Raw genomic sequence first — 41,895 nt, 5'->3', positions numbered from 1 at the left:
CTCGAATCCGATCTTCGTAGGAATACACGAACTACCTCCTGGTAGTCCAAGTTTTCGTCCGCACCCCCTTACTGCGTTTAGAGGGTCAATTTTCGGTGGCAATCAACAGGCAGACACCATGGCGATGACGGGGCACACCGACGTTGCGACCGTTTTGGGCTACTACCACAGCCAGGCTGGCACCCAGTCACACGTTGCCAACCTTTTAGGCACCGACGCCGGCGATCGTATTCGTTGACTCGCAGCAAGCGTCTCCAGGTCAAGCGCGCAACGTGGCGCGTTTGACCATGCAAGACTTGGACGAAATCGAGGACGGGCATGCACTTTTTGTGCCGCTGTATATCGTCGTCTTGCGCGGGCAGCCAGTGACGGCAACGGCACTACCGTCCTGTCCCCGCAAGGCAGGACCAGCAGCCCCAGGTAATCGTATGGAGGAGTTGCAGGGAGGTGTGCCGTAAGGAACTGCTCGGCGCGTAGCCCATGGTCGTGCCTGGCAGGTGGCAGCCAAGGTTCGCGAATATCTCATCACCGCATGGCTTGAATCCCTGACGCCGGTGCGAGGCCAGTAGAGTGCGGCCAGCAGGCGTTGAAATCTCACTCAGTCGACCGAATGGATCAGCCACGCCGGCGGCGCTGAGCGGAGAGCAATTTCCAATCTCTCCGGTGCGTCTCATGTCCAAGCGGGGAACCAGGGTCGACGGCCGCCTCAAGCGCTGGCCCTTCACGAAGCGTGCCACAGGGGCGCAAACGCTGAATGACATGGTATGCCGCGCGCCACGAGTACCAAGCACGGCGATTCCGAATAGCACGCTCACTAGATGAGGAGCACGCTCGCGAATTATCGAAGCATTGAAGCCCAGCACAGCGGTTCGCTCACGGCAACGAATTGAGGAAACGGCTGCGCCGCTCGGCTTCGACGATGAGCAGGACGAAAAATTTGCCAGTCGACGCCCCCACGCTCAGTACACGCTGCCATGACTTCAGCCTGAGGCTGAGCTGTGGCGGCGCCCTTGCTCGGATCGAGGTGCATTCTGCTGCCCGCTTAACTTAGGCGGACAGCATTGTCCATGCCTGACGCAGCATTCTTGAGAGTGCTTCCACTGGCCGATTACCCACCGGTTTCATCTTCCACCTTGCCAAGGTGCTTTTGAGCCGGCACGAGAAAGCTCCAGTCAAAAAGGTTCACTGAACTTCCCGCTCATCACGCGGAAGCCTATTAATCGGGTGCACTAGCTTCAAGCCAAATCGGTTCATCGTCGCTCAGGCCACACTTTACTCGAATCGCCTTGTCGAGACTTGCTGGCTCCAGTCGTCGAAAGAGCATTTTGTGCGAGTGAATAGGCGAAAAATTTGTCACTCGCCCTTTCCAATAATCATCCTCACTCACCTCCTGACCATCTTCCAATACAAACACGCTCTTTATCAGATTAGGCTCCACTGGTATGGGTTCAGAGGGTTGGGCTATCGCTGTTGATTTCATGGTCTGATATTTGCAAATTCCCTCGTCAGCTTTTTTTCAAGTCGGCTGTGGCTTTTAGTGCTCTGCATTTATAGTCGCTGAAAAATGCGACCTCTATCGGCCGATCTGAGGCCACTTTATGCCTTTTCTTTTGGATTCGCATCTGGCAGAGTTAAGGTAAGGGCCGTACAGAGACGGGGGCGCTGCCGCATGTATTGACGACACTTCATCACGATGCGGCGGTGGTGAACAGGCTGGCACGACGGTTGGCAGTGCTGGCACGAAGTCAAGCGTGGTGCCCCCGAGGGGTGGCATCCTGTACAGCGAAGTTAAAGCGTGTGCAATAAGCCAGTTCGAAGAAATGAAGCGCCCCGGCTTTTCAGGAGGCTCTCAAGCGGCGGGCGACGGCAGTCTGAAATCGCCGGCGCGGTGATGGAGATCCTGCGCAAGGTCTCCAAGGGCTACACGTACAGCCTAGGTCGGTCCAAGATCAACCAGGACGGCACGTACGACGATGAGAAACCCATTAAGGGGTTGGCGGCGGCCGCACTCGACGCCTGGCTTTCGTGGCGAAGGTCACGGAGGGACCGATCTTCCGGCGCGTGCTGAAGGTTGGAAAAGTAACTGGCGACGCGCTGGATCCCAAGGCAATTCGGAAGATTGTGAAGGAGCGGTGCGCGCAGTCAGGGCTGCGGGGTCAGTTTTCTGCGCACTACCTGCCGTCAGGCTTCGTGACTGAGGTCGGACGCCAGAAGACGCTGATGGCCGATGCGATGAAGATGACTGGGCATCGGAGTGTGGGCAACATGATGGACAGTGAGGCTGGCAATCTAATGGGCAGTGAGTAGCGTCAAGCCTACAGGGAGCTGAGGCATCGCCCCCTGCAGCGGGTTCAGTCCACAACGCGCGTTGCTCTTCACTGTGGCCTTCTGGCGCGTGCCCGGCGTCAGCTACTTTGAGCGGCTGCTCAAGATAATTGTCGTGAGCCATGCGCGCCACCTTCGCGTCGCTCGGAATCTGTCTTTCGGTCTTTGAAAGTCTTTTCTTCTCCGCCTGATGCCGCAACACTGGTGCCAACGAAGTACGTTGGCCCAGTCTTGCTCAAAGTCGCGATCCTCAGGCGGCGCACTTCGTGTGCGCGCCAGTCCAATGTTCAGTTCGAAGCGCATCAAGCTGTTTGCCCAGATACATGCGAGCACAGCGAGATGCGGGTGGAGAGAGAGCAAGCCTCTATGTGCTGTCTCTCGGCTGGGTGCTAGCCGCAAGCATTCCGCCCACAGCGTATCGATCGTCGCGCCGGAGGACGACTACAGTGCTTTATGGAACAGGTATATAATTGGCAGATACCGACTATAATTCGAGTTTCACGCCTATAGTCCACCGTAATCGACCGGTTTCGCCCTGGGGTCCGGGCAATGCGTACGTGGAGACATTCAATGGCCGACATCGTTTTTCACCGCACCGAGCTCGCTGAGCAAATGGTCAAAGGCATCATGGCTTCGGCCGTAGGATCAGCATCCGCTTCCGGGCTATTCCTTGCCGCGCCAAGGCGCACCGGGAAGTCCACCTTCGTGCGCGAGGATCTACGCCCCGCGCTGCAGCGTTATGGCGCCACCGTCCTCTACGTCGACCTCTGGGCGAACAAGCAAGCAGATCCGGGCGCAGTGATCGTCGGCGCGGTGCGCGCCGAGCTGGCCAAGCACGAGGGCATCGTCGCCCGGCTGGCCAAAGCGGCCGGCATGGAGAAGGTCACTGTCGGGGGAGTAGCGTTCTCGCTTGACCGCGTCGGCCTGGGCAAGGAGATCTCACTGAGCGGCGCGCTGGCGGCGCTCTCCGACGAGACCAAGCAGCCGATCGTGCTCTTGATCGACGAGGCCCAGCACGCGATCACCACGGACGGCGGCTATGACGCCTTGTTCGCACTGAAAGCCGCGCGCGACGAGCTCAACAGCAGCGCGCATTTCGGTTTGCGCATCGTCGCTACGGGGTCCAACCGGGACAAGCTGGCGATGCTGCGCAACAGCAAGGACCAGGCATTCTTCGGCGCGCCCTTGGTCGCATTTCCGCCCCTCGACGCTGGCTACATCCAGTGGTTCTGCAAAGGTGTCGGCCTGGCCGGCCCGCTGGAGCCGGATGCGGTCACGAAGCTCTTCGAGCGCGCGGGATTCCGCCCGGAGATCTTGGGCGCGGCGGCGGACAGCCTCCGCTTTGACTTCAGCATCAAGCCGGCGGACGCCGGTGCCGCCTTCGCTAAGGCAGTGGATCAGCAGATCGAGGAAGCTGACCAGCAGACGCTGCGGGTGATCCACGCCCTCACGCCCCTGCAGTCGGCCGTGTTGCGTGTCCTGGCGAGTCAGGGCGACAAGTACGCGCCGTTCGAGACCGGGACCATGGAGAGCTACCGAACGATGCTTGCTGCACTCGCGCCGGACGAGAAAACCGTACCCGAGGTCTCCAACGTCCAGGCGGCGCTCGGAGCCCTTCAGGAGAAGTCGCTGGTTTGGAAAGAGAAGCGAGGCGTTTACTCCCTAGAAGAGACCACAACCGCGGAGTTGATGCGCGAGCACGGCCTGCTGGACGTACCAGCCCTGGGTTCACCGTGACGCCGCTGAAAGCTCGGTCCGCGTGAGGCGCCGAAGCACTGCAGTGTCTCCACGCCTCTGAACCTACTGCACGATCCCGCAGTAGCCGCAACGAATGGCTCCGCATCAGATGCAACTGCCAGCTTTGCAGCGTAGCCAGCACACTTCAAAGCAACCGATTTCAAGCACGTCTCCCATTTGTGCGGAGGAATGTAGCGGGTAGGCAGCGCCTCGCGTCGAAAGTAGGCCACGCACATCGGGGCAACGCTTGCTGCGCGTGCCCGGATCCGGCTGCGCGGCGTCGCCATTCCGTCAAATTTTCCGACACGGAGGCTGGCCGATACGATCACTGCATTGAGAGTTAAAGAAATTTTCAACCGGCCACTCGGCAGCGCGAAAAGCGCACTCGTCCACGACCCCCTCAACTTTGTTGCCGAAAAGTCGGGGCTACCGCTTGAGGCTTTCGTGCCATCTTTGCAGCGAGGCGTCGACGACTGGACAGAAGCGGCACGCATGCCGTTGAGAGTCAATCCAGGGCGGCGGACCTTGACCTGCGTTGACGCAGACTAGGGTCTCGACGAATGTCCGTCGAAGATTGGCTCCGATTTTTCAGTTGCAGATTTAAGCTGCGCGTTGGCGAGATCTCCAAGACTTCTGATGGCCCCTTCCAACCGCGGGTCGGCAAGATGCCCGTAGTTGATGCGTAGGTGCCGGGTGTATCGACGGTCGGCTGAAAACAAATGGCCCGGTGCTACGCCTATGCCGAGCCGAAGGGCGTCCTGCTGCAGTGTGAGCGAGTCGACACCTTCTGGCAGCGCGAGCCACAGAAAATAGCCACCCTCAGGGCACGTGACTTGCGTTCCAGTCGGAAAGTATCGCTCGATAAGTCGCAAGCATGCAGCCTGCTGGCGGCTGAGCGAATGCCGCAAGGCTCGCAGGTGACGATCGAAACTCTTGTGTTGCAGGTACTCCTGCAACGCTAGTTGCGAAGGGAGTGCCGTCGCCAGCGAACTCATCAACTTGTTCCGACCCAAAGTGGCTGCAAAGCGACCGCCTGCTACCCAACCGATGCGATAGCCGGGTGCCAGCGATTTCGAGAAAGAACTGCAGTGCAGCACCCAGCCAGTCCGGTCCCAGGCCTTGGCTGGTGGCGGTCTCCGAGCCCCATGCGCGAGCTCGCCGTACACGTCGTCTTCGATCAGCGGTATGGCGCGGGTGGCGAGCATGCCGACCAGTTGCTCTTTGGCTGCGTCGCTCATGGTGCTGCCCATTGGATTCTGGAAGGTCGGCATGAACCAGCAGGCCTTCACCGGATGCTCGTCGATCACTCGAGCAAGAGAGTCGAGATCTACGCCGGTTCGCGGATGGGTCTCAACCTCGACCGCGCGAAGACCGCGCCGCTCTAATGCCTGCAACGCACCATAAAAGGTTGGCGTTTCGATCGCTACGACGTCGCCTGGCTGCGTGACCGATTCGAGCGCAAGATTGAGTGCTTCCATCGCTCCGCTGGTGATGACCAGTTCTGACGCAGGAACATCCATCCCGACGCTGCCATAGCGGAGGGAGATCTGATGGCGTAATAGGGCGTTTCCTGGTGACAGATCCTCGACGGTCTGCCAAGGATCCATCCGCTTGAGCGCTCGCGTCATGCCGGCGGCAAGTTGCTCGACCGCTGCCGCGCTTCGACAAGCCCTTGCGCCTCCAGCAGGTAGTAAGCAGAGAACACGGTAGACGCACTGATACCCAGCTGCGACTTCAGTTCGCGCACGGAGGGAAGGCGATCGTTCTCCTTCAGGCTACCCGTGCGAATGCGCTGAGCGATGTCGTCGGCAAGCTTCTCGTAGCGGTTAATGGGCATCTCCTTCTGATACGGTCGTTGTGGACCATTTTCCAGATTTTCGTATCAGAACGTCGGCGTGGCCGGAGCGACTTCCCGTCTCCTTCCTTCTGATACGGAAATTTTCCGTTGATCTGATTCTGTACGTATCAGGCTGGAAGACGAACACTCAGCAACGCGAAGAGAGTGCTTCTGTAGTACCGGCAGATTGCTCCGCCTTTCGACCATGTCTTGCGTGCCTCGCGACGCGCCTTGCGGACGCTCATTTAGCTCACCGCAACCGTTTCGTTAGATTGATTTTCTTGTTTCTCCATCGGTCTATTGGGCTAATCGCCGCACTCGGGCATTTCGCCGTATTTCACCATTCATATCCTTCAATCATGAATTCAATACCTATCTCTTTTGTTATTTTTAAGGTTCTCGTGCTTAGCATAGGCATGTTTTTAGCCGTCAAGTGGCATTACGATCGGGGACAAAAGGACAGAAATCAAAAGACAGCTGCAGTAGTACTCACTTCCATCAAGGTGGGCGGGGCGTTCGTCGCTTCTGCGTTCCTCATGCTTTTCCTCACCTTTGAGTTTTGCAATAGGATGGGTCTGGATCTCTCCATGCATTAATTGAAAGTTTTTGGTCAAGAGAGCAACTCGAAGCGTTTCATGTTTTGACGATGACTCAGCATCGCGGTCAACTCGTTCAGTCCAGGCACAGATCCGCGTCGTTTTGCGGATTCATTCGTATTCCTCAACAGCTTTTTTGACGGCTATCAAGCGATTTCGGGAGGGATCCTGGATAGCAGCTCCTGGCCACTCGCCGGCCTCCTCAGACGACCGCTGCTTCAGGACGATTTGTTCAACAGGACGACCTCAACAAAGTTGGACAAGGCAATGGTCTGCGGAACGTTCGAGGTCAACGGCGGTCTTTGAACGTCTGCCCTGGATCCAGTTTTGTCTGGGACCGCGGACGCCCGGGTGTCACAGCGCATTCTGCTGTGCGTGCAGCCTTGCCAAGACGCACGCAGCGCGACTGGTAAGCCATGTTCTGCGGCTCAGAGCAGAGTCCTGCCATCGGCCGGAGGGTCGTGTCGGGTCTCGTTTGGCGCAGAGAGGCTGGCAGGGCTAGCGCTGCGGATTTGCCGGGAAGCGCAACGCGAAGGTCATTCCCTGCGTCGTGTCGGGCGAGGCCGTCGATTCGCTACTGTGGGCCTTTGCGATCTCCTTGATGACGAACAGCCCCAGTCTGACGCTGCGCGGCACCGGCTCGAAGTCGATGGCGAGGATCACTGCTGGAATGGGCTTGCCCTCGTTGCGGACCTAGGCGCAATGAAAGCGACCAGCGTTGGCGCCTATGAAGCGCATCTTGAAGAGCGTGCGCTGCATAGGCGGTAGCAATGACTGGCTCCGCGCGTCGCTGTGAACGCAAGCATTTCGCGGGTGGCGCCGCGCAGAGGGGGGGCAGTGGTGCTGCGGGAGGTCCATGAACCAGGGCAGGACGTGCCCATTCAGTTGTCGGTCCGCTTACGCGGAGCGCGGCCCAACAGCGCAGGGTTCGAATCCTTGCTGTTCGCGCTTGCGGCCGCAGGCGCACCTATTGCGCGTTGGAGTAGTTGTCGTGTAGCTTCATGGGCGGTCATTTCTCGCTCATGGAGCGTTCGTGTCTCGTGCAGCCGAGTTCGGACATGTTCCAGTTCGGCGCGTGCCTGATTGAGCTCATTGGCCTGCTTTGCCAAACTGCTGTCCGCCAGCACCTGTGCGTCTCGTGCGGTGGCGCGCGCAGCAGATGTCTCAGCCTGGGCCGCGACGGTGTCTGCGCGTGCTTTGTGCACAGCAGTGTTCAGCTGTTCGCGTGTGGTGGCCAACTGCTCAGCCGCCTTGGTCAGCGCAGCTTGGTCGCGGGCGGCTGCTTGCGCAGCTGCCAGGTTGGCCCGCTCGGCTTCCTCGCGGGCGCGGTCGACCTCGGCCAATAAACGACGCTCCTGGCCGATGTGGCGCTCTTCCGCATCCTGCGCCCCGCGCTTGGCGCTCGTCACGTCGGCTGCGGCAGTCTCGCGCACGGCCGTGTTGGTCGCTTCAGCCGCTGCGAGCGATTTCTTCAGGGCCCGGACTTCCGCTTTCGCGTCGGCGAGCGAGCGGGCGGCGTCCTGCAACTGGGCTTCGTGTCGCACTTCCATCGCGGTGAGCGCGCGTTGGGAGGAGGCGAGGGCATTGTCCAGGTCTGCCTTCTTGTCCTCAAAGGCTGCCTCGCGGCGCTGCTGGTCAGCTTCGCGCACAGCCATTGCTTCGCGCTCGAGCACCAGTGCGCGATGGTCAGATTGGATCTGCGCGTTGTGAACCTGCGCGGAGTGTGTGAGTGCCGCGCGCCACAAATTTCGAGCTGCTTCGGTCACGCCCAGAGGCACGTCATCAGCCGGGTCCACCGGACGGGCGGGGCGCGCAGCGCCGGGGGCCGCGGCTTGTGCGGCGGCGCTTTCCGCCGGCGCGGCCAGGCGGACGGCCAGCCGCGCGAACCACTCGTCAAGCATCGGGCTGATCGTGTTGGGCGAGCCGCCATGCAAGTGCTGGCGCACACGCTCGATCGTGGGTTTCAGGCCACGTGCCACAAGGTCGTCGGCGGCTTGCAGCACCTCATGCAACTGCACGCCCACGCGCCCGGGTTTGCGTGCCTTTTCGGGGGGCGGCTCGGGCGCCGGCACGTAGCTGCTAACCCTGCGGCGACAAGATGCTCCTGACAGTCCTCAGTTTGTAACTTGTTGATTTATATGGGATTTCTGAAGGTGTCTTGATCTTTATGTCACGTGAACTAGAGACAACAAGTTCATGACTACCGCAGGTTTAGACAGAATGTTCAACAAAGCCGCAGAAACACGACAACATGTTCCAGACGGCCGCAGTCTTATCGGGCTAGCTACGCGGCGCGATCGGCGCATAAGCGATCATGTAGGCTCTAAGCCGCTTAGTAGTCGTTTGGCGAATGCTCTCATCGAGGGTTATCGTTGGCGCTCGCGCAATCGCGCTAGCAGCATTAAGTAAAGGGTGGCAGTGGCGCGCACGCGGCCGAACCTTGAAATTTACGATGTGTGCCCCAATAGGCTGCTTTTCCGAAACGGGCTATCCGATTCACTTGTGTTCTAGTTTTGGCGATGTGGCAGTGACGGGACCAGTAGTCCAGCAGCGGGGCGCCCCTCGTGGCAATGGCTCAACACACTGGCCTTGTAAAAGATGTCAGGTTGGGTCGGAGTCAACCGGAGATCACGTGACGACCTTGTGGCACGTCGTATCACTATGTATTCATATGCTGTAGCCAACACGTGGTTCTAGGACTCTCGTCGTGAGTTGGCGATCGCAGGGCGTGACCGTTGCATCATTTTCCCTTAGCGCTGGAAGATCTCAACGCTTGGCTGAGCCCTGAGGAGCGCACGCTTGACGAGCTGGAAGCGATGACCTGCCCCCTTCCAGCCGTACCAGCGTAATGGCAGCGAAGTCCGTCAACTTGGAGAATGACGGACATGAGAAAGAGCAGATATACCGAGGAGCAGATCATCGGTTTCATCAAGCAGGCCGAGTCCGGCTTGCCGATCAAGGATCTGTGCCGCAAAGGCGGCTTCAGCGACGCGACCTTCTACAAATGGCGCGCCAAATACGGCGGAATGGATGTGCCTGACGCCAGGCGACTGCGTGAACTCGAGGCGGAGAACAACAAGCTCAAGAAGCTGTTGGCAGAGGCCCATCTGGACATCCACGCACTGAACACCGCCTTCGGGGTAAAGCGTTAGCCCCACAGGCCAAGCGTGCCGCCGTCGCCACCATGATCGAGCAATGTGATCTGAGCGAACGACGCGCGTGCAGGCTTGTGGAGCTCTCGCGCGACAGCTACCGCAATCCACCCGAGGTCGACGCCATGAACCAGGAACTCAGCAGCAAGATCGTCGAGGTCGCACATGCGCGGCGGCGCTTCGGCTATCGGCGTATCCACGACATGCTGCGCCCGCACTTCCCAGGCGTGAACCACAAGCGTGTCTACCGCCTGTACAGCGCCGCCAATCTGGCGGTGCGCAAGCGCAAGAAGGTCAAACGCCCCGCCAACGAACGCGTGCCGCTGCAACTTGCCAGCACGGCCAACCAGGTGTGGAGCATGGACTTCGTCAGCGACAGCCTGAGCACCGGACGGCGCATCAAGTGCCTAACGGTGGCCGACGACTTTAGCCACGAGTGCGTGAGCATCTCAGTGGACTGGGGCATCTCGGGTCAGTACGTCACGCGGCTGCTGGACCAGGCGGCTGTCTTCAGAGGCTACCCATTGGCCGTGCGCACCGACAACGGCCCGGAGTTCACCAGCCGTGCGTTCATGGGCTGGGCGCAGACCCACGGCATTCGCCACATCCTGATCGAGCCCGGAAGGCCCATGCAGAACGGCTACATCGAGAGCTTCAACGGCAAGTTCAGGGACGAGTGCCTGAACGAGCAATGGTTTGAGACGCTGCAGCAGGCCAGATCGGCCATCAAGGCATGGAGACAGGACTACAACGAGGTCAGGCCGCACAGCAGTTGCCAGCGAATGCCACCGGCGAAGTTCGCCCAGCTGCATCGCCAGCGCGCTGGCGATGCAGCTCGAACCAGCTCAACAACCACAGAGATCAATTAATCTTGCAACCCCGGACTTCCTCGTTATGAATGGCACGGCAGGAGGGGGCAGGTCAGCGATCCTGGGTGACAGATTCAGGCCTTACTACGAATATAAGTTGGCGGCCTGATGGCGTCTTGATCGGAAGGCAGGAAAGGAATCGCTATGGCAGAAACCTATGAGCAGCTTCAGCATCGCATTGCCGACCTGGAACAGGAGGTGCACCAATTACGCCAGCGCGCCGTCGACCAGGTGTTGCGTGAGATGAGGGAGAACATCGCCCGGTACGCCATCACGCCACAAATGTTGTTCGGCAGGGGCGCTTCGACATCGCGCAAAGGAAATCTGCGACCAAAGGGACCCTCGACAACGCGGACACCGATCTACAGAGACGGCAATGGCAACAAATGGACGGGCCGCGGCCGTCGCCCGCTGTGGTTGCGGGACGCAATGGCCTCCGGCAAAACGCTCGACGAATTTCGCGTCTGACGCAGATCCGGATGTGCCAACTATTTGGAGAGCTGAGGATAAAACTGCCGCAGCACGGTGCTCAAGCAGTCGCTTGCGCTCGTTAGATCTTGCAGGGCCGCCAACACCTCTTTCGGGAGGTACTCTGTCTGGCTCAGTGCCGAGATGGAAGTTTTCACCTTCGCCAGGTATTGGTCCGCGAGGTCAAGTTGCTCGCTCCGTGCCACTTCGTTTTCTGCCATTCAGTTCTCCGTACAAGGGGTTGACGACATGGCCAAGCGGCGGCCGGTAGACGGGGCGGCTCTGGCTCGGCGTTAGATCGCAGAGGTTCTTCAAGGCTCAGCCTCACGAGTCTGCGTAGTCAACCGCAAAGCCGACGGCGTGCAACGGAATCACACCATAGCTAGGTTGGAGTCCTGCAACCTAACAGGCCAGGTCGAATTTGGCTTGGAGTTCGCGGATGGCGCGAGCAATCTCAGGCCGATACTGGTCGATGTTTGTATCGCTGCGAACGGTCCAATTCGCACCTTCAAGGTGTTCGGCAGTCGGTCTCACGCTTGCTCTTCCCAGATCAGTCATTTGCGAGAAAAGGCCGGAGTCGTTCGCCACGAGGTCAAGCAGCGCATCCATCAGCTGTTCTGCAGTTTGCCGCATCTTTTTCACTATTGCGTCTCCCAAATCGTAGACGATAGTTGTGTTCTGGCGTGGCGGTATTTATCTCTTGGTGAGGAAGCGCGCAATGCGTTAATTAGTTCCTGTTTCCACGCTTTGCTCACGGATGTACTGTATAAAACAACAGTATGTTGCCTGATCCCTCGCCGTATGCGGAACTGCACTGCCGGTCCAATTTCACCTTCCTCCAGGGCGCGTCCTTGCCGGAAGAACTGGTCGCACGTGCTGCCGAGAAGCGCTACAGCAGCTTGGCACTCACCGACGAGGCAACGCTTTCCGGTGTGGTTCGTGCCCACATCGAGGCTCGTGAGCGGGGGATTCACTTCATCGTCGGCAGCGAACTGCAGCTGACCACCACAGGCGGCGCGCCCTTTGCACGGCTCGTCCTGCTCGCGCAGGACCGCCGCGGGTATGGCAACTTGAGCGAACTCATCACCTTGGCGCGCCGCAGGGCTGCAAAGGGGTCGTACGTCGCTCATGTAGCCGACGTCGAGGGGAAGACCGCTAAGGCGCCGCATCTCGCTGGCATGGCCGGTTGCCTGGCCTTGCTGTTGCCGGAAAAGGAAGCGACTGAGGAGCAGATTTTTTCGCAGTGCATGTGGCTCCAGACGTGGTTCGCCGATCGGGCCTGGGTTGCGGCTTCGCGCTGGCTGGAAATGGACGATGAACTCAGGCTCTACACCCTCGAGGTCGCCGCCCGGCGCGCCGGCGTGCCGATCGTGGCTACGGCCAGCCCGCTCATGCACTGTACGAGCAGAAAGCAGCTGCAGGACGTGCTCACCGGAGTGCGAGTCGGCCGGCCAGTGCAGGAGTGTGGCTACGATCTGCTTTCGAACGCGCAGCAGTACCTGCGCGGCCGCGCCGTGCTGGCGGAGGAATTCCCACACGAGTGGCTGAGTGAAACCGTCGAGGTCGCCCGGCGATGCACATTCAGCCTGGAAGAGCTGCGCTACGAATACCCGGACGAAATTGTGCCTGCCGGCGCCACCCCTGCTTCGCACTTGCGCGAGCTGACCTACCGCGGCGCCGCCGAGCGGTTTCCTGAAGGCATGCCGGACAAGGTCCGCGCGCAAATCGAACACGAGCTTGCGGTCATTGCGCGCCTTCAGTACGAGCCGTATTTCCTGACGGTCGAGGACATCGTTCGCTTCGCGCGGTCGCGCAACATCCTGTGCCAAGGGCGCGGCTCGGCCGCGAACTCGGCTGTCTGCTATTGCCTTGGGGTCACCGAGGTGGATCCAGCGCGAATGAACGTCTTGTTCGAGCGCTTCGTGAGCGAGGAAAGGAAGGAGCGACCCGACATCGACATCGACTTCGAGCATCAGAAGCGCGAGGAGGTCATGCAGTACATCTACCGAAAGTACGGACGCGATCGCGCCGCGCTCACGGCCGTGGTCACCGCGTACCGTTCCAAATCCGCGATCCGCGATGTCGGCATGGCCTTGGGGTTTCCCCTCGAGGTCGCCGAGCAGTTGGCCAAGACTGCGTTCGGCACTGACGAAGAGTGGATCAGCACCGCCTCTCTTGCAGAAAACGGACTGGACCGCGCGCAGCCGCTGGTGGCGAAGTGGATAGAACTGGCGGACGAGGTTCGCGGTTTTCCTCGGCACTTGAGCCAGCACACTGGCGGCTTCGTGATCGCGCGCGACAAGCTCAGCCGCTTGGTGCCAGTGGAAAACGCGGCCATTGGACGACGGCTGAGGATCGACAGAAGGTGCGTGCCAGCGGCATCGTCACGCACAGGCAGCAGCCAAGCACCGCGAGCGGAGTAATTTTCGCAACGCTGGAAGACGAGACGGGCACCACGAACATCATCGTTTGGCCGTCGATAGCCGAAGTGCAGCGCCTCGCGCTGCGTGGCTCCATGCTCCTTACAGTCGATGGGACCTGGCAATCGGAAAAGGGCGTTCAATCTCTCGTGGCTTCCCAGCTCACAGACCACACCCATCTCTTGCAGGGCCTGCGGGTAAGTAGCCGCGACTTCCGATGAATCGGAAAAAAAGGACTCAAGGGTTTAATCTGTTCTTTTTCCTTGTGCGTGCGATAGCGATGTTCCACCCATCTGCAAACTGACGTGTTCCAAGAGCGAAAAGTGCTGCGTCGAAAGACAATTTACGCCAGTGGCGTGGTCTTTTTGAGCATTGAACGCGCTGCTGCCCCTGCTCTTTCGCGGCAGACGGGAAGATGGCTGGTCGCCGAAAGGCGTTTTGTACCAGTGATTTTTACAATTTTTCCGCGTAGCGCCGGCAGTGCTGCAGATAACCTGCCTCGTGGCTTGCTACCAAATCAACGACGCTATTCCATAGCCACGAGGGAGCGTCGAGAGACTTCGACCTGTGTTTCCGTAACTCAGCCTGCCAGGACACAGCCGTCTGCGTGTTCATCTGCCGGGCGTGCGCCTGTCCGACCACCGACCCTAAATATTCTGCGACTTCGCAAGCATCGTGCGCTGACAGCTCCGAAAACTCGAGTTTTAAGTCCTGCGGCATTAACTCACGCAACACGATTGGTTGCCCAAGGAGTTGAGCACTGAGCATGCGGTCCCCGAGATGGGGCGAAAGGTTTCGCGCGCCTTCGACCACCCGGGCTGCATGGTCTCGTGGCATCCCCACTTTTGAATAGGACGGGGCAGCCGCTGCAACTGCCTCCTTTAGGTCCATAAGACAAAACTGATTCTGAGAGGCAGGGCCTCCCGCTGAAAGTACCACCGCATAACGTAAACGCCCCAACGAACTGCAGCCTTTCATCCAGTAAGCTGCATCCTTGACATGAATAGACGCGTCGTCCGCTCGCGAGGTGAGCAGTGATGCCAGCCTCGATACGGATCGCTTCTCAAAAAGCTGCGAGATTGCTTCTTCCTCTTCACCGCTAAGGCGCCAAAAGCGTCGTCCCATCGGAATACGAGGCGACGGATCTTCTAGACGTTCGCGGGCCAGGTGACGCCATGAACGTCGCCCGGCCATTGCGAGAACTGGCGCGATGGCAGCTGGCACTGTCCCGATCTTTCGCCGTGTAGCTCCATCGTGGTGTTTCGTCAGCGATGCGGCGTACCCTTCCACGAGGCGTTCCATCATCAGGGCCGTCGCCACGCCTGGTAGGTCCGAACTGCGAGCCGCCATGGCCAATGAGAGTGCGAGCCGAATAATGTCGTGAGCGGGATTTCCTATCACGGTCTGGTCAAGGTCACGGATTTGAATTTCGACATTTCCCTGCATGTTCGCAAGCGGGCCAAGGTTCCCCAAATGACAATCCCCGCATATCCAAACGGGCGGCCCTTCAGGTAATGTGCTCGGCTGACAAGCGTCGAGCCACTCGTAGAACTGTTTGGTGTTGCCGCGCACATAGGCGTGCGCGGAACGTGCCATCTTGCGATACCGTTCACGTTCGAGAGCTGCCGCGCGTCCCTGTGGAGACACGGTAAGGGGCGATGTTTTCATTGTTATGTTGATCTTGAAGACCACGCAGAATCGAGGAAATCGCCTCCGCGTTTCGACATGCTCCACGCCTCTCGGGTGTAATCTTTAGGCGCTACAGCCAATAACGTAGACCCAACATCCGCAAAAACCGCGGCGGGAGGGGCTGCTTCGATGGATCGCTTCGAATCCGCTTCAGTTTTGCTCGTCCCATGGGCGTGATCCCGAGCACCACGTATCCCAAGGGTGACCCAAGCCGCGGCGCATCGACGTCCAGTTGTCAAGCGTCCGTCGAGAGCGCGTGGGTGGCGCTCTAACTCAACCACGCCCGGCGCCCAGCACCACGGCGCAGGTCCTGCGTTCGTCCCTGTGGAGCTGCCGCGGCCTGCGGCCGTGATCGCTGCTCGGCATCTGGGCCCCGGCGTCGGCACGCCGCAACGCGGCAAGCTACACGCAAAGCTCCAATGTGCTGCAAGTGCCCGCGCGCAGCATGCCCCCTAATTACGCGCCGCGGCCGACGCGCTGTGCGTCGCCAGCGGAGAGTAGCCGTTTGCGCGTCATGCAGAGCGCTTGTCATGACATGCCGCTCTTGCTTTAACGCAGCCGCCTCAATGCCGGGTAAGGATTGATGGGGCTACCTTGCCACCAATGCTTTTCCGGCCCAAGGCGAAAAACCGCAAAGTGAAGGTGTGGCGCGCTCGGCGATGCATTGCCGGTGCTGCCGACGTAGCCGATGAGGTCGCCGCGCTTCAGCGCCATGCCCTCATGCAAACCATCGGCATAACGGTCGAGATGTGCGTAGTAGTAAGAGAGCTGGCCCGTGGGATCGAACTGATAGACCGTGAGACCGCCCGGCACACTGTGGAAAAGTTTGGCCAGGGTGCCGTCGTCAACCGCGCGCACGGGTGTGCCGCGTGCCGCCATGATGTCAAGTGCTTCATGTGGGCCTTCTGTGCGGCCGTCAGCAAAAGTGTCCTGCAAGACGGACGGGTGGACGCCATCGACCGGCATCGCAAGCGACCGTGTGTCAAGCAGCGCAGCGCCGTGTCGCGGCTTTGCCGGCTGGGCTGCGACGCTGCACGTCGCAAACCACGTGCCCAGCGCCAAATACGCCAACTTCGACACGGCAGGCTGCACAACCGACGATCTCAGGCCTTCACCTCGACCGCAAACCCCGGTTTGGCAAGCTTCGCCACGCGAGCGGCGTTCCAATTGGTCAAATGGATACAGCCATTCGTTTCTTCGTGGCCAACCCGGTCCGGGGCCGGCGTGCCATGGATCCCCCAGTGCGGCTTCGAGAGACCCATCCAGATATCGCCGACCGGATTGTTCGGTCCGGCCGCTACATCGACCTTTTGCGCGTTGGCAGGAACCCCTTTCTTGAGGATGGCGGGGTTGTAGGTGAAAGTTGGGCTTTTCACCTCGTTGGTGATCTTCATTTTGCCGAGCGGCAACGGATCGAGCGCGCCGCCGATGCTGATCGGAAATCCAGCCAGCGGCTTACCTGCGCCATCGAGCACGAAGAGCACGTGCTCGCCCTTGTCGATCTCGATCGACTTCGCCGACAAGACCACGGCGGCATCGGCATCGGTCGTGGCGTTGACCACAGTGATGGCATCGCCGCTTTTGAACCTTGAGCCATTGTTCAGATCCTTGAGCAGCCGTGGCGCCATGTGGTGGCGCTCAGACAGGGCCTCCTGGATATTCTCGTAGTCGAGCGATTTGAGCTTGGCGCGCTCGGTCATGTCGGCCGGCGTGACGGTGAAAGGGCCCGCCGCGTCTTTCTCGGTGATCGTGTAAGTCACGAACAGCGGCGCACTATCTTTGCTCAGTGCCTCCCAGGTTGCGCTATCCACCTTCCCAGTTATGGCAATGCCGGTTGCCTTTTGAAAGGCGGTGACGACACGACGCATGTTGGCCCCGAATCCGCCATCGATCTCTCCGGGCGAAAACCAGGCGCGGTCTAGTAGGATCTGCGCACGCACCACCGCCGCACCTCGGGCGCCTTGGGCGAGCGTCGGCGTGGCGCTGGCTGCATTGAGCTCGTCGATGACTGTATTGCCACGCGTTGCCGCCCAGAGGGCCATGGGCTTTGCAACAGCAGAGGCCGAGAGGGTTGCTATCAGTAGGTAGCGACGCGAGAACACTTGATCGGGCATGATCTTTTTGGCGTTGGAAGATGGCGTTGGACGAATCAACCCATCCTAGGCAAAATTGCGCGTTCGAGTTGTAGTCTGGTGCCGGCTTCGCTCCAGAGCATTAACAGCTTTCGCCGGGAGTCAATGCCTGATGGCTGCAAGCCATACGACAAGCGGTGTCACGTATATTTCACGGCCACATCGCCTTCTGCGCATGCATCGCACTTCCAGTCCGTCAATAGCGTATAACGGGGTTGCAAAAAGCGGTGATCACGCATGCTGTCAGACGAATATTTTGGCAAGCCTAAGCTTCGTGGTCTGACGGACACGACGAGCGCTGTGTTAGGTGGACGGTCGCCACTTCCCCTGTGAATGACTTTCAAATCTTTCCGTGGCTTCCTGATGCGTCATAAGTTCGCGATCAGGGACCTGTCGCTGATCTTTGCGGGCACTCTGGTTGCCCTGTACATCGCGTATGCCATCGACATTTTCCAGGGGGAGGGCTCAGTCGGTCCACAGGAAGCCAAGATTGAACTCGACGAAGCGCTGCTGATCGGCACGCTGCTGGGCATCGCTTTGCTCGTTTTCGGCGCACGACAGTATTTCGGTCAGCGCCGAGAGCTGGCAAGGCGCTTAGCCGCCGAAAGACGCATCAGAGAACTTGCCTTCCAAGATGGACTGACCGGCTTGCCCAACCGGCGCCGATTCGACGATGCTCTGCGTACAGCTATCGCAGCGCTGCCACGTGCAGGTGCCGCGCACGGCGTTTTTCTCATGGACTTGAACGGCTTTAAACAGGTCAACGATGTACACGGGCACGGCGTAGGCGACGAAGTTCTGGCTGAAGTTGCACAGCGAATGCTTTCGGCTATGCGTGAAGGCGATATGGTGGCCCGCTTTGGCGGCGACGAATTCGCCATACTGGCGACCCACCTTGCGGGCCCCGAAGCGGCAACGAACATCGCGCTGCGCGTGATCGAAGGTCTTAACAGCCCCATCTTGGCGGGTGGTGCAGTGCACCGGGTCGGGGTAGGCATCGGGATCGCGTTGGTTCCATCTGATGCGACCACGGTGGTGGAAGCCCTGCGCAAGGCAGATATCGCGTTGTATCGCGCCAAGGCGGAACGCCGTTCGGCGCTGCGGTTTTTCGAACCTGAGATGGATGCGCGGGTGAAGAGCCGGTCAAGCATGGAAGCAGCGCTGAGGGAAGCCATCGATGCTGGAAATATCGAACCGGTCTTCCAGCCCACCGTCAATCTCAAAACACATGCTGTGATTGGCTTTGACGTCCTGCCAAGATGGATCGGCCCTGACGGTCGAGAGGTGCCGCTGGAACAGTTCATCGCTATCGCGGAGGAGGTGGGCCTTATCCATGCTTTGGCGGAAAAAATTCTGCGACAAGCCTGCGCCAGCGCGGTTGCATGGCCCTCGCGCGTCAGCATCGCTGTGGACATCTACCCGAGCCAGCTGAAAGATGCGCTGCTGCCCGCGCGGGTGCTGCGTATTCTGGCCGAAAGCGGTTTGCCTCCAAGCCGGCTGGAACTGGACATCGCGGAAAGCGCGCTCGTCGCAGATATTGACGGCGCCCAGATGGTGTTGGCACCGTTGCGGGCGGCGGGCGTGCGCATTGCACTGGACCACTTTGGCACCGGATATTCCAGCCTTTTTCATCTGCGAAATTTCAGAATGGACAAGGTCAAGATTGATCGAAGCTTCGTGGAGAAAATGCGCTCGGAACCTGAGAGCGCTGGCATTGTGGCGGCGTTAGTAGGCTTGGGCCAGGGCTTTGACCTGACTATCGCAGCCGAGGGCGTCGATTTGCCCGGCATCGAATCAGCCCTGTTGTCGACCGGGTGCGAAGAGGGACAGGGAGCACTTTTCAATTCAATGCTTAGCGCCACACAGGCCGGCGGCCTGTTCCCCTGTAATGGAGAGCCTGATCGATCAAAGCGTCGCTAGGCGGACCTCGCGATGATTAGTCTGTTTGAGCACCGCTGCCCCCAGACGTCGGCTGTACCACGTTGTCAATTGACGGTGGATTTTCAAGAAAACGAATGAGCGCCTCAGGCGATAGCGGTCGGGAGAGGTAATACCCCTGCACATGGTCAAAGCCCAGATCGATGACTTGTCGGAACACTTCTTGGGTCTCCACGCCTTCGGCCAGCAGGCGGAATCCCATGCCATGGCCGAGCGCGACAACGCCTTCGAGCAACCGCCGCGCTCGCGGATTGCCGGCAATCGGTATGACAAGAGACTGATCTATCTTGATCAGCTGAAAGGGCAGTTTTTCCAAGCAGGTCAGATTGGAATAGCCGATCCCAAAATCGTCAAGTGACAGCTGAATGCCAAGCGCCCGAATCTTGAGCAGAACTTCCATGATCGCCGGATCGGTCAGCCGGCTGTATTCGGTGCACTCAATGTGCAGCCTGTCGGGCATGACGGGATGTCTTGCAAGGATGCGCTCGAGGTCCGCTATGAAATCAGGCCGCTCAAGATTACGTGCAGAGACATTTACGGCGACAGCGACGGCGATTGACAAGTCGCGTGACGAAAGAGCAACAAGCTCCCGCAGGGCTGCATCGATCACCCAGTTGGTGATGTCATGAATTAGCGTTGTGTTTTCTGCCAACGGTATGAAGACGCCAGGCGGTATATTTCCCAGCTGCGGATGGTTCCAGCGCAGCAACGCCTCCACTCCCTCGAAGACGCCGGAACTCACTCGAAGTTTGGGCTGAAAGACCAAGTAAAGCTCGTCGTTCGCAATGGCATTTGGAAGATCGCGGAGAATGGCAAACGCGCGTTGATGGCGGACGTCGAACTCCTGTTCGTAAACCATCCGCGAGCGTCCCGCCGCTCTTGCCTGGTGGACGGCGGTCATCGCCTTGCGCAATGCCTCCTGTGCTTCTTCTGGCATCAACGTGAACTGCACGACACCAATGGCCGCCTCGAGCTCGACGAAAAGATTTCCGCTGGCCACTGGCTGTGTCAACGCTTGATCTAGCAAATCCACGAGGCGGCCCAGTTCTGGACCCTTGAGAGCGGTGAGAACGGCGAAGCGACCCACGCCAACAAAATAAAGTTCTGAGCCTTCGCGCAGCAGCCGCTGCAAAGTGAGAGCGAGATTTTTAAGGAAGTCCTCCACCCGTGCTATTCCGATGGCCCGTGCGGCGTCTCGAACGGCCCCATGATCCATTGCCTCCACAAGCAGCATCGTTCGATCCTGACCAGGGAAGAGCTTGGCGAGATCGGTCAGGTCTTCCAGCATTCGAGCATGGTTGGGAAGCTGCGTGACATCATCAACGCGCCCGGCAGCTCGGTGTAGATCGATCTGCGCCACGACCATTGCTGCAAGGTCTTGCAGCTGCCCGCGTTGAGCGATCGTGAATGTTCGCGGTAAACGGTCAATGATGCAGAGGCTCCCCAGAGCCTCGCCCGATTGCAGGATTAAGGGCGCCCCGGCGTAAAAGCGGATGAGGGGTTCTCCGGTAACCAAGGGATTCCCTGCAAACCGAGGATCCAGAGCAGCATCTTCCACAACCAACACTTCGGCGGCGCGAATCGTGTAATCGCAGAAAGCAACATCTCGTGTGGTCTCGACAGCATCAAGTCCAAGCCGCGACTTGAACCACTGCCGATCCGTATCGACCAGCGACACCAAGGCGATAGGGACATCGAATAACGCGACCGCTAGACGCGTGACCCTATCGAAGCTCTCGCTTGCGCGCGTATCGAGCAGGCCCGTGGAATGCAAGGCATGCACACGGCGCGCCTCGACATCGGCATCGTCTGGGTGCATAAGAGGTCTAGGGTGACTCATACGAGAAATTCGACCATCGATGCCCCGAGCAGCAGGAATGGTGCATGGTGACGTCCTGGACCTAGGTACTGCGCGAGTTTAGGCGCAGACGTCGGGAGCACGTCGCATCACGCCAACGATACATGGCCTAAGCCCACCGATTCGGACCGGGAAGGCGTAAATCCGCACCTCCGCTCGCCCCCTCGCCGGCGCGTCAAGCCCAGTGTTTGATTGGATACACATTGTTATGCTCTGGCAGCTGCAACGACGATCCAGCAGAGCTGGCGGTAACGGAAGCACCCTCACCAGACGCCCGCCGCGGTACCGCCGACCAGGCTGCCGCAAGTATTGTGGCCATCTCGCCCACCAGACTGCTCCTTGCACGATGAAGATGGCCATCTCGACCAAGCTCGCCGCGCTGCGGAGGGGGTTGCGGATGGGACCCTGTGCCACTTTGACTTCGTTCGCCGAGAAGTGGCCGAACGAGATGTACAGTGATTGCACGCAGCGGCTGAGGTTTTGGCGGCCTTTTTTCCGGGTCTGAGTTTCGGCAAGCGGTGTCGGGTTGGTCAGGTTCAGTACAGTTTTTTGTCTACCCTTGGGGGTATGACTGAAAATAACACTCGCTCCCGAGACACCTTGGGATCCATGCCCGACACCGCGAGTGCAAGCTACGCCACCCGGTCCCCCGTACTTGCAGCGTTCGACAGGTTCGCAAGTCGTGTCACGCGTTGGGCGGGAAGTCCTGCCGCATTTTGCCTCGCCATCATCGCAGTGGCAGTTTGGGCCGTCCTCGGGCCGATTTTTGGTTTTTCCGAGAACTGGCAGCTGGTCATCAACACGGGGACGACGATCATTACATTCCTGATGGTCTTTCTGATCCAGCAAAGCCAGAACAAGGACAGCGTCGCGGTCCACCTCAAGCTGAACGAACTATTGGCTGCGAGTCAGACGGCTAGCAACCGTATGGTCGGGATCGAGGATCTGGATGAACAGGATCTCAGAGAACTGGCCGACTTTTACGTGCGTCTCGCGAAGCGCGCCAAGGAACACGGACCGCTGAAGGAACGCCACTCCATTGATGAAGAGGCGACGATGCTTCCTCCAAGTAATCCGGGAGAGGGATAGGCACCAGTTCGATCTCCGCTGGGCGCCGAATGCGACGCTTTCCTACTTCGCACGGCGTTTTCGATGACCATGTTCTTACTTTTTGGAGCAATGAACATGAGCATCCTGGGAAATATCTTCAGCAAAATCTTTCCATCGACCCACGCTGCAAATGCGCCGTCGGCCACTGCTGGTGCAGCCGCCAACGCGCCGACCCAAGCCGCGCCAAGTCCCACGCCTACCACTGGAACGCCGCCTTCGGTGACGCCCACGGCCGCACCTCTTTCTGAAATCGATGTGCAAAAGATTCTGGACGACATGGCGTCCAAGTCGTCGGAAAAGCTCAACTGGAAGACGTCGATCGTTGACCTGATGAAACTGCTGGGTCTGGATAGCTCGTTGGCTGCACGCAAGGAACTGGCGAACGAACTTCGCTTCAGCGGCGATACCAATGACTCAGCCAGCATGAACATCTGGCTGCACCGCCAAGTCATGAACAAACTGGCCGCAAACGGCGGCAAAGTGCCGGCTGACCTGAAAGACTGACCCACCAAGGCGTGCCCTGAAGTTTTGAGGCGAAGGCGATTAGCTTGCATCCCGGCTCGACGCCCTGCAGGAGCAGCTGGCAAAGCCCAAAAGCTGACCCAGCTTCAGCGAAACCCACAGCGACCGCGTTGAGTACTCCGATGAGCACCGACGACTACCGGGGCGACGGATACGAAATTTCCGTCAGGACCGACTTCGGCAGGGTGCTCGTACATATGACTCGGTCGGCCTGTGACGTGCTCGGGGGGCCGGAGGAATCCTGCCTAGGCGTCATCGCGAGAAATGGGAACATCATCGCGGCCATCGTCCATCGCCTCGTGACCGAGCCCGCCCAGCTGAGGGTAACCATCGACGCGACAAAGGTCAGAAGGTTTCTTGCGACTCGCCATTGACGAGCGCCTGGCTGGTCGCATGCGCCACCTAGTAGTTAGCGATCTACGTGGGCGCGCCGGCGAGGAGTTTCAGCTGCGCGGCAATGCGCTCGAGCGAGATAGGCTTCGAAAGATGGGCGTCGAATCCGGCTTCAAGTGCTGAGCGAACGTCGACCTCACGGCCGAAACCGGTAATCGCGACGCTTTGAAATGGCTTGGCCAGCCGCAATTCCCGCGCCTTTTGAATGAACTCCAGGCCCGACATTTCGGGCATGTCGATATCGGAGAAAACGAGGTCGAACGCTCCCTCGGATAGCAGATGGAGCGCCTGCTTGGCGCTTGGCGTGTGAGTCACGGCCATTCCTTCGAGCTCCAAGAGTTTGGCAAAGACCGAAAGCATATCGGCATCGTCGTCCACCACGAGTACGCGTCTGCCTTCGGTCAGTCCGTTGGTGGGCTCCGCCTGCCTGGTCGTGGCGGCTAGGTCTATGTCAAGCGGAAGCAACACCTGAAAAGCTGCTCCCTTTCCCAAGCCGGGCGAGGTAGCTTCGACGCTTCCGCCGTGGGCAAGTGCGAGTTCTCGCACTAGTGCAAGCCCGATGCCGAGGCCCGCGCGTTGCGAGCCAAGGTTTTCCGCCGCGGCGGCTTGGCGAAACAGTTCGAAAACCGTCCCCAGTGATTCGGCAGCGATGCCAGGTCCACTGTCTCGCACTTCAAGCTTTGCATGCGTGGCATTGGTTTCGACACTTACGCTGATAGTCCCGCCGTCCGGGGTGAACTTCAGTGCATTCCCCAAGAGGTTCCATACGATCTGTTCGATGCGCACGGCATCGCAGTCGCAAATGGCTCGCTCCGGAAAGGTGACGTACAGCCGAATGTTTTTCGCCGCCGCATCCGGGGCCATCGCCTGCGAAATCACGCGTACGATCTCGACCAAGTCATGCGGCTCTTTGTTCAGTCGCAGCTTTCCAGTCTGAATCCTGGAAAGATCGAGAAGATCGTTGACGATCTTCTCCTGCGCTGCCACAGCGCGGCCTATGGTGCGACCTATGCGCAGAGCAGAAGGTAACGTCTTCAACTCAGGAAGGCGCACCATCAGTTCAGCATTCACACTGATGAGATTGAGCGGTTGCTTCAACTCATGAGACATAACTGCAAGAAAGCGATCCTTGAGGTCCAGTGCTTCCTTCGTGGAAGCCGAAACCTGCCTTACTTTGAGCAGTTCATCACTTTGGGTCTGCTCTGCACGCTTGCTGGCCGAAGTGTCGCGTGCGATCTTGAGGAACCCTATGGGCTCGCCGCTGTGAAGTGGCGTCAAGACGCCACTGCAAAAAACGGCGGTGCCGTCACTTCGACGATAGAACCGCTCGTCAGACGAGCGGCCTGTTTTTAGCGCTTCCGCGCGTTCCCTGGCGGGAACCTCGCCTACCCGATCCTGCTCGGTGTAGAGGAGGTCGACGAGGCGTCCCAATACCTCCGATTTCGAATAGCCAAAGATCTGTTCAGCACCCTCATTCCAGGTTGTGATAGCGCCTTCCATATCTGTGCTGATCACGCAGAAATCGCTGCTGGCGGCGATCGCGTCGCGCAGCCGCTCCTCGCTGAGCCTCACACGACTTTCCGCGTCACGAAGCGCGGTCACGTTGACAAATGTGAGGACGGCGCCCCCGATCTTGTCGGTGCTGGTGCGATAGGGAAGGATTCGAGCGAGGAAGTGTTCGCCGTCTATGCTAGTGACGCTGCGCTCTACCGGTCGTAGATGTCTGAACACTGCGCTTGCATCTTGAACTATTTCTTCATACACGAGGCGGCTTTTCACATCCATCAGCGGACGGCCGACATCGGTTGGGATAAGCGCGAAGAGCTTGCTTGCCTCAGGCGTGAAACGCTTCACGCTCATGGCTGAATCCACAAAGACCGTTGCGATGTCGGATGCTTCAATGAGATTGCGCAGGTCGTCGTTGTTGCGACCCGCCTCGTCGACCTTCGACCGGAGTTCGAAGTTGACGGTCGTCAATTCCTCATTGACGGACTGCAGTTCCTCCTTGCTTGTTTCGAGTTCTTCTTTCGCAGAGCGGAGTTCCTCGTTGATGGCCTGGAGCTCTTCATTCGACGCCTTGAGCTCTTCGTTTGACACGGCAGAACGGTCCAAGGTGTCTTGGAGCAGCGTCTTCAGCGCCTTGTTTTCATTCTCCAGTCTCTCGATCGCGGACACGAACGGCGCAGCCTCGGTCTCGTCACCAACTCGGGGTTTAAGCATGCTCACGGGCTCATCGAAGAGCACCAGCCAGCGCATAGGCTCACCTTCGTTGCCTCGGATCGGGTGCACTGAAAGCGCCATGAGCGCTCCACCTTGCGGCGTACCAAGTTGGTCGCGCAAAAAGACCGTTTGTACGGGACGACCTGATTCGGCCGCGCGGAAAAGTGCGGTACGCAACTCAACTCGGATATCTGGAGCCACGTTGCTGAGAAGATTGCGTGTCGGCACCCCCGCGTTGAAGGCCACGAATCGTCCGATGCCGTGCGATGCGCGTTCAATCTCATAGGCAGCGTCGACCAACACGTTCGGCGGAGCGGCAGTCACCAAAGCGCGCTCATGGACAACAGCGAGGGTCTGCTCATAGGTCGCAAAAGCGTCGCGCGGGGCTGCCGGATCCTGTCGATCGGGTGGCGAGGCACCGCCCGTGGACAACTGAGACGGGACTCTTACTCGCGGTATGGAGGCCAACCCCGGCCTAAGCCTGAAGATCCGATGCTCTTTGTCCACTGTTTCAAAAGCCGCGCTAAGCGCCTCCACTGATTCGGCACTGCCCAAGAACAGGTAGCCGCCCGGGCGGAGCGCGTAGGCAAACATTTCCAACGTGGCGGCCTGCGCGGTTCGATCCAGATAGATCAGCAGGTTGCGACAACAGATCAGATCCAGCTTCGAAAATGGAGGATCACTGAGCACGTTGTGCTGAGCGAAAATGATCTTCTCGCGAATGGCAGGGCGTACGCGAAAGTAATCGCCTTTTTCTTTTTCGAAGAAGCCGATCAGGCGAGATTCCGACACGTCCGCCGAGATGTTTGGTGGGAACACCCCAGCTCGGGCGGTGGCGAGAGCCGAGTTGCTGATATCGCTGGCAAAAATCTGCACGCTCGGCGGATTCGCCATCCGATCAGCTTGCTCCTGCAACGCGATGGCCACGGAATAGCTCTCTTCGCCCGAGGCACACGCTGCAACCCAAACGCGCAGTTCGCTGCCTGGCTCGACCTGCTCCATCAGTTTAGAGAGCACCTCGTTCTGCAGGGCCTCGAACGCCCCGGGATCACGAAAAAAGTTGGTGACGCTGATCAGAAGGTCAGCGAGGAGGGGCGCGAACTCTTCGGGGTTCTGCTTCAAAAAGTCCCGATAGTCTTGAAGACTCGAAAGCTGGTTGACCTGCATTCGGCGCTCCAAGCGGCGCCGGACCGTGGCCCGCTTGTAATTCTTGAAATCGTGACGCGTGCGTACCCGCAAAGCGTTGAGTACGTCTTGGTATGGATCCTGGTCCGACTCTTCCTTTGATGGGGCGTTGGTTGTTTCCTCTTTGCGGAGGCTCGCCGTCTCTCGATCAGAACTGGGCAGAGTGACCAGCCCTGCCAAGCGCTTGCCGATATCCGCAGGACTCAAGATCAGGTCCACGGCACCAGTAGCGATCGCCGCCTTCGGCATGTCGTCATGCTCGCAGCCTTCTAGCTGCTGGGCGACCGCGAAACCTCCGAACTCTTTGACGTGCTTGATGCCCAAGGCGCCATCGCTACCCGTGCCCGACAACACAACGGCGACGGCGCGTTCGCGATGAACTTCGCCCAGCGTACGGAAAAACAGGTCAATCACCGCTGACGGTCGCTTGTTGCTTTTCTCCGCTGGCTGCACATGACCATCGTCGGTGATCAGATTGGTCCCGGGTGCAATCACATATACATGGCCAGGCTTGAGCAACGTGCGCTCTGTGACCTGGCTGACCCGGAGCTTCGTGATCCGCTGAAGGACCTCCGCCGCATGGCTTTGATGGTCGGGGGAAAGGTGTAGGACAGCCACGATCGCGGCCTGGAAGTCGCTTTTGAGAGGTTCCAGAACCGTCATCAATGCTTGGAGGCCTCCTGCGGATCCTCCTATACCGACGACGGGCGGGGGCATGTGCGCGTCGCCACCTTGCGGCGCATCAACGACCTTTGAAATGTTCTGCATCGGAGGAGCTATTAGCAAGTAGAGGAAATCGAAACATTTGGGAGCGAGGGCCTGCGCATCTTCCGTCCGATCACTAGATCTTCGGGTAGGAAGATACGCTAAGGGCCACCACCGCTGGAACTTCATGGCGGGCCCGGGCCAAGGCTCAAGCGAAGCGCGAGTTCTTAACCTACGTATGGACGCGAACGCTTCCGTGGTCATTGCCAATACAGGCGCTCACGCTGAGTGTTCACTAACGGAGATTCCTATGAACACCACGGCCTATCCCCCCCGAAGCGGGCGCGAGACCCTCGCCCCAAGCTCTTCAGATTTCCCCCGCCCACGCTGGCATCGCGTGTCGTGGGGCGCTGTAGTAGCTGGCGTCATCGTTGCCATGGCCATTCAGTTGGTGCTGAGCCTATTAGGTGCAGGGCTCGGACTAAGCACAGTGGATCCCCTTCGATACAGCAGTCCCGACGCATCGACCTTCGGGATTGCAGCGGGCCTGTGGTGGGTGGTTAGCAATGCGCTCTCCCTTTTCGCCGGGGGTTGGGTCGCTGCCCATTTGGCGGGCGCCCCGGACAAAACCGACGCTTCCCTCCATGGACTCCTGACCTGGGGACTGGCCACCGTGGTCACAGCGTACCTGGTCACCTCACTGATTGGATCGGTGATGAGCGGGGGCAGCAAGGTGCTAGGAACTGCTGCAGCGGCCGGGGCGTCGTCAGATGCCGTTACTGGCGCGGTGCGTCGTGAAATGCCTTCCGAGCTTTCGGTTGACAGCATCAAAAATCAAGCGCAGCAGCGACTCGCGCAAGCGGCAGGCGCCGGCGGCGTCGATCCGACACAGCCGGCTACGGCTGAGCAAAAACAGCAGGCCGAAATGAAGGCGCGACAAGTGGCGGATCAGGCGGCCAAACGTGGCTCACAGGCGGCCCTTGCATTGCTCCTGGCGCTCGTCGTCGGTGCGATCGCAGCGACCTTTGGAGGATCTATTGCTGGACGCCGTTACTGGACCGATGACGCGCTGCGCTAGTTAGCTATCAACTCTTCGGTTTCCCGGCAATGAAATCAGAGAGAGCCCGGAATCGCCACGCCATCCGGCTCTCTCAGTATTCAGCACCGCAGTAAGGACTTCATGCAAATCGAAGTTCGCGGATTCGTCGCCCTTCGACGCTTCCACGCCCTTGCGTTTTGATCGGAAGCGCTCGCGCCGCGGGCAGTAGCCCTTCAACTCCGCCGTCTCCACCGCGCGCCAGCGATCGCCAGTAGTCAATCTTTTCGTTGCTTGACGAAACCCGGTGCGTTTTCATCCTCGCCCGCTTTTCCCCCCAAGTCCGTGCTCTGGGCCTCTGACTCCTCACTGTCGGGAACGACCGGCTCATCAGCTGGCTTCGGTGCGCTGGATGGGAAGGGCCAGACGTCATCATTGGGCTTGTTCATCTCCACTTCCTTTCATTGAGGTGTCGCCTGAGATCGGTAGTACTGTGAGCTCTGCTTCTGCTCGGGGCGCAATACAGATGAGTTGAGAAACTTCTTCAAAAGTTGGGGACGCAGGCAGGGCAGCCCAGCGCCAAACAGGCGTCATGGCAAGGAGCAGCGCGATGAGGAGGATGAGCTGCGCCGCGTGGCGCTTGAGCATTGCCATGGCGGATGGGTGCCTTAGCGAAGCAGGACGGCCTTCGCCTGATGGTCGCGCGCTCCCCATCTCCACAACCAACTCCCAGCTATCAGCATCGCAGCTCCCCAGACCAAGAATGCGACATCCCAAACCTGGCGGGCGCCGGTGCCGACCAACTCGTTCACATGGTGGATGCCCAGCAGGTGATGGTCGATCAACCCCTCGACCAGATTGAAGGCGCCCCAGCCGATAAAGCCGGTCCCCCAAATGAGCTTGCCTGACCAAAACACCTGACCTCGCCGCGCAGCCTGCCAGAGACGATAAACGGCCAGTATGACGAAGATGTACGTCGCGCTGTGGAAAATTCCGTCCCACAGCGTGTTCAGGCGCAGATTCTCGAGTGTCGTCGGCGGGTACCAGCTGCTGAGCATATGGTGCCACTGAAGGAGCTGATGCAATACGATTCCGTCGAAAAAACCGCCGAGACCGAGGCCAAAAAGAATGCCCGCGCTCGCCGGATAGGTGCCCGAAGGGTCGGCGCGCATGAGACCCTCAATCCAGATAATGGCTGGTGCGAGGCCTACTCGCTGCCAGGACGATTGCGCCAAGAAGCCCAAGAGCGCCGAGGCCCATGAGAAGCTTGTTTCCCGAGGCGGCCCAGGCCATGTCCTTGGCGATCTGCCCGGCGCGAGGGGCAACCAGTTGGAGCCGCCGCTTGGTCATTTGAAGGCCCAGATCACTTAGCTCGCCTGCCAACTGGAGTTCGGCTGCAGGTAAGACAATCGTCTCTTCGTCCGCTACATGGTGGATGACATCACGCATGAGCGTCATCAAGGTTTGATCGTAGTCGCGCGCCGATGGCTCCATTCGCCTGAGCAGTGCGATCAATCGCTTCATCTCCTGATGCTCCTCCAAGTTTTCTCCGATCAGCTCGGTCCCAACGGCTTGCCGAACTGCTGGGTAGAAAATTTCCTCCTCGAGCTGAGCGTGGATTTCAAGCGCAGTGCAGATCGTGTTCACCAGCGCCTGGCGCACCCGCAGCGGAGCCTCGGGCTTGTACTGATGGAACGTTGACAACACATGCGTGTGATCGACACGGATCATGTTCGTTGCGCTGGGGAAAAGACTGGAAACTTTGTTCATCACAAATCCTTTTCTGCGGCAAAGGCGATCCGCGCTTAAAGGGCAACGATGAAAGTGTGGGCCAAGACCGTCGTAGGACGGCGACCTGTTACTGAAAGGGTCTGCTCTCACAAGGACGCGGTTCCGTGTAGTTCGAGAAGATCACGACCCGCTGGTTTGGCTTCCTTGCGCGGCACCATGCAATCACGTTGAGGCCTGACCCTTCACGCAGGAAAAGGTCCACGACCGCCACGTCCCCACCATCGTGACTCGAGCCAGGCAATCGCCTCGGCTTCCGTTTCAGCCACACCTTCTATGCGAGCCTGCGACAGCGCTTCAAGCGTAGGAATTAGGTTCTCGCGGATTAGACGGTTGCCTTCCGAGGAGGGCATGTAGGACCATCCACGGAAAATAGCTCTCGTTACCGGAGGCCTTGTAGGAGCACGCATCAGCGCGCAGTCAGCTTCATCTTCGTACGCGCGCGACTCGGCGGCCGCCCGACGCAGACAAGGAGCTCGAGAAGCTTCGCTCTGATGAGCGGCATTACTTTCAGGAGCTCATGATCGATCTCGCCAGCGAAGCGAGGTCGCTTTGCTTCTAGCCTAGCAAATGGAGATCAGGCCACTGCTAGCTGGGCGGTGACAGCCCCTGGCGGCGGCTGATTCAGCACGGCCCAGACCACGCCGAGGTTTGCGATCGCGCTCACGAGTTGTCCAAAGTCCATCGGCTTGACCACGTATGCGTTGACCTTCAAGTCATAGCATTGTCGCCAACGCAGTGCGCCGGCGTCGAAGGCGGCTTGCGCGGTGGCATAGCCTTGCTCTGAGGCTGCGAATTCTCTTAGCTGGTCGACCTCATGGCCAGTGGCTTCGAGCAAGATCCAGTGATACAGCCCTAGCGCAAGAAAGGAGGTACGTTGGGAGACGAGGTGAGCAAACGGTAAATGCTCGACCCAGTGCCCGTCCCTTGGGCGTGAGCGAGAGTGCCTGCAGGCTGAGCCTGGCGCTTCCCCCTTCGCCCTCACCCTATCAGACTACTCATTGCATGGACGGCGAAGGATTTCGTAATCTATGGGCTTGAACGCACCGTTGTTGGAGTTCTCGGCTGAGCATGCGGTCAGGCCGCACAGGAGATTCATTTCGGCACGAAGCTCGATAAAGTTTCCAGCGCGAGAGAGCGGCGGCTTGACCCTAACGCTGCCATCGTCATGGACCACGACGTTCATAAAAACGTTAAAAGTCGTCCCAATCTGCTCCGGGCGAATTCCGAACGGCTCAAAGGCACGGTACAAGTTTTCGAAGCAACTGGGATGGTGGCCCTGATGGTTGTACAGGATCTCAAACATTTCTTGGCTGCAGGGCGTCAGAAGGAAATCGTGCCTACCCACCTGGTCTTCCAATATCCGGAACATTATGCGGCTGTCATTGGCATACAACGCGTCACCTTTCGTCAAGTAGATCTTCGAGGCATAGTCGATGGTGCGCCCCGAGGATAAACTGCATGCATGATCGTTATCAGCGAAGGCGAAGAGATCCGAAACCTGCTCTCCGTAAGGATCGTAAATGCGCAATACCTCGCTTGCGCGTAAGCGAAACGCGACGCCCGATTGGGGGGGAATTCTGCAGCAGCCGGTGGGATGAGTTTCAGACATCTGTGGGTTCAGTGGTGAAAGGGGCATTTCCAGCCAGCTTCGACCGCACGGCCGGAGTACTGTCTAGCCTCCGACGAATCGCCGAACCTAGCTAGTACAGGATTGATCGACCCTTGGAGCTCCATATCTCTCGCGCGAATTGCGTCCTGCATCGATTGATATTTTCCCGACGCTTTGAGAGATTCAAATTGGTCATGGAAATTGAAAACCATACACGGCATAGGCGCGCGTCGCGCTAGACGAGAAGCTCCCGGATGTAGGCCGACAACAAAAAACGCGCGACCGCCATTGCTAAAAGAGAAGTCATGGCGGCCTGGGTCGGCACTCACCTGAGGATTCCAGTCGAAGCCACGCCGCTGATCGACGTCGTGCATGCTCTGCAGCTGCTCCCACAAACGCTCCTCGAACTCCATCTCTGAAAGTGGCTCGTCGTTGTCAAAGATGGCCATGTAAGAGACTGGTCCGTTACCGGGGTTCTCGAACTCCGCGGAGAACGCCAGTAACGCATCATTTAGCTGGGGCGCATTTGAAGCCGAACCCAGCGATGCGAAGCGGCCGAATCTGATTCGATCTTTGTTCAAGGCGGACTTCGCTCCCACGCATGGAAAGCTCTTTGAGGAGATGAAGCCTGCAATAAGGTCTGAGGCGTTGCATTGCGCTGCGGTGTCGGCTGAAGGACCGAATTGCGGATTGTTTCGTGAACTGTTCATAGCCCCAAGGGTTGGCTCAGTGAAACGGCAGTGAAGCAGGCTGGCACGCGGCAACCACGTCAGAGCAGAGGAGTCTCGTCGTAGGTCAGGGGGCCGACCGAGTTCGACGGGCGCGGGTCCTACGCCGAGGCCGGCAGAGATGATGGAAGGTACGTCGAAGGAGAAAACAATGCCCGACGATGACCCCCGACTTTTTCTTTACCGCGACTGTATTTTCTCGTGCGTGCCCCAGGACGGGCCAGGCGGCATGTTCATTGTCCAGGTCGGCTACCTTTCGGGCCCTTACGGTGAATCGAAGGACCTGCCTGAAGATGCCAAGTCTTACAGCAGTGAGGCGGAAGCCCGCAGGCAAGGTGAGCGAAAAGCAATGCTTTGGGTCCATGACAAGATGGACGAGAAGAGGGGTCAATAGTTTCGACGCCGAATGGATGGGACGGCTGCGCAAGCGCTGTCGATAGACGCAGGTCTGATCAAGCAAGACTCTTGGCTAGTGCGCATCTAGCAAGCAGTGTGAGAGAGTCGCCAGCCGCGTACCCATTTTTCGGTCAGCGTGAACTTTCCGTCGCGCTCGAAATTCCCACGCCACTGCTGCGGGGGGACGCCCCAACCTGCTACCGGGGCTGTGGGTTCTAAGCGCCGAAATCGAGGTGGCGCCTGAAACTGCGAACTCTCAAAACCTGCTAAAAGGCGCGGGACCGCATATTGTCAGCTAACCGCAAAGCAATTTAGTATGGGGAATGCGTATTCTCGTACTTGAAGATTTGCCGGAATCCGCCTCATACTACAGGAATGATCTAGAAAAAGCTGGGTTCCTAGTAGATGTCGCGACGACCTCAGAGAGCGCCAGAGGTCACCTCAGGAGCTGGAGATATGGCGTCGTGATCATTGATGTGGCCTCGCCCAATACAGACTATAGAGTGTGGTTACAGGACGTGAGGCGCCGCAGCACAGCCCAAATCCTTGTTGTCTCCCCACGCGACAAGCTGGCGCACAGAATGGAAGGGCTGAGGTTAGGGGCAACCGAATACCTTATCAAGCCTCTCTTTGCGAGCGAGCTAGTGGTAAAGGTGACGGCCTTAAGGCGACAGCAATTCAAGAGCATCTCGACTACGCTCAAGATAGCGGACATTGAAGTTGATATCCATCGCCGTAAAGCAAAGCGCGGCCCGGTGCAAATTTCGTTTTCCCGCAGAGAGTTTTCGCTGTTGATGTTTCTTCTGCAGAACCAAGGTCGAATATTTTCAAGCTCGGCGCTTGCGGGACATGTATGGGGGGCACACGCGGAGAACCTTAGCAACGTGGTGGAGGTTACTATCGGGCGACTGAGAAACAAGCTCGAACAGCCCCCTGATATCAAGCTTCTGCACACTGTCCGCGGACTCGGCTACGTGCTAGAGATACGGCCACCGACGTGGCTCGAGAATTGAAACCGTTATCATGGGAGACGCCTGCTCGCCAGAGGCCACCTAGGTCCGCTCCGCAAGACTGCTGAGGAAGCTCATATGCCAGAAGAAAATAGCCGCTTCGAGATTTTCGAGCTTCTTTACACGAGTCAAGATGCCATGAAAATGACGGTTCAGGAAGCACGTAAGCTCGCCAAATCCGCAAGCGTCCAAAATGCGAAGTTAGGTATCACCGGGATGCTCGTTTTTGACGGCGAGCGTTTTTGCCAACATCTAGAAGGTGCCCCTGAGGCGATTCGAAAAATGTTCGAGAAAATATTAAGGGATCCTCGGCATGCTGATATTCGTGTGTTAGTCAGCGGTAGCAGCAACTTACGAAAATTTAAAAATTTTAGTATGGGATTTGCTAGTTTGGGCGACGTTGATTTATTAAGAGAATTGGTAGTCCTAGAGGGTGATCGGGCGATGCGAGCATTCGCCGGACTGGTGCCTTTGATAGAAATTAAGTAGGTGGCGACCAAACTAAGCCGCGCCTCAAAAAAATAGAGATCCAGAATACGGGCCTGCCGGAACGATTTTGCCGACGCGCCGTCTTATGGCTTAGTACTTGCGCGTCGGCCGCGCGAGATCCTGTTGGGAGGCAGAGGCGCGGCCGGTGTGGATTGCCGAGAAACTGGATAAAGGATTTTTCGCCTCATCTGACACCACGTCGACCCCGCCCCGTCGAGATCCAAGAGCGGGCTTTACGTACCCGTCGTAGAAGGCGGCGGGCACGTTGATGCAGCCGTAGTGGATAGCTGGCGTCGTATGCTCCGGCTTGATCGTGGAAATTTCTGCGCTTCCCGATGCCCGCGGCACGCGTGGGCGTCCTGGGTCGCGTCCAGATGCCGGGCAACGAGGGTGATCCGCAGCCCGGCTAGCGAACGGAGGACACTGTCGGTCCCTACGAACTGCAGGACTTCCACCTGTACTACACACTGCGCTACGGGTTCCGGCCATCGAAGGTGGCCTACCTGGCCTGGTGCGCATGGCACGACCGAGAGGCGGGACCTTGGCCCGAGCCCATGGCGAAAGGCGATGAAGTCGGCGCACCGCGAACTTCCTACACACTGGCCGATATCAAGCGCCATCTGTGCACCTTCCTCTACCGCTTCTTTCAAACCAGCCAGTTCAAACGCAGCTGCGTGCCCATTCGCCTAAGGTGGGGTCAGGTGGATCGCTGTCCCCGCGAGGCGATTGGCGCGCACCCAGCGATGCTGAGTCGCGCGCTTGGCTGGACGACCTCTTACAAGTGCCGAATATACCTATCAGTGCCACTAGTAGTGACAGCATTTTCTGCGCAAGATGAACAGCGCTTGTACTCTATTTACCAATGTCAAAAAATCTTGGCCATACAAAAGCACGTGCGCTCAAAACCCTGCACTTTCTCATATTCGCGATGGCGCTGGCACTCGCGTTCTACTTAGTGGTCGAAATAGTTCGCACCCCACGATTGGGGAACGTCGACCTCCTTGCAGCGACAGAGGTGGTCAAAACACCTTCCGACGTGCTGAACTCGCCTTTTAAAAACACAACAGTTTTGGGAAAAGCGCCCCCGCCATACCTCTCCGAGCCGTCCAAGCCTTCCTTTGATTGCAAATTGCCCGCGAGCGCCGTGAAAGAAAAAATATGCGCTGATCCCCTGCTTGGTAGACTGGACTCTCAGCTTGAATCCATCTTTCGAGCGCAACTCCAAGCAACGAATGTTCGAACTCTAAAGTCGCAGCATGCGCGTTGGAAAGAGGAAGTCCGCGACACATGTGCAGATATCGAATGTTTAAAGCGGGTTTATGAACTAGAAATCTATAAGAGAACGGGCAGTTTTGACATCGAGGCCCCTTGAACGCAGGGCTTTTGCCGGCGCTGCGAGCAGCCCACATACCGATCGACGTTCTGCGGAGTTCAGCTAAGAGAGGGTGCTCGAAGGCGCGGAATGTCGCGCAGCAGCGGCGGAGTCGACAGCGCGAGCAGCAAGGCGGCCAGCGGCACCACGCACACGAAGCCGACGTACTTGAAGCCCAGCGCGCCCATCGCGCCGCCGAGCACGAACATGCCGACCAGCCCGCCGGCGCGGCGCATGCGGGCGCGGTCGTGGCGCACCGCCGTCGTGTCTTGCCCGGCGCGGCCGTTCCAGTAGAGCATCTTGCCGATCTCGATGCCCATGTCGGTGATGTTGCCGGTCATGTGCGTGGTGCGGATGCTGCCGCCCGAGGTCTTCGACGCCACCGCGTTCTGCAGGCCCATGATGAAGGACAGCAGCAGCACCGTGAGCGGCACCGCGAACGGCGTGGCCCAGGTGAGCGTGATGGCGCCCATGAGCCCGAAGGGGAACATCAGCGCCGCCTCCAGCACCAGCGGCAGCGCATACACGCCGTGCATGCGGTGCTGCCGGCCCCAGTTGACCAGCACCGCGCACACCGCGGCGCCGCTCACGAACGCGAGGATGGCGCCCAGCGCGTTCAGCAGCAGCGTGAGGTTGCCCAGCACCATGCCGTCGGCCAGCTGCGAGGCGAAGCCGGTCATGTGCGAGGTGTACATGTGCAGCACGAGGAAGCCGCCCGCGTTCACGGCGCCGGCATTGAAGGCCAGCAGCAGGCCGAGCGCGATGTTGGTGGACGGCGCGCGGTGGCGGTTGGTGAGGAAGCGAAGTCTGCGCACGGGGGATTCCCTTGAACGGACCGTGATCTTAAGACGCTCGCAGTGCAGCCTCTCCGCCTTTTATTGCGCTGCTGAGGGGGCTAATCTAACAACGTATGTGCGACCTTGAACCGAGGCCAACTGCTCATAGACATCAGGGAAACGCAGCGATCACGAACGGCGCAAGTTCCCCTATCGCAGCAGTGAGGCGTGGGGTCGAGCATTTGTCCGATGGAAGCAACTGAAACAACGCATACCTTGAATGCTGACCTCTTCAAAAACGTGGTGAAACGGAGCGAACCATGACACATCCTCAGCACGCGGGCCCCCGCCCCCCTTTCAACACACCGGAGCAGGCCCCCCCTGGTCTGGAGTCGATGATGACACCGCGACCGGACTTCGGCGAGTCCTCCTATATCGGCAGCGGCAAGCTCAAGGGAAAGGCCGCGTTGATTACGGGCGGCGACAGCGGCATCGGCCGTGCTGTGGCGCTCGCGTTCGCGCGTGAAGGCGCCGACGTACTGATCTCGTACTTGGCGGAGGAAGAGGGCGACGCGCAGGCCTGCAAGGAGCTGCTCGAACGCGAGGGCCGGATGTGCGTTGCAGTGCCGGGCGACATTTGCGAAGAGGCGCATTGCAGGACGCTAGTCGACACGGCGGTGCAGCGCTTTGGCAAGCTCGACATCCTGGTGAACAACGCGGCGTTTCAGATGAGTCATAAAGACCTGGGAGAGATCACCGCGGACGAGTTCGACCGCACTTTTCGCACTAACGTCTACGCCAACTTCTTTCTCTGCAAGGCCGCCGTGGCACACATGAAGCCGGGCAGCGCGATCATTAGCACCGCCTCGGTCAATGCGGACAAACCGAACGCGACGCTCGTGGCCTACGCGGCAACGAAGGGCGCCATCCAGAACATGACAGGGGGTATGGCGCAACTGCTGGCCGAGAAGGGTATCCGTGTGAACTGCGTGGCACCTGGGCCCTTCTGGACGCCGCTGATTCCTTCAACGATGCCGCCGGACAAGGTGAAGGAGTTCGGCACCCAGACGCCGATGAAGCGTCCGGGCCAGCCCGCTGAATTGCAGGCGGTGTACGTTCTGCTGGCTTCTGACCAGGCAAGCTACATTTCCGGCGCGACCATCCCCGTGACGGGCGGCGTACCGTTCATCTGAGACGGCCGCCATGTTCGCGCACATCCAGATCGGTGCGAAAGACCTCCCGCGGCTGTGCACGTTCTACGACCGCGTGCTGGTTCATTTCGGCCTCGAACGCTTAGTGCCGCTTGAGGACGTGGGACCGGCGGGACTCGTTTGGCGGATGCCGGGGCGGCGCTGGCCGCAGTTTGTTGTCAGTATGCCCTTCGACGTCGGCGAGGCCACGGTGGGCCACGGCACGCAGGTGAGCTTCTTGGCCAGCGAGCGGTCGGCGGTCGACGCCGCCTGGCGAACCGCGATTTCGAATGGAGGCGTGGACCAGGGCCTGCCTGGCTTGCGGCTGCGCTACGCGCCGGACTTCTATGCTGCGTACTGCCTCGACCCCGAGGGACACAAACTCTGCTTTGTTCACACAACTGAAAGGTAGAGAGGTGTGGCCGACTGCCGACTACCCGTCATCAAGCAGCATCGATGCGCCGGTTTCCTACGATTTCCTCGAGCACCTCTTCAAGGATTGAACAAGCCCGGAAAACGATCGCCTCCTCCGATGAGCTCCAGCGACGCCCGGCGGACTTGCGCTGCAGCGGCAAGCTCCCGTTTGCTCCAAGGAGGGCGGGTTGGACCATCCAACCCTTGGCGAAGTTTCCCGCACGTCGCATCCCGGTCGGAACGAGGTTTCAACAATCATATGTTTCAAGCTCGTCTGCGGTCCCGCTCTAAAAGCCTCCCGTCCTATCAACCCGCTTGCAATGTGAGCCGGCAAATACTTTAAAAAAATGAACGAGGCTCTCGATTTAATTCAATGGGGGGCATTCGCACTGTCCCTGCTGGCGGGTTGGCTTGTCGCATCGACCAAAGAGAGGCGAAGGAACATTGGTTTTTGGGTCTTTCTTCTCAGCAATGCCGCCTGGACTGTCTGGGGTGTGCATACGTCGGCCTATGCACTCATCGCCTTGCAGGTCTGTCTCGCAGCGCTCAACGTTCGCGGCCTGTTAAAAACCAAACGAGGCGGCTCGTAAAAGCGACACCGTCAAACCGGTGACATCCCCAGGACAGGCGGGGCAACGTGCGGAGGCGGTGCAACGACGAACAAGGCCAAAGCCCTGCACAGTCCAGCCAGCGGTCTCTCCCGCGCCGCGCCCGAGATTCACTACGAAATGGCTTGCATCAAGCGTTTAAATAGGCGTGCCGCAACGCTGTTGCAGTCGCGCTCTCCTGCTGTCCTTGCAAGGGATTTCAATGTTAAGCCCGATGGAATTTAGTTCACCGGATCTTGACAACGCCCTTCTTCAGCCGGATCCGCGCGTGGCATTGCTGCCATTGCCAAAGAAGGCTGGACCCGAAAAAGCCCTTTGCGCGCATCTACGGTGCCATCACTTTATCCGGTGTCATCGGCGTACTACGAATTCGCCGCCCCGTTGCGTGAAAGATGGCATTGCTGACAGCGGCAGCAACACCAACGATGCCGATTTCACCCACTCCCTTCGCGCCAAGCTCGCTCACCACGCGATCGTCTTCATGCACGAAGATCACATCGATGTCGTGAATGTCAGCATTCACCGCGACGTGATATTCGGCCAAGTTGTGGTTCATGAACCTCCCAAGCCGATGGTCGGAATGGGTTTCCTCATGCAGGGCTTGGCTGATGCCCCATACCACAGCGCCAGTGACCTGGCTGTGCGCCGTCTTGGCACTCAAGATGCGGCCAGCAGCAATGGCGCTCACTACCCGCGTGACTCGCACGGTCCCCAATGCCTCGTCCACCTTGACCTCGCAGAACACTGCCGAATGCGTTGCGCGGACATATTTGCGTTGCTTGAACAGGCTCGGCAGGAGGAGATACTTTTCCTCCACGCGGTCTATACCGTTTGCTGACATGAGTACTGACAGCGCAATGCCTTTTTCGGGTGACTGCTTCAGGCGAAGCCGCCCCTCCACGAATTCGATCTGCTCGAATGGTGCCTCGGCCACAGGGGAATGCGGCAACGCGCGGGCCATTCGGAAAAGCCTGCGCTGCAGCTTTTCGCATGCTCCTTGGACCGCAGAGCCCACCGTCGTGACATGAGAGGAGCCGCCTTCGATGGGCGCAACAGGCAGAGTAGAGTCGCCCAGCTGGAAAGTAACCTGCTCCAATGGAAGCCCCATTGCCGCCGCCGCGATCATCCCCATCACCGTGTACGTGCCGGTGCCGATGTCCGTGGCAGCGCTGCTCACTAGCAAGCGCCCATCGGCGTAAAGTACCGCGCTTGCGCGGGCGAACATCTGCATCGCATCCCAGGTGCCCGTTGCCATTCCCCAGCCAACGAGTTCATGACCGTCGCGCATGCTGCGCGGTTCTAGTGACCTGGATGCCCACCCGAATCGTTCTGCGCCCTGGTGATAGCAGGCGGCCAGCTCCTTGGTGGAGTAGGGCATGTCGTCCATCGGATTGCGCTCGGCATAATTTTTTAAGCGTAACGCGAGCGGGTCCATCTGCAGTGCATGCGCTAGTTCGTCCATAGCCACCTCCAGCGCGTGGACACCATGCGCAGCCCCGGGCGCTCGCATGTCGATCGGGCTGAACTGATCAAGCGAAACAATTTCATAGCCGAGCTTGATGTTGTCGCATGTGTACAGCTGGCCTGACCAATTGACGACGACCTCAACGTAGTCTTCGAATCTGGAGGTCTCGGCGAGTGCGGTGTGCACGATCGCGCGCAAGGTCCCGTCGCGTTCTGCGGCGAGCTTAACCCGTTGAAAGGTTTCGGGTCGATGGCCGAAGGTGAACATCTGCTGACGCGTCATAACCACCCGCACCGAACGCTCCAGATGAATCGCGGCCATCATCGCGAGGATGAGCTGGTATTGCGGGCGCAAACCTGAGCCAAAAGCACCACCTACGTAGGGATTGCGCACGGTGACTTTGTGCTTCGACAGTCCAAAGATACGCGAGACATACCAGCGGCTGTTCTGTGAGCTCTGCGTCTTGTCGTATATCAAGTAATGGCCTTCGTCGTCGCGCAGCACGGTCGAGGCGAACATCTCCATCGGATTGTGATGTTCCACGCCGCTGTAGTACTCCGCGTCGATCGACACGGGCGCCCTCGCAAAAGCCATTTCGGCATCGCCCTTTTCACCGGGCGGCGGGGAATAGCCCGCCTTCAGTCTGCTTGGCTTATGGGCTCGGTCCAGGTGCGCCATCAGGTCCGTCTCGTGAGGCTCGATGTCGTAGTCCACGATGACAAGTGAGGCGGCGTATCGGGCGGCCTCGAACGTCTGCGCCACGACGAGCGCAATGGGTTGGCCGCTGTAACGTATGTTTGCATCATGCAGCGGCTTGAAGGGAGATCCCCCCGGCGAAGTCATGTCCTTGTAGAAGACGCCAAGCGACCGTGTCTTCGGGTGATTCTCATGGGTAAGAATGTCCATCACCCCGGGCACCGCGAGCGCGGCTTCTATATGCATGCTCAAAATACGACCCTTGGCAATGGTGCTGTTGACGATCACTCCGTACGCCAGCTCCCGGTCAAGGCCTTCCGCAGGATGCTCCGCTGCATAGCGCGCTTCGCCGGTCACCTTCGCTCGGCCGTCCACCCGGGAGACGGGCATGCCTAAAGTTACAGAACCTGTACCCTCGTCTGCCGTCGGCGCGTGCAAGGATTCGATGAGGTCGGTCATGGGTGCTCCTTCAAATCCGGTCGTCCAGGACTGTCGTTGGGATGGTCGCCATGATCCCGGGTGCCTTTGGCAGCTGTTTCGAGCGCGCGGACGACTGCGCGACGGGCCATGACGAGCTTGAAAGCGTTATCGCCATGGCTGCGGGCTCCGCGGAGTAATACCCCGGCGGCCGCCTCGAAATTCGGCGTATTCGCTGCTTTGCCGGCGAGCACTTGCTCAGCCTCCACTGAACGCCACGGCTTATGCGCTACGCCTCCCAGCGCGATGCGCGCGCTGCGCACGATCCCATGCGCATCCAGATCCAGCGCGGCCGCCACGGACACAAGCGCGAATGCGTAGGATGCGCGGTCTCGGATTTTCAAATAGGCGGAATGAGACTGATACTGTGCCGCAGGCGGCAACTCAATATGGGTAATCAATTCGCCAGGGGCAAGCGTACTATCCCGTTCCGGCTGGTCACCCGGCAAGCGGTGAAAGTCGGCTAATTCAATGGTCCTTCGGCCCTGCTGCGATTGAACATGCACTGTGGCTTCAAGTGCCGCAAGGGCCACACACATATCCGACGGGTGCGTGGCAATGCAGGCATCGCTGGCACCGAGGATTGCGTGCTGGCGGGTAAGGCCTCCGATGGCCGAACAGCCCGTCCCCGGGCGGCGCTTGTTGCACGGTGTGCTGATATCGTAGAAGTACACACAACGGG

The 41,895-nt window shown here is 59.1% G+C and carries 35 protein-coding genes and 5 pseudogenes (1 of these 40 cut by a window edge); 20 read left to right on the top strand and 20 right to left on the bottom strand.

What is annotated here, in order from left to right; genetic code table 11:
• From QTI51_RS38000 to QTI51_RS37990, 3 genes and pseudogenes are all read left to right on the top strand, one after another.
• Positions 1–238: pseudogene (locus tag QTI51_RS38000) on the top strand (hypothetical protein); the annotation flags it as partial.
• A gap of 1,787 nt (positions 239–2,025) precedes the next feature.
• Positions 2,026–2,307, top strand: a complete 282-nt coding sequence (locus QTI51_RS37995; RefSeq protein ID WP_286518225.1) for a site-specific integrase — start codon at positions 2,026–2,028, stop codon at positions 2,305–2,307.
• A gap of 588 nt (positions 2,308–2,895) precedes the next feature.
• A complete protein-coding gene (locus tag QTI51_RS37990; protein ID WP_286518226.1) occupies positions 2,896–4,062 on the top strand; it encodes a PI-PLC domain-containing protein in 1,167 nt (388 codons plus the stop codon).
• 545 nt (positions 4,063–4,607) lie between these two features.
• Here the strand turns inward: QTI51_RS37990 and QTI51_RS37985 are convergent.
• The 3 genes and pseudogenes from QTI51_RS37985 to QTI51_RS37975 form a co-directional block, all read right to left on the bottom strand.
• Positions 4,608–5,893 (bottom strand): annotated as a pseudogene (locus QTI51_RS37985) (aminotransferase-like domain-containing protein).
• Positions 5,894–6,993: 1,100 nt separating this feature from the next.
• Positions 6,994–7,158 (bottom strand): hypothetical protein, encoded by a 165-nt coding sequence (locus tag QTI51_RS37980; protein WP_286518227.1) that lies wholly within the window; start codon positions 7,156–7,158, stop codon positions 6,994–6,996.
• 218 nt (positions 7,159–7,376) lie between these two features.
• A complete protein-coding gene (locus tag QTI51_RS37975) occupies positions 7,377–8,519 on the bottom strand; it encodes a DNA-binding protein (protein ID WP_286518228.1) in 1,143 nt (380 codons plus the stop codon).
• Positions 8,520–9,380: 861 nt separating this feature from the next.
• On the opposite strand from QTI51_RS37975, the gene QTI51_RS37970 reads away from it, so the two are divergent.
• Positions 9,381–10,516, top strand: a protein-coding gene (locus tag QTI51_RS37970) for an IS3 family transposase (protein WP_503011589.1) whose coding sequence is annotated in 2 segments (ribosomal slippage) — positions 9,381–9,636 and positions 9,636–10,516 — 1,137 coding nt in all. Because the reading frame shifts where the segments join, the coding sequence is not laid out codon by codon here.
• Positions 10,517–10,660: 144 nt separating this feature from the next.
• On the top strand, positions 10,661–10,984 hold the full coding sequence (locus QTI51_RS37965) for an H-NS histone family protein (protein WP_286518231.1): 324 nt from the start codon (positions 10,661–10,663) through the stop codon (positions 10,982–10,984).
• Positions 10,985–11,004: 20 nt separating this feature from the next.
• Here QTI51_RS37965 and QTI51_RS37960 read toward each other — a convergent pair whose 3' ends face one another.
• A complete protein-coding gene (locus QTI51_RS37960; protein ID WP_286518232.1) occupies positions 11,005–11,205 on the bottom strand; it encodes a hypothetical protein in 201 nt (66 codons plus the stop codon).
• A gap of 181 nt (positions 11,206–11,386) precedes the next feature.
• Positions 11,387–11,593, bottom strand: a complete 207-nt coding sequence (locus tag QTI51_RS37955; RefSeq protein WP_286518234.1) for a hypothetical protein — start codon at positions 11,591–11,593, stop codon at positions 11,387–11,389.
• Positions 11,594–11,763: 170 nt separating this feature from the next.
• Here QTI51_RS37955 and QTI51_RS37950 point away from each other — a divergent pair.
• Positions 11,764–13,332, top strand: a pseudogene (locus QTI51_RS37950) (PHP domain-containing protein); the annotation flags it as partial.
• 17 nt (positions 13,333–13,349) lie between these two features.
• A complete protein-coding gene (locus QTI51_RS39060) occupies positions 13,350–13,625 on the top strand; it encodes an OB-fold nucleic acid binding domain-containing protein (protein WP_353506579.1) in 276 nt (91 codons plus the stop codon).
• Between the two features lie 232 nt (positions 13,626–13,857).
• On the opposite strand, the gene QTI51_RS37945 is transcribed toward QTI51_RS39060, so the two are convergent.
• The 3 genes from QTI51_RS37945 to QTI51_RS37935 all read right to left on the bottom strand — a co-directional run bounded on the left by QTI51_RS37945 (position 13,858) and on the right by QTI51_RS37935 (position 17,207).
• Positions 13,858–15,096, bottom strand: a complete 1,239-nt coding sequence (locus tag QTI51_RS37945; protein WP_286518239.1) for a DUF2252 family protein — start codon at positions 15,094–15,096, stop codon at positions 13,858–13,860.
• A gap of 546 nt (positions 15,097–15,642) precedes the next feature.
• Entirely contained in the window at positions 15,643–16,059 is a 417-nt protein-coding gene (locus tag QTI51_RS37940) for a M23 family metallopeptidase (RefSeq protein ID WP_286518241.1), read from the bottom strand.
• Between the two features lie 137 nt (positions 16,060–16,196).
• Complete coding sequence (locus QTI51_RS37935; protein ID WP_286518243.1) at positions 16,197–17,207, bottom strand: L,D-transpeptidase family protein; 1,011 nt, start codon at positions 17,205–17,207, stop codon at positions 16,197–16,199.
• A 351-nt stretch (positions 17,208–17,558) separates the two neighbouring features.
• Here QTI51_RS37935 and QTI51_RS37930 point away from each other — a divergent pair, with 351 nt between their 5' ends.
• Positions 17,559–19,145: a putative bifunctional diguanylate cyclase/phosphodiesterase gene (locus QTI51_RS37930; protein WP_286518245.1), complete on the top strand. Its 1,587-nt coding sequence runs from the start codon at positions 17,559–17,561 to the stop codon at positions 19,143–19,145.
• Between the two features lie 16 nt (positions 19,146–19,161).
• Here the strand turns inward: QTI51_RS37930 and QTI51_RS37925 are convergent, their stop codons facing one another.
• Complete coding sequence (locus QTI51_RS37925; RefSeq protein WP_286518247.1) at positions 19,162–20,982, bottom strand: bifunctional diguanylate cyclase/phosphodiesterase; 1,821 nt, start codon at positions 20,980–20,982, stop codon at positions 19,162–19,164.
• A gap of 648 nt (positions 20,983–21,630) precedes the next feature.
• Here QTI51_RS37925 and QTI51_RS37920 point away from each other — a divergent pair.
• The 3 genes from QTI51_RS37920 to QTI51_RS37910 all read left to right on the top strand — a co-directional run bounded on the left by QTI51_RS37920 (position 21,631) and on the right by QTI51_RS37910 (position 23,027).
• Positions 21,631–22,110, top strand: a complete 480-nt coding sequence (locus QTI51_RS37920) for a low affinity iron permease family protein (protein WP_353506578.1) — start codon at positions 21,631–21,633, stop codon at positions 22,108–22,110.
• A 96-nt stretch (positions 22,111–22,206) separates the two neighbouring features.
• Positions 22,207–22,635 carry a DUF3597 domain-containing protein gene (locus QTI51_RS37915; RefSeq protein ID WP_286518248.1) on the top strand — a complete coding sequence of 143 codons (429 nt, stop codon included), beginning with the start codon at positions 22,207–22,209 and terminating at the stop codon, positions 22,633–22,635.
• Between the two features lie 140 nt (positions 22,636–22,775).
• A complete protein-coding gene (locus QTI51_RS37910; protein ID WP_286518249.1) occupies positions 22,776–23,027 on the top strand; it encodes a hypothetical protein in 252 nt (83 codons plus the stop codon).
• A 43-nt stretch (positions 23,028–23,070) separates the two neighbouring features.
• Here the strand turns inward: QTI51_RS37910 and QTI51_RS37905 are convergent, their stop codons facing one another.
• Positions 23,071–27,219 carry a CheR family methyltransferase gene (locus QTI51_RS37905; RefSeq protein WP_286518250.1) on the bottom strand — a complete coding sequence of 1,383 codons (4,149 nt, stop codon included), beginning with the start codon at positions 27,217–27,219 and terminating at the stop codon, positions 23,071–23,073.
• Positions 27,220–27,466: 247 nt separating this feature from the next.
• Here QTI51_RS37905 and QTI51_RS37900 point away from each other — a divergent pair, with 247 nt between their 5' ends.
• A complete protein-coding gene (locus QTI51_RS37900) occupies positions 27,467–28,234 on the top strand; it encodes a hypothetical protein (protein WP_286518251.1) in 768 nt (255 codons plus the stop codon).
• Between the two features lie 236 nt (positions 28,235–28,470).
• Here QTI51_RS37900 and QTI51_RS37895 read toward each other — a convergent pair whose 3' ends face one another.
• From QTI51_RS37895 to gntA, 7 genes and pseudogenes are all read right to left on the bottom strand, one after another.
• On the bottom strand, positions 28,471–28,641 hold the full coding sequence (locus QTI51_RS37895) for a hypothetical protein (protein WP_286518253.1): 171 nt from the start codon (positions 28,639–28,641) through the stop codon (positions 28,471–28,473).
• On the bottom strand, positions 28,625–28,846 hold the full coding sequence (locus tag QTI51_RS37890; protein ID WP_286518254.1) for a hypothetical protein: 222 nt from the start codon (positions 28,844–28,846) through the stop codon (positions 28,625–28,627). The genes QTI51_RS37895 and QTI51_RS37890 overlap by 17 nt, the downstream gene beginning before the upstream one ends.
• 14 nt (positions 28,847–28,860) lie before the next feature.
• Positions 28,861–29,364, bottom strand: a complete 504-nt coding sequence (locus QTI51_RS37885; RefSeq protein WP_286518255.1) for a DUF2243 domain-containing protein — start codon at positions 29,362–29,364, stop codon at positions 28,861–28,863.
• A gap of 7 nt (positions 29,365–29,371) precedes the next feature.
• Positions 29,372–29,962, bottom strand: coding sequence for a hemerythrin domain-containing protein (locus QTI51_RS37880; RefSeq protein ID WP_286518256.1), 591 nt, complete (start codon positions 29,960–29,962; stop codon positions 29,372–29,374).
• A 595-nt stretch (positions 29,963–30,557) separates the two neighbouring features.
• A pseudogene (locus QTI51_RS37875) lies at positions 30,558–30,701 on the bottom strand (response regulator); the annotation flags it as partial.
• A 273-nt stretch (positions 30,702–30,974) separates the two neighbouring features.
• A complete protein-coding gene (locus QTI51_RS37870; RefSeq protein ID WP_286518257.1) occupies positions 30,975–31,592 on the bottom strand; it encodes a DUF1989 domain-containing protein in 618 nt (205 codons plus the stop codon).
• An 8-nt stretch (positions 31,593–31,600) separates the two neighbouring features.
• Entirely contained in the window at positions 31,601–32,302 is a 702-nt protein-coding gene (gntA, locus tag QTI51_RS37865) for a guanitoxin biosynthesis heme-dependent pre-guanitoxin N-hydroxylase GntA (protein WP_286518259.1), read from the bottom strand.
• A gap of 169 nt (positions 32,303–32,471) precedes the next feature.
• Between gntA and QTI51_RS37860 the strand changes: the two genes are divergently transcribed.
• The 5 genes and pseudogenes from QTI51_RS37860 to QTI51_RS37840 all read left to right on the top strand — a co-directional run bounded on the left by QTI51_RS37860 (position 32,472) and on the right by QTI51_RS37840 (position 35,587).
• On the top strand, positions 32,472–32,714 hold the full coding sequence (locus QTI51_RS37860) for a hypothetical protein (RefSeq protein ID WP_286518261.1): 243 nt from the start codon (positions 32,472–32,474) through the stop codon (positions 32,712–32,714).
• A 325-nt stretch (positions 32,715–33,039) separates the two neighbouring features.
• On the top strand, positions 33,040–33,729 hold the full coding sequence (locus QTI51_RS37855; protein ID WP_286518262.1) for a response regulator transcription factor: 690 nt from the start codon (positions 33,040–33,042) through the stop codon (positions 33,727–33,729).
• Positions 33,730–33,804: 75 nt separating this feature from the next.
• On the top strand, positions 33,805–34,215 hold the full coding sequence (locus tag QTI51_RS37850) for a BLUF domain-containing protein (RefSeq protein ID WP_286518264.1): 411 nt from the start codon (positions 33,805–33,807) through the stop codon (positions 34,213–34,215).
• Between the two features lie 410 nt (positions 34,216–34,625).
• Positions 34,626–35,053 (top strand): annotated as a pseudogene (locus tag QTI51_RS37845) (hypothetical protein); the annotation flags it as partial.
• Between the two features lie 24 nt (positions 35,054–35,077).
• Complete coding sequence (locus QTI51_RS37840; protein ID WP_286518265.1) at positions 35,078–35,587, top strand: lysozyme inhibitor LprI family protein; 510 nt, start codon at positions 35,078–35,080, stop codon at positions 35,585–35,587.
• A 59-nt stretch (positions 35,588–35,646) separates the two neighbouring features.
• Here QTI51_RS37840 and QTI51_RS37835 read toward each other — a convergent pair whose 3' ends face one another.
• Positions 35,647–36,402, bottom strand: coding sequence for a YoaK family protein (locus QTI51_RS37835; protein ID WP_286518266.1), 756 nt, complete (start codon positions 36,400–36,402; stop codon positions 35,647–35,649).
• A gap of 281 nt (positions 36,403–36,683) precedes the next feature.
• Here QTI51_RS37835 and QTI51_RS37830 point away from each other — a divergent pair, with 281 nt between their 5' ends.
• The 3 genes from QTI51_RS37830 (at position 36,684) to QTI51_RS37820 (ending at position 38,557) form a co-directional block, all read left to right on the top strand.
• Complete coding sequence (locus tag QTI51_RS37830) at positions 36,684–37,556, top strand: glucose 1-dehydrogenase (protein ID WP_286518267.1); 873 nt, start codon at positions 36,684–36,686, stop codon at positions 37,554–37,556.
• 10 nt (positions 37,557–37,566) lie between these two features.
• Positions 37,567–37,965 carry a VOC family protein gene (locus QTI51_RS37825; RefSeq protein ID WP_286518268.1) on the top strand — a complete coding sequence of 133 codons (399 nt, stop codon included), beginning with the start codon at positions 37,567–37,569 and terminating at the stop codon, positions 37,963–37,965.
• 349 nt (positions 37,966–38,314) lie between these two features.
• Positions 38,315–38,557 (top strand): hypothetical protein, encoded by a 243-nt coding sequence (locus QTI51_RS37820; RefSeq protein WP_286518270.1) that lies wholly within the window; start codon positions 38,315–38,317, stop codon positions 38,555–38,557.
• Between the two features lie 343 nt (positions 38,558–38,900).
• Here QTI51_RS37820 and QTI51_RS37815 read toward each other — a convergent pair whose 3' ends face one another.
• On the bottom strand, positions 38,901–41,195 hold the full coding sequence (locus QTI51_RS37815) for a xanthine dehydrogenase family protein molybdopterin-binding subunit (RefSeq protein ID WP_286518271.1): 2,295 nt from the start codon (positions 41,193–41,195) through the stop codon (positions 38,901–38,903).
• Positions 41,192–41,895: the 3' portion of an FAD binding domain-containing protein gene (locus QTI51_RS37810; RefSeq protein WP_286518273.1), read on the bottom strand. Its footprint extends 358 nt past the window's final position; only the last 704 of its 1,062 coding nucleotides appear in the window; the start codon falls outside the window, past its right edge; it ends in the stop codon at positions 41,192–41,194. The genes QTI51_RS37815 and QTI51_RS37810 overlap by 4 nt, the downstream gene beginning before the upstream one ends.

Origin of the sequence: Variovorax sp. J22G73, assembly GCF_030317035.1 — a bacterium.
Taxonomy (GTDB): domain Bacteria; phylum Pseudomonadota; class Gammaproteobacteria; order Burkholderiales; family Burkholderiaceae_C; genus Variovorax.
Note: the sequence above shows the minus strand (reverse complement) of the source record. Positions and strands in the feature narration are given on the sequence as shown.

What these genes read in the sequence shown, in the direction of transcription:
- QTI51_RS37990 (WP_286518226.1), top strand. Translation starts at nt 2,896, where the DNA reads ATGGCCGACATCGTTTTTCACCGCACCGAGCTCGCTGAGCAAATGGTC.
- QTI51_RS37965 (WP_286518231.1), top strand. Translation starts at nt 10,661, where the DNA reads ATGGCAGAAACCTATGAGCAGCTTCAGCATCGCATTGCCGACCTGGAA.
- QTI51_RS37960 (WP_286518232.1), bottom strand. Translation starts at nt 11,205, where the DNA reads ATGGCAGAAAACGAAGTGGCACGGAGCGAGCAACTTGACCTCGCGGAC.
- QTI51_RS37955 (WP_286518234.1), bottom strand. Translation starts at nt 11,593, where the DNA reads ATGGATGCGCTGCTTGACCTCGTGGCGAACGACTCCGGCCTTTTCTCG.
- QTI51_RS37940 (WP_286518241.1), bottom strand. Translation starts at nt 16,059, where the DNA reads ATGCCGGTCGATGGCGTCCACCCGTCCGTCTTGCAGGACACTTTTGCT.
- QTI51_RS37935 (WP_286518243.1), bottom strand. Translation starts at nt 17,207, where the DNA reads ATGCCCGATCAAGTGTTCTCGCGTCGCTACCTACTGATAGCAACCCTC.
- QTI51_RS37930 (WP_286518245.1), top strand. Translation starts at nt 17,559, where the DNA reads ATGACTTTCAAATCTTTCCGTGGCTTCCTGATGCGTCATAAGTTCGCG.
- QTI51_RS37925 (WP_286518247.1), bottom strand. Translation starts at nt 20,982, where the DNA reads ATGCACCCAGACGATGCCGATGTCGAGGCGCGCCGTGTGCATGCCTTG.
- QTI51_RS37920 (WP_353506578.1), top strand. Translation starts at nt 21,631, where the DNA reads ATGCCCGACACCGCGAGTGCAAGCTACGCCACCCGGTCCCCCGTACTT.
- QTI51_RS37915 (WP_286518248.1), top strand. Translation starts at nt 22,207, where the DNA reads ATGAGCATCCTGGGAAATATCTTCAGCAAAATCTTTCCATCGACCCAC.
- QTI51_RS37910 (WP_286518249.1), top strand. Translation starts at nt 22,776, where the DNA reads ATGAGCACCGACGACTACCGGGGCGACGGATACGAAATTTCCGTCAGG.
- QTI51_RS37905 (WP_286518250.1), bottom strand. Translation starts at nt 27,219, where the DNA reads ATGCAGAACATTTCAAAGGTCGTTGATGCGCCGCAAGGTGGCGACGCG.
- QTI51_RS37900 (WP_286518251.1), top strand. Translation starts at nt 27,467, where the DNA reads ATGAACACCACGGCCTATCCCCCCCGAAGCGGGCGCGAGACCCTCGCC.
- QTI51_RS37895 (WP_286518253.1), bottom strand. Translation starts at nt 28,641, where the DNA reads ATGAACAAGCCCAATGATGACGTCTGGCCCTTCCCATCCAGCGCACCG.
- QTI51_RS37890 (WP_286518254.1), bottom strand. Translation starts at nt 28,846, where the DNA reads ATGGCAATGCTCAAGCGCCACGCGGCGCAGCTCATCCTCCTCATCGCG.
- QTI51_RS37885 (WP_286518255.1), bottom strand. Translation starts at nt 29,364, where the DNA reads ATGCGCGCCGACCCTTCGGGCACCTATCCGGCGAGCGCGGGCATTCTT.
- QTI51_RS37880 (WP_286518256.1), bottom strand. Translation starts at nt 29,962, where the DNA reads ATGAACAAAGTTTCCAGTCTTTTCCCCAGCGCAACGAACATGATCCGT.
- QTI51_RS37870 (WP_286518257.1), bottom strand. Translation starts at nt 31,592, where the DNA reads ATGTCTGAAACTCATCCCACCGGCTGCTGCAGAATTCCCCCCCAATCG.
- gntA (WP_286518259.1), bottom strand. Translation starts at nt 32,302, where the DNA reads ATGAACAGTTCACGAAACAATCCGCAATTCGGTCCTTCAGCCGACACC.
- QTI51_RS37860 (WP_286518261.1), top strand. Translation starts at nt 32,472, where the DNA reads ATGCCCGACGATGACCCCCGACTTTTTCTTTACCGCGACTGTATTTTC.
- QTI51_RS37855 (WP_286518262.1), top strand. Translation starts at nt 33,040, where the DNA reads ATGCGTATTCTCGTACTTGAAGATTTGCCGGAATCCGCCTCATACTAC.
- QTI51_RS37850 (WP_286518264.1), top strand. Translation starts at nt 33,805, where the DNA reads ATGCCAGAAGAAAATAGCCGCTTCGAGATTTTCGAGCTTCTTTACACG.
- QTI51_RS37840 (WP_286518265.1), top strand. Translation starts at nt 35,078, where the DNA reads ATGTCAAAAAATCTTGGCCATACAAAAGCACGTGCGCTCAAAACCCTG.
- QTI51_RS37830 (WP_286518267.1), top strand. Translation starts at nt 36,684, where the DNA reads ATGACACATCCTCAGCACGCGGGCCCCCGCCCCCCTTTCAACACACCG.
- QTI51_RS37825 (WP_286518268.1), top strand. Translation starts at nt 37,567, where the DNA reads ATGTTCGCGCACATCCAGATCGGTGCGAAAGACCTCCCGCGGCTGTGC.
- QTI51_RS37820 (WP_286518270.1), top strand. Translation starts at nt 38,315, where the DNA reads ATGAACGAGGCTCTCGATTTAATTCAATGGGGGGCATTCGCACTGTCC.
- QTI51_RS37815 (WP_286518271.1), bottom strand. Translation starts at nt 41,195, where the DNA reads ATGACCGACCTCATCGAATCCTTGCACGCGCCGACGGCAGACGAGGGT.